This window comes from Pseudoalteromonas tunicata (assembly GCF_002310815.1).
GTDB classification, from domain to species: domain Bacteria; phylum Pseudomonadota; class Gammaproteobacteria; order Enterobacterales; family Alteromonadaceae; genus Pseudoalteromonas; species Pseudoalteromonas tunicata.
This window is the reverse complement of the sequence record NZ_CP011032.1, coordinates 559,044-616,714: the sequence shown is the minus strand read 5'-3', so window position 1 is coordinate 616,714 and position 57,671 is coordinate 559,044. Positions and strand designations below refer to the sequence as shown.

53 protein-coding genes, 1 tRNA gene and 2 pseudogenes (2 of these 56 cut by a window edge) are annotated in these 57,671 nt (G+C 36.9%); 17 read left to right on the top strand and 39 right to left on the bottom strand.

Annotated elements, in window-relative coordinates:
• The 13 genes and pseudogenes from PTUN_RS02795 to PTUN_RS02740 all read right to left on the bottom strand — a co-directional run.
• A protein-coding gene (locus PTUN_RS02795) for an acyltransferase family protein (protein WP_009838172.1) crosses the window boundary here: on the bottom strand, positions 1-570 show its 5' portion. Its footprint begins 546 nt before the window's first position; the window shows 570 of its 1,116 coding nt (coding positions 1-570); its start codon is at positions 568-570; its stop codon lies off the left edge, out of view.
• 1 nt (position 571) lies between these two features.
• Positions 572-1,564: a glycosyltransferase family 2 protein gene (locus tag PTUN_RS02790; protein WP_009838171.1), complete on the bottom strand. Its 993-nt coding sequence runs from the start codon at positions 1,562-1,564 to the stop codon at positions 572-574.
• Positions 1,561-2,853 (bottom strand): O-antigen translocase, encoded by a 1,293-nt coding sequence (locus PTUN_RS02785; RefSeq protein ID WP_009838170.1) that lies wholly within the window; start codon positions 2,851-2,853, stop codon positions 1,561-1,563. Before PTUN_RS02785 ends, PTUN_RS02790 begins: the two co-directional genes overlap by 4 nt.
• Positions 2,850-3,962 (bottom strand): DegT/DnrJ/EryC1/StrS family aminotransferase, encoded by a 1,113-nt coding sequence (locus PTUN_RS02780; RefSeq protein ID WP_009838169.1) that lies wholly within the window; start codon positions 3,960-3,962, stop codon positions 2,850-2,852. The genes PTUN_RS02785 and PTUN_RS02780 overlap by 4 nt, the downstream gene beginning before the upstream one ends.
• Positions 3,963-3,987: 25 nt before the next feature.
• Positions 3,988-4,185, bottom strand: a pseudogene (locus tag PTUN_RS22560) (DapH/DapD/GlmU-related protein); the annotation flags it as partial.
• 75 nt (positions 4,186-4,260) lie between these two features.
• Positions 4,261-4,431, bottom strand: a pseudogene (locus PTUN_RS22555) (N-acetyltransferase); the annotation flags it as partial.
• A complete protein-coding gene (locus PTUN_RS02770) occupies positions 4,431-4,832 on the bottom strand; it encodes a sugar 3,4-ketoisomerase (RefSeq protein ID WP_009838167.1) in 402 nt (133 codons plus the stop codon). The gene PTUN_RS02770 and the pseudogene PTUN_RS22555, both read right to left, overlap by 1 nt.
• Positions 4,829-5,701: a glucose-1-phosphate thymidylyltransferase RfbA gene (rfbA, locus tag PTUN_RS02765; RefSeq protein ID WP_009838166.1), complete on the bottom strand. Its 873-nt coding sequence runs from the start codon at positions 5,699-5,701 to the stop codon at positions 4,829-4,831. The genes PTUN_RS02770 and rfbA overlap by 4 nt, the downstream gene beginning before the upstream one ends.
• Before the next feature lie 3 nt (positions 5,702-5,704).
• Entirely contained in the window at positions 5,705-6,784 is a 1,080-nt protein-coding gene (gene rfbB / locus PTUN_RS02760) for a dTDP-glucose 4,6-dehydratase (protein ID WP_009838165.1), read from the bottom strand.
• A 111-nt stretch (positions 6,785-6,895) separates the two neighbouring features.
• Entirely contained in the window at positions 6,896-7,630 is a 735-nt protein-coding gene (locus PTUN_RS02755) for a WecB/TagA/CpsF family glycosyltransferase (RefSeq protein ID WP_119081534.1), read from the bottom strand.
• Positions 7,611-8,540: a glycosyltransferase family 2 protein gene (locus PTUN_RS02750; protein ID WP_009838163.1), complete on the bottom strand. Its 930-nt coding sequence runs from the start codon at positions 8,538-8,540 to the stop codon at positions 7,611-7,613. The genes PTUN_RS02755 and PTUN_RS02750 overlap by 20 nt, the downstream gene beginning before the upstream one ends.
• 205 nt (positions 8,541-8,745) lie before the next feature.
• Entirely contained in the window at positions 8,746-9,927 is a 1,182-nt protein-coding gene (locus tag PTUN_RS02745; RefSeq protein ID WP_009838162.1) for a glycosyltransferase family 4 protein, read from the bottom strand.
• Between the two features lie 8 nt (positions 9,928-9,935).
• Entirely contained in the window at positions 9,936-10,520 is a 585-nt protein-coding gene (locus PTUN_RS02740) for a sulfotransferase family 2 domain-containing protein (protein WP_009838161.1), read from the bottom strand.
• A 164-nt stretch (positions 10,521-10,684) separates the two neighbouring features.
• On the opposite strand from PTUN_RS02740, the gene PTUN_RS02735 reads away from it, so the two are divergent.
• From PTUN_RS02735 to PTUN_RS02720, 4 genes are all read left to right on the top strand, one after another.
• Positions 10,685-11,866, top strand: a complete 1,182-nt coding sequence (locus PTUN_RS02735; protein WP_009838160.1) for a glycosyltransferase — start codon at positions 10,685-10,687, stop codon at positions 11,864-11,866.
• On the top strand, positions 11,859-13,139 hold the full coding sequence (locus tag PTUN_RS02730; protein ID WP_009838159.1) for an oligosaccharide flippase family protein: 1,281 nt from the start codon (positions 11,859-11,861) through the stop codon (positions 13,137-13,139). The genes PTUN_RS02735 and PTUN_RS02730 overlap by 8 nt, the downstream gene beginning before the upstream one ends.
• 14 nt (positions 13,140-13,153) lie before the next feature.
• On the top strand, positions 13,154-13,846 hold the full coding sequence (locus tag PTUN_RS02725) for a sulfotransferase family protein (RefSeq protein ID WP_009838158.1): 693 nt from the start codon (positions 13,154-13,156) through the stop codon (positions 13,844-13,846).
• Between the two features lie 65 nt (positions 13,847-13,911).
• The gene (locus PTUN_RS02720) at positions 13,912-15,813 is read left to right on the top strand and encodes a tetratricopeptide repeat protein (RefSeq protein WP_009838157.1); all 1,902 of its coding nucleotides are present in this window, start codon (positions 13,912-13,914) and stop codon (positions 15,811-15,813) included.
• A 1,296-nt stretch (positions 15,814-17,109) separates the two neighbouring features.
• Here PTUN_RS02720 and PTUN_RS02715 read toward each other — a convergent pair.
• The 18 genes from PTUN_RS02715 to PTUN_RS02630 form a co-directional block, all read right to left on the bottom strand.
• Positions 17,110-18,840 carry a hypothetical protein gene (locus tag PTUN_RS02715; RefSeq protein WP_119081635.1) on the bottom strand — a complete coding sequence of 577 codons (1,731 nt, stop codon included), beginning with the start codon at positions 18,838-18,840 and terminating at the stop codon, positions 17,110-17,112.
• 792 nt (positions 18,841-19,632) lie between these two features.
• Positions 19,633-21,675, bottom strand: a complete 2,043-nt coding sequence (locus PTUN_RS02710; protein WP_069358437.1) for a type II secretion system protein GspD — start codon at positions 21,673-21,675, stop codon at positions 19,633-19,635.
• An 11-nt stretch (positions 21,676-21,686) separates the two neighbouring features.
• Positions 21,687-22,265, bottom strand: a complete 579-nt coding sequence (locus tag PTUN_RS02705; RefSeq protein WP_009838154.1) for a hypothetical protein — start codon at positions 22,263-22,265, stop codon at positions 21,687-21,689.
• Positions 22,266-22,826, bottom strand: coding sequence for a hypothetical protein (locus tag PTUN_RS02700; RefSeq protein WP_009838153.1), 561 nt, complete (start codon positions 22,824-22,826; stop codon positions 22,266-22,268).
• Complete coding sequence (locus PTUN_RS02695) at positions 22,819-23,943, bottom strand: hypothetical protein (protein ID WP_009838152.1); 1,125 nt, start codon at positions 23,941-23,943, stop codon at positions 22,819-22,821. Before PTUN_RS02695 ends, PTUN_RS02700 begins: the two co-directional genes overlap by 8 nt.
• A 5-nt stretch (positions 23,944-23,948) precedes the next feature.
• Complete coding sequence (locus PTUN_RS02690; protein WP_009838151.1) at positions 23,949-24,842, bottom strand: type II secretion system minor pseudopilin; 894 nt, start codon at positions 24,840-24,842, stop codon at positions 23,949-23,951.
• On the bottom strand, positions 24,839-25,543 hold the full coding sequence (locus PTUN_RS02685; protein WP_083781271.1) for a prepilin-type N-terminal cleavage/methylation domain-containing protein: 705 nt from the start codon (positions 25,541-25,543) through the stop codon (positions 24,839-24,841). Before PTUN_RS02685 ends, PTUN_RS02690 begins: the two co-directional genes overlap by 4 nt.
• Positions 25,518-25,961, bottom strand: a complete 444-nt coding sequence (locus tag PTUN_RS02680) for a type IV pilus modification PilV family protein (protein WP_009838149.1) — start codon at positions 25,959-25,961, stop codon at positions 25,518-25,520. The genes PTUN_RS02685 and PTUN_RS02680 overlap by 26 nt, the downstream gene beginning before the upstream one ends.
• A complete protein-coding gene (locus tag PTUN_RS02675; RefSeq protein WP_009838148.1) occupies positions 25,948-26,397 on the bottom strand; it encodes a prepilin-type N-terminal cleavage/methylation domain-containing protein in 450 nt (149 codons plus the stop codon). Before PTUN_RS02675 ends, PTUN_RS02680 begins: the two co-directional genes overlap by 14 nt.
• Before the next feature lie 3 nt (positions 26,398-26,400).
• The gene (locus PTUN_RS02670; protein WP_009838147.1) at positions 26,401-27,603 is read right to left on the bottom strand and encodes a type II secretion system F family protein; all 1,203 of its coding nucleotides are present in this window, start codon (positions 27,601-27,603) and stop codon (positions 26,401-26,403) included.
• On the bottom strand, positions 27,603-29,255 hold the full coding sequence (locus tag PTUN_RS02665) for a GspE/PulE family protein (protein ID WP_009838146.1): 1,653 nt from the start codon (positions 29,253-29,255) through the stop codon (positions 27,603-27,605). The genes PTUN_RS02670 and PTUN_RS02665 overlap by 1 nt, the downstream gene beginning before the upstream one ends.
• Complete coding sequence (gene gspG / locus PTUN_RS02660; protein ID WP_009838145.1) at positions 29,255-29,665, bottom strand: type II secretion system major pseudopilin GspG; 411 nt, start codon at positions 29,663-29,665, stop codon at positions 29,255-29,257. Before gspG ends, PTUN_RS02665 begins: the two co-directional genes overlap by 1 nt.
• A gap of 167 nt (positions 29,666-29,832) precedes the next feature.
• Positions 29,833-30,894, bottom strand: a complete 1,062-nt coding sequence (wecA, locus tag PTUN_RS02655; RefSeq protein WP_050760027.1) for a UDP-N-acetylglucosamine--undecaprenyl-phosphate N-acetylglucosaminephosphotransferase — start codon at positions 30,892-30,894, stop codon at positions 29,833-29,835.
• Positions 30,895-31,094: 200 nt separating this feature from the next.
• Positions 31,095-32,021, bottom strand: a complete 927-nt coding sequence (locus PTUN_RS02650) for a Wzz/FepE/Etk N-terminal domain-containing protein (protein ID WP_009838143.1) — start codon at positions 32,019-32,021, stop codon at positions 31,095-31,097.
• An 81-nt stretch (positions 32,022-32,102) separates the two neighbouring features.
• Positions 32,103-34,763 carry an SLBB domain-containing protein gene (locus tag PTUN_RS02645; RefSeq protein WP_415906947.1) on the bottom strand — a complete coding sequence of 887 codons (2,661 nt, stop codon included), beginning with the start codon at positions 34,761-34,763 and terminating at the stop codon, positions 32,103-32,105.
• Between the two features lie 114 nt (positions 34,764-34,877).
• Entirely contained in the window at positions 34,878-35,657 is a 780-nt protein-coding gene (locus PTUN_RS02640) for a DUF481 domain-containing protein (RefSeq protein WP_009838141.1), read from the bottom strand.
• 33 nt (positions 35,658-35,690) lie between these two features.
• Positions 35,691-36,509, bottom strand: coding sequence for a mechanosensitive ion channel family protein (locus PTUN_RS02635; RefSeq protein ID WP_009838140.1), 819 nt, complete (start codon positions 36,507-36,509; stop codon positions 35,691-35,693).
• Between the two features lie 83 nt (positions 36,510-36,592).
• Positions 36,593-36,958: a YbaN family protein gene (locus PTUN_RS02630; protein ID WP_040643807.1), complete on the bottom strand. Its 366-nt coding sequence runs from the start codon at positions 36,956-36,958 to the stop codon at positions 36,593-36,595.
• 104 nt (positions 36,959-37,062) lie between these two features.
• Here PTUN_RS02630 and PTUN_RS02625 point away from each other — a divergent pair.
• The 3 genes from PTUN_RS02625 (at position 37,063) to PTUN_RS02615 (ending at position 38,343) form a co-directional block, all read left to right on the top strand.
• A tRNA-His gene (locus PTUN_RS02625) sits at positions 37,063-37,138 on the top strand.
• Between the two features lie 114 nt (positions 37,139-37,252).
• A complete protein-coding gene (locus PTUN_RS02620; protein WP_040643806.1) occupies positions 37,253-37,825 on the top strand; it encodes a YceI family protein in 573 nt (190 codons plus the stop codon).
• A 2-nt stretch (positions 37,826-37,827) separates the two neighbouring features.
• Positions 37,828-38,343: a DUF1285 domain-containing protein gene (locus PTUN_RS02615; protein WP_009838137.1), complete on the top strand. Its 516-nt coding sequence runs from the start codon at positions 37,828-37,830 to the stop codon at positions 38,341-38,343.
• Between the two features lie 65 nt (positions 38,344-38,408).
• Here the strand turns inward: PTUN_RS02615 and rpmE are convergent, their stop codons facing one another.
• Positions 38,409-38,624, bottom strand: coding sequence for a 50S ribosomal protein L31 (gene rpmE, locus PTUN_RS02610; RefSeq protein ID WP_040643805.1), 216 nt, complete (start codon positions 38,622-38,624; stop codon positions 38,409-38,411).
• 253 nt (positions 38,625-38,877) lie between these two features.
• Here rpmE and priA point away from each other — a divergent pair, with 253 nt between their 5' ends.
• The 5 genes from priA to PTUN_RS02585 all read left to right on the top strand — a co-directional run bounded on the left by priA (position 38,878) and on the right by PTUN_RS02585 (position 44,242).
• Positions 38,878-41,055, top strand: a complete 2,178-nt coding sequence (priA, locus tag PTUN_RS02605; RefSeq protein WP_009838135.1) for a primosomal protein N' — start codon at positions 38,878-38,880, stop codon at positions 41,053-41,055.
• A 313-nt stretch (positions 41,056-41,368) separates the two neighbouring features.
• On the top strand, positions 41,369-41,875 hold the full coding sequence (locus PTUN_RS02600; RefSeq protein ID WP_009838134.1) for an SPOR domain-containing protein: 507 nt from the start codon (positions 41,369-41,371) through the stop codon (positions 41,873-41,875).
• Positions 41,876-41,956: 81 nt separating this feature from the next.
• A complete protein-coding gene (hslV, locus tag PTUN_RS02595) occupies positions 41,957-42,475 on the top strand; it encodes an ATP-dependent protease subunit HslV (RefSeq protein ID WP_009838132.1) in 519 nt (172 codons plus the stop codon).
• Between the two features lie 12 nt (positions 42,476-42,487).
• A complete protein-coding gene (hslU, locus tag PTUN_RS02590; protein WP_009838131.1) occupies positions 42,488-43,813 on the top strand; it encodes an HslU--HslV peptidase ATPase subunit in 1,326 nt (441 codons plus the stop codon).
• Positions 43,814-43,870: 57 nt separating this feature from the next.
• Complete coding sequence (locus PTUN_RS02585; RefSeq protein ID WP_040643877.1) at positions 43,871-44,242, top strand: gamma-butyrobetaine hydroxylase family protein; 372 nt, start codon at positions 43,871-43,873, stop codon at positions 44,240-44,242.
• A 9-nt stretch (positions 44,243-44,251) separates the two neighbouring features.
• Here the strand turns inward: PTUN_RS02585 and PTUN_RS02580 are convergent, their stop codons facing one another.
• The 3 genes from PTUN_RS02580 to PTUN_RS02570 all read right to left on the bottom strand — a co-directional run bounded on the left by PTUN_RS02580 (position 44,252) and on the right by PTUN_RS02570 (position 47,758).
• On the bottom strand, positions 44,252-46,132 hold the full coding sequence (locus tag PTUN_RS02580; protein ID WP_009838129.1) for a methyl-accepting chemotaxis protein: 1,881 nt from the start codon (positions 46,130-46,132) through the stop codon (positions 44,252-44,254).
• Positions 46,133-46,199: 67 nt separating this feature from the next.
• Positions 46,200-47,237, bottom strand: a complete 1,038-nt coding sequence (locus PTUN_RS02575) for an MJ1255/VC2487 family glycosyltransferase (protein WP_009838128.1) — start codon at positions 47,235-47,237, stop codon at positions 46,200-46,202.
• Positions 47,234-47,758 carry a phosphatase PAP2 family protein gene (locus PTUN_RS02570; protein ID WP_009838127.1) on the bottom strand — a complete coding sequence of 175 codons (525 nt, stop codon included), beginning with the start codon at positions 47,756-47,758 and terminating at the stop codon, positions 47,234-47,236. The genes PTUN_RS02575 and PTUN_RS02570 overlap by 4 nt, the downstream gene beginning before the upstream one ends.
• Before the next feature lie 176 nt (positions 47,759-47,934).
• On the opposite strand from PTUN_RS02570, the gene rraA reads away from it, so the two are divergent.
• Entirely contained in the window at positions 47,935-48,468 is a 534-nt protein-coding gene (rraA, locus tag PTUN_RS02565) for a ribonuclease E activity regulator RraA (RefSeq protein ID WP_009838126.1), read from the top strand.
• Positions 48,465-49,523 carry a formimidoylglutamase gene (locus PTUN_RS02560; protein ID WP_009838125.1) on the top strand — a complete coding sequence of 353 codons (1,059 nt, stop codon included), beginning with the start codon at positions 48,465-48,467 and terminating at the stop codon, positions 49,521-49,523. Before rraA ends, PTUN_RS02560 begins: the two co-directional genes overlap by 4 nt.
• Positions 49,524-49,534: 11 nt before the next feature.
• On the opposite strand, the gene PTUN_RS02555 is transcribed toward PTUN_RS02560, so the two are convergent.
• Entirely contained in the window at positions 49,535-51,355 is a 1,821-nt protein-coding gene (locus PTUN_RS02555; RefSeq protein WP_009838124.1) for a GGDEF domain-containing phosphodiesterase, read from the bottom strand.
• 48 nt (positions 51,356-51,403) lie between these two features.
• A complete protein-coding gene (hutI, locus tag PTUN_RS02550; RefSeq protein ID WP_009838123.1) occupies positions 51,404-52,633 on the bottom strand; it encodes an imidazolonepropionase in 1,230 nt (409 codons plus the stop codon).
• 138 nt (positions 52,634-52,771) lie between these two features.
• Here hutI and hutC point away from each other — a divergent pair, with 138 nt between their 5' ends.
• Entirely contained in the window at positions 52,772-53,485 is a 714-nt protein-coding gene (gene hutC, locus PTUN_RS02545; RefSeq protein WP_040643804.1) for a histidine utilization repressor, read from the top strand.
• 28 nt (positions 53,486-53,513) lie between these two features.
• On the opposite strand, the gene PTUN_RS02540 is transcribed toward hutC, so the two are convergent.
• The gene (locus tag PTUN_RS02540) at positions 53,514-54,323 is read right to left on the bottom strand and encodes an SDR family oxidoreductase (RefSeq protein WP_009838121.1); all 810 of its coding nucleotides are present in this window, start codon (positions 54,321-54,323) and stop codon (positions 53,514-53,516) included.
• 72 nt (positions 54,324-54,395) lie between these two features.
• Between PTUN_RS02540 and PTUN_RS02535 the strand changes: the two genes are divergently transcribed.
• Together PTUN_RS02535 and PTUN_RS02530 are read left to right on the top strand one after the other, a co-directional pair.
• Positions 54,396-56,435 (top strand): methyl-accepting chemotaxis protein, encoded by a 2,040-nt coding sequence (locus PTUN_RS02535; protein WP_009838120.1) that lies wholly within the window; start codon positions 54,396-54,398, stop codon positions 56,433-56,435.
• Positions 56,436-56,558: 123 nt separating this feature from the next.
• Complete coding sequence (locus PTUN_RS02530) at positions 56,559-56,981, top strand: BLUF domain-containing protein (protein WP_009838119.1); 423 nt, start codon at positions 56,559-56,561, stop codon at positions 56,979-56,981.
• Between the two features lie 62 nt (positions 56,982-57,043).
• Here the strand turns inward: PTUN_RS02530 and nagP are convergent, their stop codons facing one another.
• A protein-coding gene (nagP, locus tag PTUN_RS02525; RefSeq protein ID WP_009838118.1) for an N-acetylglucosamine MFS transporter NagP crosses the window boundary here: on the bottom strand, positions 57,044-57,671 show its end. It continues 713 nt past the right edge of the window; the window shows 628 of its 1,341 coding nt (coding positions 714-1,341); the start codon falls outside the window, past its right edge — the gene reads right to left on this strand; its stop codon occupies positions 57,044-57,046.

Below are 57,671 nucleotides of genomic sequence, written 5' to 3'. Positions count from 1 at the left end.
TTTGAGTAGTTTAGGCAGCTCAACAAAACAACTAAGTAATGCCAAACAAAGTAGAACAAGAAAAAAATAAGGTATTGCATTCAATCTTTTAAAAAAAATAAAAATAAACATCCAAAAATAAAAAACCAACTCAACAGTTAATGTCCAATAAACGCCATCAACATGAGTTACATCTAAAAAATCTTGCAGCATAGTTAGATTAATTAACACATCATTTACCGATAGCGGGAGCTCCAAATGTCCAGGGAAACTAAAAAAGAGTGTCGCAGTGAATAAGACTGCAAACCAATATGCGGGGAATAAGCGGCCAACTCGAGAAGCAATAAACTCACGCCAATCTTTCTTTTCTATTGACAAATAAATAACAAATCCACTAATCATAAAAAAGAAATTAACACCCAAATAACCATATTGAGTGAACGGTGAAAAAAACTCAAAAGTTGTAGGTTTACTTGGTAAAAAATAAGTTAAATGATAAAGAACAACAGCTAATGCAGCAACAAAACGAAATAAATCTAAAAAAATCAGCCTAGTGCGTTGCTCTGCTACATTAATATTACTACTTTGCATCTTATCTTCTACTTATTTTTTTTAAAGTGGTGAATAAAAATGCTGCAACTCTCAAAGTAACCGCGCTAAAAGTACTTAATAATAAGAACATATAAAAAGGACGATGATACTTTAGTGATGAAAATGTAAAATGATTTTTCATTACATCTCTACACATAGCTATTCTCTTTCTTATTTCGTCAATTTCAATCTGAGACATAAGATGTTTGTTTTCACTAAAAACCACTCCTGCAGACCAAATACACACCATTAATTGAGCGCAATATCGTGCTTTACACAGCTCAAAACAGCCCAATTCCTGAAGCAAACTTCTTATTTTCAACTGGTTATCAAGCAACCCAAAGCGACTCGTTGAAAAGGCTGATGTTGAAGAGCTGCTATGTTGGCGGTAAAAATATTTTCCGGTTGAAAAGCTTACGCGCTGACATTTCGAAAATAACACTCTAGTAGTTAGCTCATCACCATGTAGATTCGACTCATCATAACTAACACCAATAAACACAGCCCTGTTAAACATACCAACACCTGAAATCGTCCAATCCAATGACAGATTTAAAGCCTCTAAACCAGTAACAGAACTAGCTGTCGGAACTTGTTTAAATTTCGTGCTACGCCCATCTTGATGAAGATAGTAAAGATCAAACAACACAGCATCTGCTTGTGTTTTTGTAATAGTTGACACCAATGTTTCTATTGCATCTCTATCAATATAATCATCAGAGTCAACCATGCAAATAAATTCACCACTTGCATGCTTAAGCGCAAGATTGCGAGCCGATGATGCCCCTCCATTCTCTTTATCAAATACTTTAATTCGCGTGTCGGTGTTGGCAAATGCGTGTAACAGCTCCAAAGAGCTATCTTTAGAGCCGTCATTAACACACAACACTTCTATATTTTGATAGCTTTGCTCAATTAAAGACTCTAAACACTCAGTGAGAAATAACTCAGCATTATAAACCGGAATTAAAATAGAAACTAAAGGTGTCTTCATATGCTAGCTACTTCTTGTTGTTTAACATCACTAAAACGGTCCATTTTTCTTAAATGGATAATAAATACTGTCGAAACAACAAAGAAATAAACAGCATAATTAATTAAGTGAGCGTAACTTGCACCAATAATTCCTAGTTCAGGGATTAAAAAATAACTTATCATTGCAAAATTTAGACTTGCTATTATTTCACATAACGCATTCATTTTAAAATAACCTTTTGCCATTAACAGTAGTGCTGGTATATAACTTAAAATACGAACTAGATCACCTAACAACTGCACACCAAATAATTTTTCTGTATATTTAAACTCTTCTGTTGCCAATAACGTAATTAATTCGATTCTTATAAAATAGATCACTCCTGCACCAATTAAAGCTAGCGGTATGATTAAAATAAAAACCTTTAAAGTATCACTGGTTAAGTGTTCAAAATATCGACTTTTAGCTAATTTTGGGTAGTAATACACTCCAACGGCTGTCGTTAGCACTGATATAAATGCCGTTGATATGCTCCACATTAATTGCCAATTCCCTGCAGCGGCTAAAGAAATATTATTCTCTAACGTCTCTCGCACAAAGATTAATGACATCGGCCCGGTCAATGCACCAACCACACCAAGCGCCATATATTTCGACATTACAGTAATTTTTTCTGCATCGGTTTGACCAAACCAATGCTTTAGCTTAAACCAATCAGCTTTATAGACCCGTGCAATTACAATTAAACCAGCTAAGGCATTATTCAATGCGACGGCTGCTAATCCACCATTTATGCCATATAAATAAATGAGTAAAATTGCCATTATTGTTGAGGCAACTGTCGAGAGCATGAGTGATGTTATATATTTTAGATGCTCTTCTTTTCCATTTAACACACTTAATAAAAAGCTATTACAAATATTCAATGGCAGAAAAACCATCAATAACACAATGATCCAATAAAGCTCTGCAGACCCGATTAACCAATTAGCAAGTTGCGACGAAAAAATGATAAAAATAGGTGTAACTAAACACAAAATATAAACGAGCAATTTAGTTGCAGCACGCCAATAAAGCGAAGGGGATTGCTCATCGCCCCCATTTTGAGCTGTAAAGCGAGCAATCCCCTGACCTATTTGATTTGATACTAAGCCATTAATTGCTGCTACAAAGCTTTGCAATTGCCCCATCATGGCAACTCCTTCAGGGCCGGCATAAATAGCAACAACTTTAGAAATCAAAAAGCCTTTGACCATATTAAGAAAAGTCAACAGCCCACTTAATATGGTTACACTAAATAATTTCATACAGTAAAGTGATTTACCGTATCAATTACATAGGCTATATCATCATCACTCATTGTTGGATCTATTGGTAAAGATAATACTTCTCGATGCAATTGTTCTGTAAGGGGTAATGTTAAATGATTATACTTCGAATAAGCTTGTTGCTTATGAGGTGGAATTGGGTAATGAATTAAATTTTGAATACCACACTCAGTTAAATACTGGCTAAATACTTCTCTATTTGCAGATTTAATCACAAAAAGATGCCAAACATGCCCTAACTGCGAGTGAACATAAGGCAATTCAATTAATGAGTTAGTGATTTCAGCAATATAACGATTTGCAATATAACGACGCCGCTCAATTTCTGCGTCTAAATGATTTAATTTAACTCTTAAAAATCCCGCTTGCATTTCATCTAAACGACTATTTAATCCCTGATATAAGTTTTCATAACGTTTATGTGAGCCATAATTACGCAGTGCTTTAATCGTGGTAGCCAGTTCATCATCGTTAGTTGTAACAGCACCAGCATCACCTAAAGCACCTAGATTTTTGCCTGGATAAAAACTAAAACCAGCCGCATCGGCAAAGTTACCAGCACGCACACCGTTTAACTCAGCACCATGCGCCTGAGCACAATCTTCAAGTACCAATAAACCATGTTGCGTTGCAATTTTGTTAATTGCTTCCATCTCGGCCAATTGACCATATAAATGCACTGGAAAGAGCACTTTAGTTTTAGCAGTTAAAGCAGTGATTACATTGCTTGGATCTAAATTGAATGTCACGGGATCGGGCTCAACAAATACAGGTACTAAGTTATTTTCAGTAATCGCCAAAACCGTTGCTATGTAAGTATTTGCAGGAACAATGACCTCATCCCCATCATTTAAGTGCCCCAACTCTTTCCAAGCTCTTAACACGAGATTTAATGCATCTAAACCATTAGCGACACCTATGGCATGCTTTACCCCACAATAGGATGCAAACTCTTGTTCAAATTTAGTCACTTCGTTGCCCATAATATACCAACCAGAGTCAATGACTCGCGTTGCTGCCGCAATTAGATCATCGCGATATTGAGCATTAATTTTTTTTAAATCGAGGAAAGAAACTTGTTTAGACATTTAAAGATGACTCTTTATCAATAAAACGAATATGTTTAGCGGGATTACCCACTACGACTGAATAGGGTGCAACATCTTTGGTCACTACCGCACCGGCACCAACCATTGCTTTTTCACCAATAATAACACCAGGCAAAATAGTGGCATTGGCACCAATAGAAGCTCCTTTTTTAATTAAAGTGAGCGGATATTGCTGTGGATATTGCTGTGATCTTGGGAGCATATCATTTGTAAATGTCGCATTAGGACCAATGAAGACATCATCTTCAACCCTTAAGCCACTCCAAAGAAACACACCACTTTTTAAAGTTACGCGATCTCCAACTAATACATTACCTTCAATAAGTGTATGAGCGCAGATATTACAATTCTCACCAATAATTGCGCCATCAAGTACAACCGAGAATTGCCAAACTCTTGTGCCTTGGCCTATTTTATCTGTATGTACGTCTGCAAGAGGATGAATCATCATTGGTTCACTTCCCGTAAAAACTGCTCATAATCTCGGATATAATCGCTCTCGTCGTAATGCTCACTAGCAATAACCATCAAAATACAACCTTCACTAAAGTTGTGCATTTCACGCCATTGCATGTGCTCAATCAAAATGCCTTTGGTTGGTGAATCTAAAAGCACTGTTTGACGATTCTTGCCATCATCTAAAATAAATTCACACTGTCCGGCAATACAAAAAGCGACCTGACGCAAAGCCTTGTGTGCATGAAAACCTCGAGCGACACCTTGCTCGGTATTAAAAATGTAGTAAACTCGCTTAATTGAAAAAGGAATATTGCCATTCTCTTCGAGTGAAATTAAATCACCACGGCTATCACCTAACGATTTGATGTCAATAAAATTGATTAAGCTCACTTACTATCCTTCACTAAAGACTTTAAATACTGTCCATAACTATTTTTGCTCATTAACGATGCTTGCTTTTCTAATGCATCGTTTGTTAACCAACCACGGTTCCAAGCAATTTCTTCAAGACACGCTACTTTTAAACCTTGCCGATGCTCTATGGTTTGCACAAAATGACTAGCTTCAAGCAAACTTTCGTGGGTTCCTGTGTCTAACCATGCAAACCCACGCCCTAAGATTTCAACATTAAGGTCACCACGTTTTAGGTATTCATTATTAACACAAGTAATTTCAAGCTCTCCACGAAGCGATGGTTTAATCGATTTAGCAATTTCAATCACGTCATTATCATAAAAGTACAAGCCAGTAACAGCATAATGTGATTTCGGCTTAAGTGGCTTTTCTTCGATTGATAAGGCTCTATTTTCGCTATCAAATTCAACCACCCCAAAACGCTCAGGATCCTTTACTTGATAACCAAAAACCGTTGCACCACTTGAACGCATGGCTGCATTTTGCAATTTAGGTGTAAAACCTTGCCCGTAAAAAATATTGTCACCTAAGACTAAACAAACACTATCGCTACCAATAAATTCTTCGCCAATAATAAATGCTTGGGCTAGTCCATCGGGGCTCGGTTGCACAGCGTATGAAATATTGATGCCAAACTGCTTACCATCTCGCAATAAACGCTCAAAACCGCCAATATCTTCAGGGGTTGAGATAATTAATACATCACGAATACCAGCAAGCATTAAAACCGATAGCGGATAAAAAATCATTGGCTTATCATAAACAGGCAATAACTGTTTTGACACTCCCTGGGTGATAGGATACAAACGAGTACCCGAACCACCAGCTAAAATTATTCCTTTCATCTTTTAGCCCTCTAACCCTAATCGTTGACCAGCGTACGAGCCATCTAATACGCGACTCCACCACGCTTGATTATCTAAATACCATTGCACCGTTTTACGAATACCACTTTCAAAAGACTCCTCAGGAGTCCAACCTAATTCATTCGCAATTTTATTGGCATCAATGGCATAACGTACATCATGGCCTGGCCTGTCTTTAACGTAAGTAATTAATCCAGCAAAACCTTGCTCGCTGCCACTTGCTTTTGAATAAGGGTTACTCGGTACTAACTCTTCAAGTAAGGCGCAAATCGTATTAACCACATCAATATTTGCCTTTTCATTGTGGCCACCAATATTATAGGTTTCACCAACAACCCCTTTCGTTGCCACTAAATAAAGCGCTCGAGCGTGATCTTCTACGTACAACCAATCTCTAATTTGTAACCCATTGCCATAAACAGGGAGTGTTTTGCCTTCAAGCGCATTTAAAATCATCAGTGGAATTAGCTTTTCCGGAAAATGATAGGGGCCATAGTTATTAGAACAATTTGTCACTAACGTTGGTAAACCATAAGTGCGAAGCCATGCTCGCACTAAATGATCACTGGCCGCTTTTGATGCAGAATAGGGAGAGCTTGGTGCGTAGGCGGTTGTTTCAGTAAATAAATCTTCAGGCCCTTCTAAATCGCCATATACTTCATCGGTCGATATATGATGAAAACGAAAATGAGCTTGACGTACGGCATCTAAAGCCAGCCAATACTGGCGCGCAGCCTCAAGTAAAGTATAAGTACCAATAATATTCGTACCAATAAACTCCGCAGGTCCATCAATCGAGCGGTCAACATGACTTTCAGCAGCTAAATGCATAATAATGTCAGGCTGATGTTGCTCAAATACACGTTTTATCGCTACAGCATCACAAATATCAACCTGTTCAAAGCTGTAACGTTCACTTTGTGCTATCGACTCTAAAGACTCTAAATTTCCTGCGTAGGTTAATTTATCCACGTTAACAACTGAATCCTCAGTGTTATTAATAACATGGCGAATTACAGCAGAACCAATAAAACCAGCACCACCAGTAACTAAAATTTTCATTTAGAATCCCTATAACCTAATAACAGCCAGATTGGCCAATAAACTGTTGAAAAACAAACTAAGCGATGAATTTTACTCTAAATTTGACATAAAAAAGACCATTTATTTTAATTAATGGCCCTTACTCTTAATAAAAAAATCAGCGAGAACTTTAAATACAAACTTGGGGTAATCAAAAAATAGTCTTTTCGCTACATACGAGTTAGTTAATGCACGATACAACCAACGTAAATTAAAGCGATTAATAAAATGCGGGTAGTATTCTAACCGCTCAGAGCTTTGATGTAAAAATCCACCACAAGTATAAACTTGCTTGATTTTACCTTGCTGAAATTGCTTTAACTTTACGGCGAATTCGTCTTGACGAGGCGTCCCCATTCCACAAATCACATATTGAGCACCGCTATCAACGATAGCCTGCATCACAGCGACATCATCACTAAAATAACCGTCGCGATAACCCACAATATTTAAGTTAGGGTATTCCTTTTTAAAAATCGCAACTGCATTATTTATCTCAATCTCTTTAGCACCCAATAAATAAATGGGGAGTTTATGCTGATTTGCTTGCTCAAAAAAATGTCGCGCATACGAGCCTAAATCAAAACTTATCCGAGGGATTTTTTGCGAAAATAATAACGAAAATATTTTAGCCGAAGAAATTGCATCAGTGTACAAACAATCTAAGTCAGCGACTAACTGACGATTATTTCTTAACAATAAGTATGAATAAGGATTTACAAAGCTAATGGCTTGTGTTTCGCGCACTTCTACAGACTCAATAGTGGCAGCTAATTGCTTATAAATATCAGGAGATGATTTAACTTTATCTAAAATTTCGTGCATAACCATAAAACCTAGCAATTAACCATTTTGGCAAAATTAATAAACCAAAAGCGATAACTCTATATTTATCCCAAATTAATTTATCGTTATTAACTAACAAATCAAATGCTTGCAAACGCTCACCAGCTATTAAATTATTTTTAATGCAACTCATCACACTTAAATGGATTAACTTTTGTAAACTCTCTTTCAAATGACTTGGCGCAGCATCACTTGTTAATAAACAACAAAATAAATCAACATGAGGAGAAAGTAATAACCGTTGCTGAAAATGACGCGTACTATCGGAAGCCAATAAATCATATACAACACTGATATCTGAGTGATATGCAATGTCTGTCTTACACGCTAAAGCGCCCCAAACTGCTTGATCTTCCCCTATTTGAATCGCCTCAGGAAACCCGCCCACAGATAATAACAAGGCTTTATTAATACACACTGAAGAAGCGGTAACAGGTAAGTCAACATTACAGCAAGCCGCAAAGTAATCGTAAATGATGCCTGAGCCTACTGGTAAATAAGGATTTTTTATTTTAACAAGCGCATCATCTTTAAAAAACTCATAAGCGGTGCAAAACATCCCAGCATCAGGAAAGGCTACTTTTAATTGCTTAATATTTGAAATAAATTGAGGATACCAATAATCATCTGCATCTAAAAAAGCAACATAATCTGACTTTGCTTGAGCCAAACCTGCATTACGCGCTTTAGACACACCACAATTTTGTTGGCTAATTAGAGTAATCTTGTCAGCAAAATGCTTTTGTACAAGCTCCCCCCCACCATCGGTCGAACCGTCATCAACAACAATTATTTCAGATACAGCATCAGACTGAGCTAAAATTGACTCGATCGCTCGGACAACATACTTTGATTTATTATAAAGCGGAACGACTACAGAAATTTGCATATCAAATATTAAGCCTGAATAAAACAAAAGTTAAATAACTCTGGACTGTTAGTTTATAGTCAGCTGAGAGATAAATTGGCAACATACTACAACCTTAAGCCTTAAAATTTATTATATCGGCATTTTATTATGGGGAAAAAAACTGATAATTTAGATCGAGTGGGTATTTTAAATTAATTTCAAACGAACTCAACAAGTTTAATAATTAAGTCTGCTGCAACAAACTTAATGCTAGTCGTTCCCACGAATAAAGTTCACATGCCAACCTTCGAGATCTCGATGAGAGGCTTGAGACTTCAGACTCATTATTGATTAAACTGATAACGCCCTTTGCAAGTGAGTAGCCCGATAATTCATTGATAAAAAGAGCATCTGATTCAGTCAATATCTCATGTGTAGCAGTAATCACTCCTGCGCTTTGACTAAAAGCAATAACAGGCAATCCCGAAGCCATGGCTTCTAAAATGGTTTGACCAAAAGGCTCGTAAACCGATGTCATCAAGAAAAAGTCCGAAACAGAGTAATAGCATTCCGTATTAAATTTAACTCCAGTGAAAGTAACTAAAGCACCCAAGTTATTTTCATGGACATAATCTTTATAGCTTTCTTCCTCATCACCTGCACCAACAATCACCAAATGACAGTTATCTAGATACTTCAATGATTCTAAAGCAAAAATAAAACCTTTAGCCAAGACAAAACGCCCAACTATTAATAATATTTTTTTATCTTGGGGTAGATTCAAAGTTAGCTTTAGTTTTTGTTTTTGTTTTTCGGTTATAGGCGTAAAACGGTCAACATCAACACCCGGCTTTAAAATCACCGCTGTTTTATTCACAGAGTCTAAAACCTGTTTTTGCATCGTTCGACTGAATACAAAAAGTCGATCGGATATCTTCATTGCAAATTGCTGTAACCTCAAATCAAGCATTATTCTTAATCTATAATGCCAACTATCACTAATATTAGATGTAGAATTCGCAGCACAGTTTTGCATACTGACTTCACCGGGGACTAAATAAACAATATTTTTAAGTCCAACTAGCTTAGCTAAAATGACATTTGTATGGAATCTGGAAATCGTTATCTCTGGTTTTTTCAATTTTTTTAATTTATGGAGCAAGTAAGCTGCTTTTATATATCGCTTCAGGAAATAGAAAGGTTTTAGGTATTTTGGTACGGTTTGATAGCATTGATAGCGATGAATACTAATGCCTTCATATTCTTCATATGTAGAAAGAACCTTTTCATTAACTAAATTGACATCACTAACAACAATGTCAACACTAACCCCCTGCTTCAAATAGCTTTTAGCTAAATACAAAAGTGAATTTTCAACTCCACCTATGTTAGGATAGAATGCATTACTTGTAATCAAAACCCCCATAATTCCCTCTATTGATCTGTATAATTAAATAGCTCGAAGTCTAGGTGATATAAGTTTTTAATTTTTAATCTATTAGCTTCAGAGAGATAACAATCTTCCTCAGATGTTTTTTTAGTTTGATTCTCCATAGGCATAACAGATGAGGGCCAACGATATTTAGTAGCTATCATGGCCCATTCAGATTCAATATTTTCATATCGAAGGATACTATCAAGCATACAATTATAATTTCGATCATAAACATACAAATATTGAGGCTGAAATAATGGTTGAATCATAATAAAATCAACATCCAAAACAAACTCCACAAACTCATTGAAGTTACTAGCCTTAGCTTCAATCACTTTCTTAATAGCAATATCTGACTCAGTCCCATTTCCGCCAGAAATACTATATTTATAAGCCGAAATAATGCGACTCATAGGGTGCCTAACAATTGCAAATTTATGATAAATTTCAAAACAATAAGCATTAGCCTCAAAAAAATCATACCATTTAGCATGCTTTCTGTGACCAAAATCTTTAAACGCTCTTAAAATGCTTGTTCCAGCATTTTTAGGAATATGAACAAAAATACATTTATGTTTATGCATAAATGATTTATATGGGTAACAAGCTATGGGTAATCTAAGCCAAAATGCAGATAACAAGCGCCTAAACATGATAAAATCCGATAACAGCGATTATCGAATGCTACCATAACAAGCTTTAGAATATAAATGTGTAAACTTAACCAAATGACGTTAAAGAGGGATTAATGCATATTTTAGTCATACCTTCCTGGTTTGAAACACCTAAAATAACAACTTTAGGATCTTTCTTTAAAGATCAAGCAATAGCATTAACTGAAAGAAACCATCAAGTTGGAATTATTTACGCCCAAGCAACATCCATAAAAAAATTTACGCATTGGTACAAAAAACGTTATTACACATGCAACAACCAAAAAGTAAATATTATTAATACCGCATATTTTACATGGCCTTTGATGCGAAAGTTAAATCGATTAAAACGATTTGAACATTTTGAAAAATTATTTTTAGAGTACAGTAAAAAAAACGGTAAACCTGATATTATTCATGCCCATAGTGTTGTATCTGCTGCAGGTGGTGGAGCTGGTTTAATTGCTAATTACCTAAAAGACAAATACCAAATACCCTATATTCTTACAGAACATAGCTCTGAACTACATTTCAATAACTATCCTGAAATGGAAAAGTCATTAATGATCACTGCACTAATTCAAGCGCATTCAGTCATTGCTGTTTCAAATGCTTTAGCAAACGATTTACGTAAACTGATCCCAAGTAAAAAGATTGCAATTATTGGTAATATTATTGATACCAAGTTTTTTTACCCAAAAGAAACATTCAACAACACTTATCATTTTGTTGTAATTGGCTATTTAAGGCCAATAAAAAGGGTCGACATACTAATACAAGCATTCGCCGAAACACTAAAAACACACAATAATATTCATTTAACTATCATTGGTGACGGTTTAGAAAAATCAAACCTTGAAGCATTAACCCATACTCTGAAAATAGAAAATAAAGTGACATTTACGGGCGAACTATCCAGAATAAAAACTTCAAAAATACTTAATGAATCAGACTGTTATCTATCTGCATCTAAATATGAAACATTTGGTGTGGCAATTCACGAAGCATTAAGCGCTGGTTTACATGTGATAAGCAGTAATTCTCAGGGACCGGAAGAAATAATTAAAGAATTAAATGAAGTTATTGTAGCTGAAAATGATGTTTATCACTTTGCTCAAGCCATGGCCAACAAGATAAAAATGAATAAGCCGACTATGGCTGAAAAAAATTTAAAAAACAATAGGATCAAAGAGTTGTATAGCACTGAAGCAATAACTCTGTTACTTGAAGAACAGTTAACATACCCACTTTCAATTACAAAAACTAAAAATGTATAAAAAAATTATAACCTCATCCTTAATGCCTTTAATTATAAAGATTGTTACGCTGGGCTTAAGTTTTTTAGTTACCTATATCGCATCTAAAAGTCTAAGTAACAATGAATTTGGCTTATTTGCTTTTGCTCAATTAGCAATTCTTTTTATTGTTACAGTCTCCAAATTTGGCTTTGATAGCTCAATTGTTCGCCCAGTAGCAATTGCAACAAAGAATAAAGACATTCTGCACATTAAAAATTGTCTTTTAACAAGATACCTAATCACCTTATCTATATTTAGTGCACTCGCTTTTTTAACATTACAAAATGCTCAGTTAGTTTTTTCTGATTATCTAAATCATCCCGCAGTTGTAGAGTTACTCCCTCACATTTTATTACTATCTTTAGCAACCAGCTTATTAGCAATCAATTCAGGCTGCTTCAAAGGATTACACTCTCCAAATTCATCTGTGATATTTAATGGTTTTTTATCCGCGCTACTCACTATTCCCTTACTTTTTATATTTTCATATAACTCAAGCAATAACCTCTTATTAATTATTGCAATAAGCACTATAACAAGCTGTATTTTTAGCTTTATCTTAATAACCATAAAGCTAAAAAAAATAAAAAGTGCACCTTCAACTAATCACTCCACAAGCGACAAATCGTCACTATTGAAAATAACCAAAGAAGCAACCCCACTTTGGGTCAGCTCATTAGTGTTCTTAATTATCCCTCAATTCAGTTTTTTCATCTTAAGCAAATATTCTTCCTTAGACGATTTAGGTATCTACTCCGTTGCTCTTAAAATATCAACAAGCATGTCTATGATATTATTTGCAGCAAATAGTGTGCTGGCTCCAAAATTTGCGATTTTATATTTTGAAAAAAAATATGAAGATTTAGATTTACTATTTAATCAAAGTAGCTACCTGTTATTAACCCTTGCAATTATCATTAGTATTTTATTCATGGCTGCATCAGGCTTTATTATGGGCTTATTTGGTACTCGCTTTGAAGCTGGCACCATATGGCTAAACATCCTAATAATTGGGCAGTTAGTTAATATAGGAACAGGTTCTGTAGTCAACCTATTGATTATGACAGGTCATGAAAAAGTACATAGAAATATAGCACTGTTAACAGCAGCAATTAGTATCGTATTAGCCATCATCATAGTGCCAAAATATGGCGCTTTAGGCGCTGCTCTTACAACAACAATAAGCATGGCGGCGCAAAATCTGTTTAGTCTATATTTTGTTAAAACTCGAATTTTAAACTTTAAAAACTAGGATCAATTTTAGTTATGATATCCACCTTTGATAACTGCCTTTTTATTCATATCCCAAAAGCGGCTGGGCAAAGTGTTGAGTCGGTTTTTTTACAACGTGCCGGACTTAATTGGGAACAAAGAGAACTGTTTTTATTAAAGAAAAACTCAGACCCAAAACTAGGCCCACCTCGTCTAGCTCATTTAACGGCACAAGAATACCTTGATAAGGGCTATTTAACTCAAGAGCAATTCAAATCACTTTTTAAATTTACAATTGTGCGCAATCCATGGGACCGACTAGTTTCTGAATATCTCTATAAAGGACACACATTTTCTTTTAAAGATTTCTTATTTAAATTCTACCCTAAAATAGGGGATGACGATTTTAAAGGTTTTAACGGTATTTATAGGCATGTCATGCCTCAATCTACCTTTATTCTTGATCTTGAAGGAAACTTACTAGTTGATTTTATTGGTAAGTTTGAAAACATTAATCATGATTTCGCTGAAATAACACGTATTATTACAGGGTCCCCCCTACAGCTTCCTCATAAAAATAAAACTCAAAAAACGAATCCAATCTTAAATAAGTTGTTATCTTTTCAAAACAACGATAAAAAGAGTAAAAGTTACACTCAATACTATGACCTTGAAAGTCAGGAATTTGTTGCTGACCTATATCAGCAAGATATAAAACTATTCAATTATGTATTCGAGTCAAAATAAGCAAATTACTACACGAGGAATGTGTGTAGTACCTTTTTTAAATTAGAAATGAAATAGAGAATAAAATGGAAGAAATATTAAGCCAAGTAAATGAATTGATAAGTAAAAATAAAATAAAAAAAGCACTTACCCTAATAAAAAAAGTTAATTCAAAAAATGTAACTTATGGCTCTTTAGACTTAGAAGGGGTATGTTATTTTCACAACAATCAATTTGCATTAGCAATAACTAGGTTTGAAAAAGCCCTAAAAATCACACCTAACAACATAGAAAAAATAAGAGTACTCAGCAACCTAGCATCAGCACACATTAAATCAAACAATAAAGAAAAAGCACTTGATTGTTTTATTGCAGCGCTTCAACTAGACCCTTCTGCAAACAACGCTCAAACACGTTTAAAAATTTGCCAGCTAGCCTGTGAACTTGAAAAGTTCGATTTAGTCCTTGAATATGGCGAAAAACTAAGACTTTTAACGGATTATTCTAATGAAGCACTACATTTACTGCTCATTGCCAGCTTTAGTAACAATGATAATGTAAAAAAAGAATATTACAGCACAAAATTGCTTTCTGAGTGTGTAAATTTCTCTTCTGCTAGCAGTCAAAAATTCCTCAATCTTATGTATTTAGCAAACGATAATGCACTAGGTAATAAGCTATTAGAACTATTAAAACCTAAACACAATCATGAAAAATGGTTCGCTCAATTTAGTCAGATTTTTAACCCCCAACAGCAAACAATTCCTTTATTAGACAACGCCTCTATCCCAGCAAAAAAAGTAATCGGCTCAAATAAAAAACTAGTTAAACTCATTAATCGATTGTTCGAAAATAATATAGAACATGGCGCTAGCTTTCACCCTCGACTAAGAGTGTTTGAAGAAAATAATAATTTATCTATAAAAGTTTTCTCTAACAACCAAAGTAACGAAAGGCTACTAGATATCCCCCTTAAGTGTATGCCATTACTTAATGATTACGAGATTAGCCTAACAGATGATGATTTATTGGTGACAAAACCCAAATCAAATATGCTCAATCCATCGGCACAAGAAACAATGCAGCTAATGGTCGAAATATATAATGAAAGTCAAAAAATAAAGGCGTGGAAAGCTTGCTGTCCATTTTTTACTTTGCAATCAAACCCAAGTTTATTAGATAAATTAGTGTCGGGTAAAGAGTTTAATCAAAAGGTTCAAAACTTTAATATACTTAGTAAAAATAATGAGTTAAACATTCTGGCAATTGAAAGCTTTTTTGGTTCACGTACTTTCAGCTACGAGCAAAAAGCCTTATCAGCTTTAGGTATTGTTTCTGAGCGTCCTATTGAACTTGGCTTACTCTCAATCATTGATTTTTTAAACCATAAAGTTAAAACAAATTATTATAATTTAAATCAAACATCTTTGAGTGTTTCAGGGCAACCCGACCTTAACAATGCTGAGCTGTTTGTACATTACAATAATTATGATCCATTTTTAACCTATTTGATTTATGGATTTATCGATACCCAAGCACCATGGTTTTTTAGCGTGCCAATAACCGTTCAAACCAGTGATAATACCTCGTTATTTATTCTCGGCAATTCAACAACTCAATCTACTGATAATATCTCAGAGAATGGCGATTACTTAGCAGACTTTGCACCCGATATAGTTACTCTTGAGCAAAACAAATTTCAAATAGACAAAATGGTTATCCCCGCGGTAGACAATAGTGTGTTATTGACTGAAACATTAAAAATGATTCTTATGTCAATTGATAAGGACAATAGCTACCTCAATGATACCAAGCTAATGAATGAAGTTTCTCATTTAGAAAAACAAATTATTCTAAAAAACTATCACTATTGGTTAGAAGTAAAAAAATTAAATACCCCAGAGAATAACGATGTGAGTTTACTGGTTAACACCGCTTTAAATCACTTAACACAGTATGCTAAATACAATGGCATTTCTTTATTTTAATATAAGTGCTTATTCTTATAACAAGGGAAAAAAGCAACAAAATTAGGCACTGCTAGTATTACATACACGCTAGTTAATAGGCTGAGAATTCAGCCTATTTTTAATTACTTGCAAATCCTATTAGCTAATCACGAAAAATAAACTCCTTAATTTAACATTCTAAAATAGCACGCATTGTGTTTGAATAAATTCCAAACCGGTTGGTCAATCTGTATAACTAGGCACTTCACTCCTACACAAGGCCTCTATTATGTAACTTTAATTCTGGATAAAAAAATTTACTACAATTCAATTAAAGGTAAATATCTCAGTTATTCATCCCTAGCCAGAGACTTTTAAGCGTAAAAAGGCCGATTAATGGACCAAGTGTCAACAACAATCCAATAACGAGAGAGTGGGCTTATTACAAGTTAATCCAACGTTATTAACTTAGAAAATAGCTGCCAGAGATAGATTTATTATCCAGTATTAAAATTATAGCGCTATATGCATATATTCTAGCCTCTAACAGCAAGTTGCTCTCACCTACCCTAAAGTATAGATGTTTAATATATGATTGCTTAAGAGTGCACCTGGTTCTTTTTTACGGTAATTCGATCATGACTTCCCTGTTGAATACCTCCATACCAAACAAAATTACCTTTGAAGTGTTCAACCAACTTAGCTAAATTATCGCACGCATGTAAGACACAATGTCGCTTAAATCTGCTCAATATTTACCTTTATAAGTTCAGCTTAATACTTATTATTCTTGCCTCTGACTTTATTTTCAGATTATTTAAAACGAATAAAACTTCAAACCCTGTCTTTATTATTAGCCTAGCTTAAAGTAATACGATGTTTAGGTAGAGAGGTACTCGAGATTTTGCAACATGGCATCTGCTGGGAGCGGTATTTAAGTGAACCATGATTTTATTTAAGGCAGAGAGCCCGCATTGGATTAAGAAATGACACCTTACTTAACCTGAGTTCTGGATAAGAGATTTGCCAACATATAATTAAAGTTTGATTTCTTAGCTATTCTTTTCTAGTCAGAATTTTACAAGGATAAAAAGGCCAATTGTCGCGTCAATAGCTCGGCTATGGCACGTTAATCCAATGCAGTTAACGTTGTAAATAGCTGTCTGAGATAGCTTTGTATTCCAGTATATAGCTTACTTACAGAACTACGACAAGGAGTTTAACCTTATTGGCGGGTTCAAACGAGTTAACGCGCGATTAAATAAATAACCAAACGATATAAAATAAAAAAGCGAGCCGAAGCTCGCTTTTTAACTACTTAAACTTAGCGGTTGCTTAGTTTACGTTAGTTTTGAAAGTACCTAAATGGATACGATCTTGACCTTCAGCAGTGATTTTAGCGCCGCCGTATACGAACACGTCTTTTGAAGGAACGTTAGTTACAACTTCTAAAGCTACTTTGAAGCCAGTAGTTGTAGAGTCATAACCTTCACCTTTAAGTGCGTCAGTTACTAGGCCTAACATATCACGTACGCCAGGTTTTGCATCTTTGATGCCAGCTGCTGCAAGTGATTGCCATGCAGTGTGAACACCTTCAACCATGTAACGAACTGTGATATCACCAGTTTGTGTACCAGCATTAGTGTGGCGTAAAATTGGTTGTGTAGCTGGACCAAATGGAACATAAGGAACAACAACAACAGAACCATTTAATTTCCATGTACCAGCTGCTGTTTTAGCAAGTGATGGCATGTTTACAGCTTTGCTACCAACTGATTTATCAGACATAGTATCAACTTTAACCGTGAAATCTTGAACAGAAATCATTGGGTTAGTGCCTTTACCTGAATCATAGCCTGGAACATTGAATGTAATAGTGTTAGTTGCATCTAATGCAGCACCAACAATATTAGTAACAATTGTTAATTCAGTGTTTGTAGCATTAAGAGCTAAAGACTTAACTGTATCATCACCACCAGCTAAAACAGCAACATTCGCAGCCATTAACTCAGCTGAAGATAATTTGCCATCTTTGTTTGTATCTACGCTTGGCGCATAAGCCCAAGAGAAATCACCAGTAACAACATAAGTTGTATTAGCAGGAACTAATACGTTAGCAGATGTTGGGTTTTTAGTGTGTTTAACAGCTAAAACATCAGCTGTTAAGTTGTTAGCAAATTGTTGACGATCTTTACCTACATCGATATCTGCATCAAGTAACGTAGTTACTTCTGTAGTGTATTGTGGAAGTAAAGATACAATCGTTGCAGCTGTTGATTCATCAAATTTAGTACCTGATGTATTAGTACCAAAAGAATTAACCATTACAGAAGTAGTAGCAGCAAGACCTGTAGAATCTAGGAAGATGTTGCTTAATTCTAAAATACCGTTACCACGAACAAAATCATTCGCTGGAGTAGTTGCTTTAACGGTGAAACGAATTTGTGAATCAGTGATATCAAGGATATCAAATGTCACACCAGCACCAGCTTGACCAGCTGCTGCAACAGTAATAGATGGAGCAGTTGTTTTAGTTAAATCTAATTTAGCGCCAGAGAATTGGAACGTTAACGTATCTTCAGCTTTGTAACCACCGATACCAGCAACAATAACTGGTTTAATTTCAAGTGCTGTAGCTTGAGTGTACTCAAGACCATCTTTAGCAGCGGTAGTAGAAAGAACTGGTTTAACAGTTGCAAGACAAGCATTAGCAGCTGTAGTGTGTACTGTTGTTAATTCACGACCTGAACCATCAGCAAAAGTAGCTACGTCGCCACCTGAACCATCAGCAGCAACAGCGTGAGCAGCTGTACCATCAGCTTTAGTTAATGAAACACCATAAAAAGCAGCTAATGCTTTACAGTTAGCTGAATTTGTTGCATCTGCAGCTGTACCGAACACACCAGAAGCACCTAGAGCAGTACCTTTAGCGTGAGCTTTAGCAGTACCAATTGCTGTTTGTTGTAAAACAGCAGTAGTTGCTGTTACGCTTGTTTTTACCACAGCTGCATTAGCTGCTACAGAAACACCAGTAATTGCTAGTGCTAGTAGAGTTTTCTTGAACATAATTTCCATTCTCCAAGTTTCATGAAACTGAAACAATAGTATTAGTCTATTATTTCACATACTTTTTTTATTGTACTTAGGCCGTCACCTAAGCAACAACCAAACGCAGCAAGTTTAAGCCTGCCGACAACAAACTGTCAACATTTTACCTTACTGAATTTAATCATATTAGCGTAATAAAATACGAAGCGTTCTGCTTTTATCGTGTTTTACTGCGCCAATACATTCGTTACAGGGTATTCAGTTTAGAATAAATTTAAAAATAAGCTATAACGAACACCGAGTCTACTCAACTTTTTTCAACTTATCAACGAATAATCAATAACTTTATTGTTACATTTTCGCATAATTGACCAGTCGCTTAATACTTTATTCTCACTATTACTGCTAGAGATTTATTAACCAAGAGTCTAAATATCATACTGAGGCTTAGCTTATACTCTTCATCGAGATTAGCTAATCAAAAGCAATACCTCATCACCTCACAGTTTGAACTAGCTAACCACCCGTTAATCAAAACCTTACGTATACTATTAGTTAAACTTAACTTAAGCTCACTTAAGCTCGAAACAGAATAATAAATCTATTTTAGGCTGCTGTTTTCAACGTTAATGGCGTTGAATTAACGAGCCATTAACGTAAAAATCCGCCTTATTACCTTTAAAAACCTATGGCTAGAGATAATAACCTAGGTATTTATTTACTTTTATTTGTTGGTAAATCTTTTATCCATAACTGCGGTTAACTAAACCTTTAATGCTAACTCTCACCGTTTTACACTTGTTTACATTACTATTTTTGCGGTAGCTTTAAATTTTCAAACGCATTATCAAACAGTTTTTTAACATCATCCCATTCACTCGATGACTCAATTACTCTAGGTGTCACTAAGATAACCAACTCAGTTTTATCACCACTTTCAGTGTCGGCGCGAAATAAATTGCCTAAAATAGGGATACCTGAAAAGAAGGGAACACGAGATGCTTTTGTACTTTTATTTTCGCTAATTAAACCACCTAAAATAATTGTTTGGCCACTTTCAGCCACGACTTCGGTATTAATTGTACGCTCAAATACACTAGGATTACCCGAAACGGTAGAGCCCGACTCAACCTGATTAGATATTTTCTGTTTTATTTCCATCAAGACAATGCCTTGAGCATTGACAGTTGGCGTAACCGCGAGTTCAACCCCTGTTTTACGGTATTCAATTTTTGTGGTTTGTCTGTCACCATTGATTGGGTCAGATGCGGTTTCTCCCACAATTGGAATATCAGTTCCAACATTAATGGTTGCATTAACACCATCACGAACAACTAACGATGGGCGTGACAAAATATTAACCAATGAGTTAGTTTGTAACAAATTAACAATCAGTTTACCTTGTGTTCCTTGCAGCAAATAAGATAAGCCACCAAAACCGTCACCCATAAATGCTTTTTCGGTTGATGTTCCATAATTTCCATTTTTGAAAGCAAATTCGACGCCTTGTTTAAACTCATTAGTTAAAGACACCTCAGCTATAATGACTTCGAGCATAATTTGTTTAGGCAAAATATCTAACCGTTTAACAAGCGGTAAAATTTGCTGGTACTTTTCACCCGTAGTAAAAAAAATAACCGAATTTGAACGCTCATCAATTACCATCTTTAAATCTTCTGAGCTTGCGGTTACTGCGCCACGCTTTCTGCTATTTTCTTGAGCTGCCGAGGTACTTGTTGTTAATGAGCTTACCTCACCAATTAACGCTTCTAAACTTTCGCCCATATCAACAGCTCTTGAATATTGCGGCTGGTAAATAAAGTATTGCTTCTCAGCTGTATCAATTGGCTTATCTATTTGATTTGCCCAAAAAATTGCTCGCTCAATTACATCTTGTTTAACCGCAAAAAAGATTAAACGATTTTGCTTTTCCATGTTGACGACGGTAATTGTACTGCTGGTATCAATTCCATCGCCTAATTTAATCCCTTCTTGGGTCAACAGTTCCTTTAACTTGGTTAATAATTCAGTACCATTAACAAAGGTGGATTTGTAAACTCCAATATGTCTATTAGCAATTGCGGGTCGGTCAAAAATATCAATTAATTCTAGGGCCCTTAAAATATCTTGTCGCTTACCAAAGATATTAATGGTATTACGAGCAGGATCTGACGTTGATTTAACACCAATCATTTGCCGTAAAGTATTTGACATCGAGAGTTGCATGCCATATTCAAACGGTACCATTTGCACAATATCACCACTTGTTTGTGGCACATCGTTGATACTTTTACCATAGCCATAAGTTAAATCTGTTTGGCCTTGCTCTGAATTTTTTTTATGGACATAAAAAATATTATCATTAAATCGAATGGTATAACCACGCTCATCTATCAGTTCTTCGGTTAAAAGAAACAACTTACGCTCAGTGACTGCATTTTGAATATTTAATGTAACCGATTGGCTATCTGCCTTTATTTCATCAGATAAGACGTAGCTTACTTTTAATCTTTCACCTAAAACTAAATGTAAAAAGTCTTGTAATGGCAGCGTTTCTGCACTCATTTCGATCGTTTTTTGTTCACTAAAACGGTCTATAACGTCATTGGTTATTTGTGCCTGCTGCTGTATGACTTGAAAAGGAGTTAAATACTCTACTTTTTTATCTGGTTCGTTATTTTGGGATGCTTCATTTTTTTCATTTACAGCTGCCTCATCGCCATCGGCGACAACAGATATATTTGAATGTAAATAAGATGGCTGCGGTGAAAAAGATTTATTCTGCGTTGCACTACAACCATTTAATACAAACAACCCAACAATAGTAATTGAGATAGCATTAATTTTATTCATTAAAACGCCTTTCATAATTCTGTATCTAATGGCTTTAAATTTTTAAACATTGTTAGATTTATACTTTGGAGAGAACCCGATCTGTCAATATCTAACTTAATTGATTTATTACTAATAATTGAAACTCTGTACCCATATAAATCTGATGATTCATCAACTCGTTTCAATTCAGAAATACCGGTTTGCATATTATCAACTAAAACTAAAGCATAAGTAAGCTTTGTAAAATTATCTCGAATAACAGCTTTTAGTGTCAATTTGTAATCATCAATAAAGAGCTCATTTAAATCGCCAGATTGCTTCAACTGCTCTTCAAGGGTTAGCTTTTTAACTACGGTGTCAACGATTGGGTCTAACTCATCTTTTACAACAAAACGCTCGTAAAGTTTGACTAGGCTTTTTGCACTTTCAGCTGAGATTGTATCGTCGACAAAATCGACAATTTCAACAACCTCGCTCTGCTGGGAGTTTATATTCCCCTGAAAGTTAAAAACAGTTAATGAGTAATAAGAACAATAAATAATAGCAATAAACAAACTAAATTTAACATCTAGTCTTTTCATATAACACACTACTGACTGTAAATTCATCTACTGACCTTTATCATTATGCATGTAATAACTTTTTGCCATGAATACCGTAACTATCCCTAAGTTCCCTGGCCTTTGCCCTCTAAATCCTAGATTTAATTTACTAATCACATGTACTTTAGGATCGGCACTTAATTGCAATAAATAACTAAATACCTGACTACCCTCACCTTCAAAACTATATTCAAGGTCTAATTTTATTATTGCAGGATTTGTCTCTTCATAATTGACCAACCAACCCAATCGCTTACTTGTTAATTGATATTGATTTAATTGAGCTTCTATTATTTTTTGTTGCTCTAACTTAAATCTACTCTCTTCCATATAAGGGTAGAAAAAAGTTGATATTTCACTTAGCTCAGCCTGAAGCTTTCCTTTTAATTCAATCAATTGCTCTTTATTTTCTAATAGAGAATTTGATTTTTCAATTTTTCTCAATGTGAGCTTTTGCTCACTTAACTCTCGTTCCTGCCACTCAAATACAGGTACGAAAAAAAATTTAAGAATTACCAAAAATAAAGCTATTGCTAATAAGGGCGCATGCTTTTTAAGTTCACTCATTTTTACTTTCAACCAAAGGGATTTTTATTTGATTTGGATTTACCAAAAAACTCATTGTAAAGCGCTCTCGAGCTCCATTTTTAGTTACTGGTAAATCAAATTTTGCATTAACAACATTTACTTGACTTGAAATAAGCTCTAATAAGTCTGAAGCTTGCTCGGTTTCACCTTGAATTATATATCGGCCAAGTTCAAAACGTACACTGCTTAGAGTGGCGATATCAAAAACAGGAGCAAGCGTAATATACAAAGCTAAATGATTATTTTTATTACTAAAAATAGAATATAGCGATTCATACTTTGTTCGTTCTATTTCAAATTCATCATTATTGACAAGCATGTAACTTAATTCATTCTTCATTTGATTAACTTGCTGTTCTAAATAAATACCACGAGAAAAAATTAACAATGAACTGATCATTAAAAAGCATGTAAATAGTAAGAAACCTGGTAATAATAAATTTTTAATTACAGATAAAAAATCAATATTTCGATTAATTTTTAAAAATGGAAATAGCTCTAAAAATTTTATTCCTTTGATACCTGAAATTAAAGGTACAGCTAAATTTTCAGCGGTTATATCTTCAGTTCTTTGGTTTATCACCCCGATGGACATAGAAAATCGTTCAAAGCTATCAATCCAACCGTGCTTTCTAGCACTTGTAATAATATTATTTCGCAAGCGGGTAACAAAAAAATCACGTTCAGGGCCACTCACTATCTTTATAATATGATTATTTGAAACTAACTTCGCAAAGACAAAAGACTCAGGGATATAAAATAAAGACTTTACAGGTATAAAAGAAAAAGACCACTTATTAACAAATGTCGCATCAGGTAATTTACTCGCAATAAGAAGCGCATTAGTGTCATTTTTTTCTAATTTGATCAGTTTTGCGATTTCAGATGATTCTGCTACAGGAAGCTTTATTGATTCCTCATGATAATATTCATTAGCAACAATTAGAAAGATGGGAGTGAAATCATCAACTACCTCAAGCTTTTTTTTAATATAATTAATCTGGTATAACGTTCCATTGTAATAGCCAACTTTTGATAAAAAAAAGCTAAATATATAATTTTTTATTTTTTTTAAAACACTTAAATTTTGTTGCATGCTATTTAATTTCGTTCTGACAGAATAGTATATGGAGAAACCTTACCTGTAGCATAAGGCTTAAATTTTATTACGAACTCTTTCTTTAAATTAATGCTATCGTATTCAACTTGATAAGTTATTCTTAGTGTGTTTGAGACAGTGAGCCAAGTATTATCATTATCATGAATACCTGTTATATCTTCAAATTTACCTCTTGATAATGCATTCTCATTTCGAAGTCTTTCAATTATTCGTTCTGAGCCAACATTTTTTGTAATACTTTTAATCAGCTCTTTTGATGCACTCATAGGATTAAAGTGACCAATAAAACTGACTGTTGTATTATCAAATAAAAGCTTTTTTTCTTCATCACTCAGAAGTACAACTTTTTCTAGCTCTTCTAGATCATTTAGAGGTCCATTTCTGACACTATTTAAGTCTACTGAATCTCTACCAAACTCTCTGCTAATACTATCTTTATCCTGCCAGTCTAACAAACTATCAATGATGATACGAGCTCTTGTTAAGCCTATATTATTGCTAATCAAAAACTGTTCGAGTAAATCAATATTGGGTTTATGGAGATTTAACAAGCCAGCTTGATCCTGAATTTTTATAGTCACAAAATCATTTATATTAAAAGGCTGACCATGAAAGTTCCATCTATGGCTCGCCTTGTTTGAAGAAGTGTCTATTGGTTGCTCTGAGTTATACAGCAGCTTATCCGTGGTAAGTAATTCAAATAATAACTTTGAGTGGGCTGAATACAATAATGCTTCAGCTTCAGCTCTCTTTTGAGCCAAACTTGCCAAATGAATTTGCTGTTTAGCTGTTTGATTCAAATAAAGCGCAAAAACACTCAAAATAGCAGTTATAATTAATACCTGAATTAAGGCTATCCCTTTTCTGTAAATCATTGGGAACCTTCTAAGTAAGGTGTTAAATAACGTAATGAGTTCTTTTCAATGTCTGAAGAAAATGAAAAGGAGAAGCGCTCACTATCGATAAAAACCTCTATTTCATTTGGCAATGCTTGAGAGTCTAGTCCCGAAAAGTCATCTCTCCACGTTGACAATACACCTGTTTGACTACTTTCTGATTTTGCAATGATGTTATCCCAACCTAAATAACTGAGTTTGAAACTTTTAATATTGCCGAGCAGTAAATAGCGATGATCAAAAACGATTTCTTGCTGTGCAGATAAAAGCAATACATTTTCGGTACTTACGCTTTGATAGACTAGATTGAACGTTTCATTTTCAGCACTTTCGAGTGACAATAAAAAAATTTCGGGGTATTTTTTAGAAAACAAACCTTTTTCAGTAATTGAGAGTAAACGACTTTCAGTACCAATAAAAAAAAAGCCATAATTAACTGTGCCCTGTTTTTCATCGTTAATTACAGCAGGTTCGATCCCTGATATAACATTTTCGAGTAACTCTATATTTCTAGTTAACTCTAAAGTACGATCGAAAGTACCTAGCTGTTTATCCCATCGATTAGCAAGTAATTGATAACTGAATGATCCTAAAAATAGCAAAAGACTTAAAATAGTGGTTGTTATTAACAACTCTATCAATGTGAAACCATTTTTATTCATGCCAAGAAACTTCACCATACTGATAGCTTTGATTTGTTGAGTTAACTGAAATTGATAGATCAACTAACCATTTTTTATATTTTTTCGGGTGAGTAACTAACGCACCAGTTTCTGGATCATAGCTTTTAGGTGGAGATTCATAAAGAGTAACATTAGCTGACCACTTATATTTAGCATTTAAAATATTACCTTGCCCTGACATTGATTCACTATCTGGTTTTGTATTAGATAAAATATTTTTTCTAATCTCTTTTTGAATAAATGGTACAGCAAAACTGATACTAACATGCTCTTCAGCCTTTATAGTTGAGACTACAACACCTTTATAAATTAAAGCCAACACTGAGATTGAGCTAAAAAGAATAACACTCGCAATCATCACTTCAATCAAAGTAAAACCTGCTCTTTGATTTTTTTTGCGATTATTTTTTAGCATCGGTATAAGGCTTATTGATTAAATCATTCAATGAAATTACGTCTTTTTTACTCATGAAGTTGACAACTATATCGATATCATTAGTAAAACCAGACTTATTGATAACAACTCTTTTTTTATCAAAAAAAAGCTGTTTATATTCTTTTACGGATTCAACCTTTCCATTGTTGAGATTTATAATCTCAAGCTGTTTCCCATCAATATTAATTTGAAAACTTTGACCAGTAATATATGCAACCTTACTTAAATAGCTAAACTCTCTTTTTAAAGTTAACAGTTCGGCATGCGATTCATTTTTATCTAATTGTTGCATTGTTAAAGGACCAACCAATCCCATTAATAACGCGACAACTCCCATAACAATCATTAACTCAATTAAGGTAAAGCCCTTTGAGTGATGCAATAAATTAGCCTGAGACAATGATCCAGTAAACATAACTTAAAAACCGACATCATTTAAAGAAACCATACTAAGTAGCATGACAACTACCACACTACCCACAAATCCACCCATAAATAAAATCATTAACGGTTCGATTAGTGTGGTCATTTTTGTGGTCCAGCTTTCAAATTCTTGACGCGAGCGGTTTGCAACTTCATTAAATACTCGCTCTAAATTACCCGACTCTTCACCAACCTCAAGGAGTGAGATAAAAAAATCAGGATAAAGTGAGGTCTGTTTTAATGAAGGAGTAAGTGCACTGCCACGTTTTACTTTTTGTTTTACGATTTCCATTTCGCGGCGCAGTTGATGGTTTTTAATGTTACCAGCTGAGAGGCCTAATGCTTTATCAATGGGTACACCGGCTTTTACCATCATAGCTAAACCGCTGTTAAAACGAATTCTCTCAATGGTTACAATCGCGGTTTTGATTACAGGCAGTTTGAGTGACGTATTTTGCCACCACGCTAAAAACTTAGGGCGTTTAGCAGCGGCAATAATGCCAAATACACTGGCGATTAAGCCAATTAACAGCAGGCCTTGGTACTGCATCATCCACTCGCTACTGCTAAGCATCATTTGGGTGTACCAGGGTAAGTCTTTTGCATCGGCAAACATGCTCGACATTTTTGGAATAATAAAATTAAAAATGAAGACAATGCTTAAAATACAGACAAAGAAAATAACGCTTGGGTACGTGAGCGAGCTAATTATTTTGCTGCGTAAGTCGCGTTTAAATTTTAAATCTTTGGCTAAATCAGCAAAAATTTCACTTAAATTACCCGACGCTTCACCCAGTTCAATCAGGTTGCAATAGAGTTCATCAAATACTTCGGGGTGCTCGCGGCACGCATCAGACAAGTTATTGCCTTTTTTGATGCTCTGATTGAGCTCATTGAGTAACTTAGCCAATGCAGGTTTTGCTTTGGTTTTACGAATGATATCGATACCGCGGTCAATTTTAACGCCCGATTCTAATAACAAACTCAGCTCTGCGGTTAAAAACTCTAAATCGGCCAGATTTACTTTATCACCAAAACTTAATACGCTTTTACCAGGCTCTTGATAGAGTTTAATTTCTGAGGGCAGTAAACCCTGCTTTTTCAGTAACTCTAGGGCATGAGCTTGGTCGGTGGCCTCAATCTGGCCATCGGTTTTAGCGCCTGAACTATCGTAAGCTTTGTAATTAAATAATGCCATTAACCCGCAACTCGCAATACTTCGTCAATGGTCGTTAACCCTTGCACTGCTTTGTATAAACCATCTTCAAGCAAGGTACGACGATTTAACGATTGGTTATGCGCTTTGGCTTTGTTGATAAAGTCAGCATCTTTTGGCATCGCTTTAATAGCATCATCACAACCTAAGTACTCAGTTACTGCCATACGGCCTTTGTAACCGGTATTAGAACAATGATCACAACCTGCCCCTTTGCGTAAATTAATTTCACCTAACTCAAATTTATCTGCAAATGCGGTTAAGTGATATTTTTCGATCAGCTGCTGTGCTTGTGGGTGTGGTTCGCTGCACTGGCTACAAATTTTACGCGCCAAACGCTGTGCGACTATCGAGACTAACGCAGCATTAAGTAAAAACTCTTCTACCCCTAAATCGAGTAAGCGAGTATAAGCACTGGCAGCATCGTTGGTATGTACGGTTGAAAATACTAAGTGACCCGTTAACGCAGATTGCAACGCGATTTGTGCAGTTTCTTTATCTCGAATTTCACCCAGCATAATGATATCAGGATCTTGACGTACAATACTTCTAAGACCAGCTGAGAAGTCAAAACCGATGTCGCTGTTAACTTGCACTTGGTTAATGCCTGGCAACTGATATTCTACCGGATCTTCAAGTGTGATGATTTTTACATCATCATTATTGAGTGCATTTAAAAAAGTATACAGTGTGGTGGTTTTACCTGAACCGGTCGGACCGGTTAATAATACTACACCCGCTGTGGTTCGAATATCTCGCTGGATCATGGCTTCGATATCAGCCGATAAACCGAGTACTGACATCGCATATTGCACATTATCTTTACGTAAAAAACGCATTACCACTGATTCGCCATCGTTTAGAGGCAGTGCAGATACTCGAATATCGATTTCTTGATTTGAGATTTTCATCTCAATTTTTCCATCTTGTGGACGGCGCTTTTCAGCGATGTCCATACCCGATAAAATCTTTAAACGCGTGACGATTGGTAGCTGCATTTTTGGTGCTAAACGCTCAACCTCATGCAATACCCCATCAACACGATAACGTACGCGGTAACGCCCCTGATAAGGCTCAAGATGCATATCTGATGCGCCTTGGCGCAAAGCACGCGATATTAAAGAGTTAAGTAGGTTAACTGTGGGTGCTTCGGTTGCAAGCTCACGTAGCCTATCATCTTCATCACCTATAAACTCAGAGTTATCCTCTTCTACCGTATGTTGCTCATATTGGCTCAGTAAGCTTTGAATATCAGATTCGGTTGCAATGAATAATTCAGCATTAATATTTTTTTTGCTTAACCATTCGTTAATGGTTAATTCTAAAGGAAAAACACACGCAAACTGCCAGTTATTACCATCAACTTTTAACGGTAACCAATTTTTAGATAACAGTAGTTTAAAGTCTTCGTCGGTAATTTTTGGCAACACTTGTTCTTGCCAAAAAAACAAGTCGAATAAGGGAATAGCTAAATAGCGAGATAAGAAATGAGGTACTTGGTCATCAGGCAAGCTGCCCATATTAACCAATATTTGCTCTAAACGACCACCAAAGCGCTGTTGAAAACTAAGAGCGCGCTCAAGGTCTGTTTGCGTGATAAAAAATTCATCACGCAATAATTGTGACATATCCATCAATTGTGAACTATATCTGCGTTGCTGTCTTCACCGCCAAGCTTACCATCGGCACCATAAGACATTATGCTGTAAGGACGACCATCTTCACCTGGAACTTTATAGATATAAGGATTACCCCAAGGGTCAAGTGGGATATCTTTTGGTAAATATGGACCATCCCAACGAGGTTCGGTGCCCGCTCGTAAGTCTTCTAGCTTTTGTGGGTATTTACCTAAGTCTAATCGATAAGTATCTAATGCAGTTTCAAATGCAGACATTTGAGTAGCTGCAATGCCACGCTCTGCCGTACTTAATTTGTTAAAAAATTTAGGTGCTACAAGAGACATTAGTAAGCCTAAAATAACGATTACAATCAGTAGTTCCATCATAGTAAAACCAGATTGAGGAGCTGAATTTCTTTGCTTCATAATTTTTACAATTTCTATGCTTAACGGATGTAATATGGGTGTCGATACTAACAATATTGCGAAGGACTGTCGATGGAAGAAGATTGATTGAAATACTTTTTTACGATTTTAAATATGAAGAATAACCAAGCCCTGATAAAAAATTTAAGGCTTGGCTAAATGGGTAATTAAGCTTTTTTCTTACGACGCCTTAAAAACCGTGCAACCTTCCAACAATGTTGAATACACGTTGAATAACCCATAAACACAGCAACAAATAACACCAACATTATGACATCAGGTACAGCTAAGAATTCCCCTAAAATCCCAATCCCACTCATTACCATAGAAAAAACGACAATAACTGAAAGTGCACGACGAGGACTAAACCCGATACGCATAAATACATGATGTAGATGGTCACGGTCTGCCATAAAAGGAGATTGTCCCTTTTTAACTCGACGAATAATAATTGCAAGCATATCCATTAATGGGATTGCGATTATCCATAAAGCAGTCACAGGGCGAAATGCAGAATTTTCACCTTGCGTACCCACCATTAAAAACCAAACAATACTTAAACCGATGAACATTGAACCTGCATCACCCATAAAGATTTTACGATTTCGATGCCCTTTAACGCCCAAATTAAACGCTAGATAAGGCACTATCGTGGCGATAATGATTAACGGTAAGGCAGCCAAAGAAAAATTGCCGCTGAACATCATCAGAAGAAACACTGATACAAGGGTGGTAATACTAAGCGAACCAGCAAGACCGTCGATACCATCAATCATATTAAATGCATTAATCGCAGCAATAACACAAACAATAGTAAAAGGAATACCTAACCAAGCTAAATCAATTACCCCAAAGGAAAATAAATCACCCAAATTATGGATATAAACTTCTGAACCCCACATCATTACTAATGCAACTAAGGTTTGAATGCAGAGTCTTATTTTTACTCCTAATTGGCGATAATCATCTATCACCCCTAAAACAACAATTGCTCCTGCACACACCAAATAGCTTACTAATGATTTATCTAATGGGAAAAACATCAGTACAGACATCAGCACAGCTACAAAGATAGACAAGCCGCCAATAAGAGGAATTGCTCCAATATGCTTTTTTCGCCCTGAAGGCACATCAACTAAACCCACCTTTATAGCTAGAGGTTTAATTGTAAGGATTGCAAAATAAGATGCAAAAAAAGCAAAAAATATCGTTAATGTTTCAGTAAACATGATTTTAAATACAATTCCAATTGTGGTGAATATTGTAATACAGGCCATAAAAAAAACAAATTTAATGGCATAAATATAAATCGTAAAAACAGCACCTTAGATAACCAAAATAGAAACTAAGATGCTATATAATTATCTGAGTTTAATTGCACTTGAAGCTTTTAACTTGCAAAAAAACTAAGTTAAATTCAGTTTTAAAATTAACTCTTTTTCAAAAAATAACGAATTAAAACAAAGCCGCAACCAAGTAAAAATCCAAGCACACTACCAAAAATACAAATAATGGCTCTTTTAGGGCTATCTTTTAATTCCGCAACGACCGCGGGATCAATCACCTTAAATACATATTGATCTCGAGCATTAGCTAACATTTTTGTTTGTTCTTGTTGCTCAATGAGCTCATAAAATATTTTTTGCATATCAGCGACAGCGGTCTGCCCCAATGCGGACGTAAGATATGCAATACTTTTATTTGCTTCATCAATGTCATCTTTCTTAATTTTTGCATTGATAGCGACTACAAGCTTGTCTGCAATATCTTTTGCTACGTAGGGCGAAACATGAAAGATAGAAATTGAAACTAAATTCGACTTTTTATCTGAATTAATAGATAAGTGCTCTTTAATAAATTTTTCGTGCACTTCTTGAGAGCTAGGTTCAGGTAAGCGAGGAATTTTAGCTTCACGAACCCAAACTTTTGACTCTGCATTATATACAGATGGTTTATAGGATACTTTATTAGTACCTAAATCCCAATTATCCGCAGCCATAATCAGAGGCTTCAAGTTATTTTTATCAATAAATTCAGCTATAAAGGCATGGCTTTTTATAATTTCAAGCGCAAGCGCTGATTTATCAACACCGGAAGAACCAAGCTTTACACCAGCCATGGCTGCCAACCCCCCAAATTGAGAGTTTAATTTAGACATGCCAGAATTTTGGCTTTCATCAGCTGCGGTCAGTAGTACTGTTGATTTATATATATTTGGTAACGATAACGCATAAAATACACTGCAAGCCGAACACAGAATCACCAATCCTACAATTAAGATTTTCCCTTGCCAGAGCGCAGAGATTAACTGAGTTAATTCAATCTCATCATTGAGTTTATTTGCAACTGATTGCATTAATTTTTTATTCCATATCTTAAATATTGAGCGTCAAAGCTTTGCAGATGTAAATCTGCAAAGCTTATTAAACACGATTTATTACAATGCTGAGATAGCTGCAGCAGCTAAACCTAACTGATAAATAATCTGAGTTGCAGTACTCCAAAGAGTCAACTTGTCCATATGTTCTGCATCAAGCGGCACAACGATAGTATCGCCTGGTGCTAAATATGTACCGCTATTTACTGAGAACCAACTACTTTCATTAGGGAGTTGTACTGAACCATTGGCTTTAATAATATAAATACGCTCTTCATCTGCACGTTGTTTATAACCACCACTGGCAGCAATATAAGCTTCGAGCGTCATTTCTTTATTAAACAAGTGTGAGGTTGCAAGGTTAACTTCACCAATAACACTGACGGTATTTTGTACAGCTGGAATGTAAAGCGCATCACCGTTTTCTAACTCTAAAGTTTGGCTACCATTATAAATATCATTAACATCAATAACCAAACGACCCAAGGCTTCAACTTTAGCCAAGTCATCTAATAGTTTATTAGTATCATCATAACTGAGCGATGAATCCGTTACTGAGTTTTGAAAGCTACGCGAGGCGATTTCACGACGTAAATCATCTGAAAGCTTTTTCAATTGTGCGCGTTCTTTGACACGAATTGACTCACGGGTAAAGATGGCTCCCTCAGGCGCTGAGAACTCAGTAAAACCACCTGCACGAGCAAGCACACTTTCAAGGGTTTCACCGCGCTTAATTGAATATGTACCAGGGAATTGCACCTCACCAATTAACTGAACAGAAACCTCTTCTTGCCAATTTGGTACTGCAAAAATGTTAATTGAGTCTTTACTTTTTAATTGGTACTTTTGGTCATTTTGATTTTGAAGAGCTGATTCAATATTAAAAGTGATGTGCTCAACTTTCTCTGCGCTATCTTGAGAAAGGCGAGTGACCTCAGCCTTTTCTAAATAAGCTGACTCTAACAAACCACCCGCTGCGGCCAATGCTTTGGCAAAATGAGCATTTTTAACTAGTGGATATACTCCCGGATAACGCACTTTACCATTAATTGCCAGCAACTGAGCTTCATCACCTGATGAAGCTTGTTGTTGTAACTTTAAAATAACTGGCTTTAACAACGCTCTTCTACTAAATAGCGAATATTCTTCTTCTTTTAATTCTTCTTTTTCGCCTTTAAGTAGCTGAGTTAAACTATCTACATCTTTTTCTTTTAACTCTTCTTTTTCTTCAAAGATACCGATATATTCTTGAAACTTTCTATTTTCATACTCTTGCCAAAGCTCAACCTTATCTTGTAAGGCTATTTCATCTTCAGTAAACGCCATTTTTGATAGTACACGCTTTTCATCAACTTTTTCTTCAAAACGGCTAAAAACTATCACTACATCTCTTGGCTGCAAGATTAAGTCCTTATCAACATGACTTAATACATCGACCAACGAAAACTGTAAAACTTCAATTTCACCTCGAATATTTTTTTCACGAATAATGAGTGAATAATCAAAATCAGCAATGGGTAATACATCGGTTTTTAATGAAGAAATAAGGGTTGAGATTTTATCTCCTTTTTGCCAAGCATAATTACCAGGATGAGAGACTGCCCCCATCAGTGTCACTGCATTCTCTAACTCTTTTGAAGAAGCTTGAACATTAACAGCGTCACCATCTTGCGGTGAGTAATCAAGTGGTTTTTGCGTGAAATCGAGCGTTAATACGGTTTTAAAGCTATTGTTAGAATAGCGCTCAACAATTGTTTTTTGTGGAAATGCTTCAGCCTTAAAGCCACCAGCCATTTTAATTAAATCTTCAGCTGTTTCATTTTGTTTTAATTCAAAAATTGCAGGGCGTTTAACTAAACCAGAAATTGATACTTGCTTACCAACTGCAGGGACAAAAACCACATCTCCCGGCTTTAACATCACGTCATTACGATTATCCCCATGGATAAGCAAATCATAATAATCGAGTGTCGTTATTGTCTGACCAGCTCGTTTTAATTGGATATTGCGCAGTGAACCAATTTCACTGATCCCTCCTGCAATAAACAGAGCGTGGCTTAATGAAGATAATGACGATACCGTATAAGCTCCAGGTTTAAATACTTCACCTAATACCATGACACGCATTGAACGTAACCGACCTAAAGAGACAAACGCTTTTACCCCAATAATTTCTTGCGATATTTTGGCAGTAATAAGCTCTTTTACTTCAGAAAAACTAAGGCCTGCAACTAACACTGGTGAAAGATCTGGAATTGCAAGACGACCCTCACGGTCAACCTCGACATCATAAAGCTGATTTTCTTTGCCATATAAATTAATTTGAAACTCATCACCTCGTCCGACAATATAACTATCGGGTATCGCTGATATTTCACTTGGCATAAATGACATAGGTTCGCCAGCAAACAAGTCATAGCCAAAAGGTTTAAGCTCTTGCACTTTTGGTTTAAATTTTTCTTCTAATTTATCTTCTTCAGAAAGAGCTTCTTCTTTGCGAGGAAAAACTGAGATTTCATCAACATTGCTCGCATCGCTCCCTTTTTTCGTTTTTTTATTTAATGTACTAAGATCGATACCGTATTGTTTTGCTAACGCTTCTTGTTGCGCTTTTGGTAATTTTTTAAATTGCTCTAGCTGCTGAGGGGTTGGAGTTGCGGCAGAAGCCTCAGCCATACCAAATAACATCAGCACGGAAAATATCAAGCTTAAAAATTTCACGCAAATCCCTTCTAAAAAGTTAAAATGAAAACAAAGAGCGACATTCTACCTGACTTTGCCTATAAAAAAAAAGGGAGCTGATGCTCCCTTTACAAATAATAACAATTTCAATGCTTAAAAGTTGTAAACCAAAGTTAATACTGTTTCTGTATCAGTATTTTCTTTATCGTCAGCAACATCACTATTGTGAGTCACATTAAAACCAACTTTCATTTGCATTGAGCCATTAATTTTAGTTAATAACGCAGTTTCTGATTTGGTTTTAGTATTAGTGCCACCGTACTCAACTTGTACTAACTGAGTAAAACGGGCGCCTTCACTAATTTGCCATTTAAAGTTAACCATACCAAGTGCAATTACTTCACCATCGGTATCACCAGCAAGTGAGTTTCCATTTGAATCTTTTTCGCTGCTAGTATCTGAATATCGGAAATACTTATAACCAGGACCCACTTCAGCATCGAGCGTCATGGCTGAATTCTCATAAAAGCGCGAACCATAACCAAGTGATGCTACCGTTTCATTGCGATAAGCACCAAAATAATCAGATACATGCGAGCCATATAGGAATAGATGTGAATGTTTTTCGGTAATGTTGTAACTACCTTTAGCCGACGCGGAGTACTTTTCATTAGTACGCTGCGTCGATTTTGAACCATCTTCAAGGCTTACTTCATCTTCTTTATACAAACCATCAAGCTTATATTCGTTAACCCAACTTTCTAATGTATGTTGGGCTGTTATCGCACCTTTGAATGTATTTGTTTTAGTATTACCACTGGTCAGAATTAAACCTAACTCACTCGATACTTGCCAGTTTTTATTCTCTTCAGTGGCATTTGCTTGCCCATGTAAGGCAGCTAAAACAATGGTTGCTAATAATATTTTTTTCATTCAAAAACCTTTACTTCATATACAATATTTAAATTATGCGTCTTTGTGTAAATGCACATCCATTTGTGGGAATGGGATCGCTATATTTGCATCATCCAATGCAATCTTAATGTTTTCCATTAATGCAAAATACGTTGGCCAGTAATCACCACTGTTTACCCAAGGGCGTACTACAAAATTAACACTTGAACTGGCAAGTTCTAACACCGCAACTGTGTAAGCAGGGTCTTTTAAAATACGGCTTTCGGCATTTAATACACTTTCAAGCACTTCTTTGGTTTGCTTTAAATCAGCGCTATAACTTACGCCAATTACTAAATCGATGCGACGTGTTGCTTCACGAGAAAAATTGGTGATTGGACCACCCATAATGGCCGAATTTGGCATGATGATAACTTTGTTATCAGGTGTACGTAATTCTGTTGAAAATATTTCAATTTTTTGCACGCTACCAGCTTTGCCACCAGCCTCAACATAATCACCCGCTTTAAATGGGCGTAAAATAATAATAAGCACGCCAGATGCGAAATTTGAAAGTGAACCTTGTAATGCCAAACCGATAGCTAAACCAGCAGCACCTAAAATGGCAACGAATGAGGTTGTTTGAATACCAAGTTGTGACAATGCCATTAAAATAACAGCAGCAAAAACTAACGCATGGACAATACTCGATAAGAAACTAGCAACGGCTTTGTCAACTTTACGTTTTTCTAATCCTTTGGCTGTCAATTTACCGACAAACTTAGCGATTTTATTACCAACAATAAAAATAACGATCGCTAATATTGTTTGGATCCCATAGTGAATCAACAAATCAGAGTTATTTTTCAACCATTCTAACGCTTTATCCATTTTGATATTCCTGTTTGTATCGAAAATTTAGCTGTTAATTATATCTGAACTTTATTTATACAGTTATTAAATATTAATTAATTTTATTTTTTACTACTTGGCCGACTAAGTATAAATCCCATTACACAAACCATAATAATAAACACCACTATCTTTAACCCAAGATGAATAGTTAAAAATTGTATTCCCAACATACAAAATAACATTGCAATACAAGCAAACCACTTTGCTCTTTTGGCTATGACCCCATATTGTTGCCAATTGATAATTAACTCACCAAAAATAGGATGTGCTAATAACCAATTGTGTAACCTTGGTGACCCTTTTGAAAAACAATAAGCTGCTAATAACATAAAAGGCGTGGTTGGTAATAAAGGTAAAAAGACACCAAATAAGCCTAAAGCCACAAAAAGCATGCCTAAAACACCCCAGAATGTATATTTAACCATCAAAACAGCCATTAACTTAAAAAAATTTCAAAAAATACTAGCATAGGTCTTCACAAGCTCAATCGTTTTATGTATTATGCGCGCCACACCAAACGGTGTTAGTGGCGGTTGTAGCTCAGTTGGTAGAGCCCCGGATTGTGATTCCGGTTGTCGCGGGTTCGATCCCCGTCAATCGCCCCATTAATTTCCTTCTAGCTTCAAATCTTAGTTACTTATTTTCCTTACCGATTTATTCTTTAACCAACAAATAAATGATAGACTGTGCCGAAATTTTAATTTTGGATTACTAGCATCATGTTAAAAGCCTTACTCTGCTCAGCCCTTTGTCTTTCTAGCATGCCATTACTTGCACATTGGCAAATAGATAACAGCCTTAGTCGTGTCAATTTTGTATCAGTTAAAAAAAATACCATTGCAGAAGTACATTCATTTAAAAAAGTATCTGGTGAAATAGAAGACGATGGTCTATTTGAGATGGATATTGATTTAACCAGCGTTGAAAGCTTAATTCCTATTCGTAATGATCGTATGCAAGAGTTTTTGTTTCAAACAAAACAATTTCCGAGCCTAAAACTCAGCGCCGATTTAAAAGATGTATTAGCGAAAACGAAAAAAGGCCAATCGGCAATCTTTAATATTGACGCAACTATTAATTTGCATGGCGTAAGTAAAGCAATTAAAACCGAAGTATTACTCACACACCGTGTAACCGGTGAATTAACTGTTGCTTCTTTAATGCCTGTTATTGTTAATGCTGCTGATTTTGGTTTAAGTGCTGGCCTTGATAAACTTCAAGAATTAGCTGGTTTGCCTTCTATCGCACAAGCTGTACCAGTCTCTTTTGTATTAACACTTGAAAAACACTAACGATGGATTTGTCGGCGCTTAGCCAACAACTTGAAGGTGCGATCCCGCCTCTAGATACATGGGATCCACCTTATTGTGGTGAAATTGATATAGTTATTAAAGCAGATGGTAGTTGGCACTATTTAGGTAGCCCTATCTCGCGTTTAGCTTTGGTTAAGCTATTTGCCAAAGTGCTTGTTAAAGAACAAAACAATTACTTTTTGAAAACTCCAGTAGAAAAAATCAAAATTCAAGTAGATGACGCTCCATTTGTGATTATTGATTGGTATCAGAGTGATACAGAGCAAGGCACCGTGATTTGCTGTGTTGATAATTTAGAGCGTACATTTTTGCTCAACCAAGCACATCCATTAATATTAAAACCCACAAGGTCGCAAGCTTTACCCTACATACAACTCCACCATGGACTGTTGGCTAAAATTAATCGCACCACGTATTATCAATGGGCTGAAATAGCACAGCAAATAGATGACGACTTTTTTATTGAGTCAGCGGGGATTTTATTTCAACTGGGTTAATATTTGACTTTAATAGATACAAAAAAAGCACCCTTAGGTGCTTTTTTTTGGACATTTACAACAAATTATTTTTTGCTGCTAAGTGCGCCAAAACGCTTGTTGAAGCGATCAACACGACCACCTGTATCAAGAATTTTTTGCTTACCTGTGTAGAACGGGTGACACTCAGAACATACGTCTAAGTGAATGTCTTTACACAAAGTAGAACGAGTTTCGAATTTATTACCACATGAACAAGATGCAGAAATTACTTCGTACTTAGGATGGATATCTTTTTTCATAGCAAACCTCAGTTAAGGCCGTATCGCTCTCCAAACCCGAAGTCTGGCACCATACGTTGTTAAACAAATGTAGTTAGGGCGCGTATATTAGACAAATCCGACGCACTTCACAAGATTTATATCTTAAGTCAAGTTAAAAACTATCATCAAATAAATAGAGCTGTGGATAAGCAAAGCTGTTTAGCTACTCGCCCTTTAACAGCAGTTATGGTTATAATCGATGTTAACTGATTGGCAGGATTAAAATTATTTAATGAAAATTGTCGAAGTCGCGATAAAAGTGCCTTTAAACAGAACGTTTGATTATCTCGTGCCTGAAGCACTCTGCACGACTATTTGTTCAGGAATGAGAGTTGAAGTCAACTTTGCCAATCAAAAAAAAATAGGCATTGTATTAGGAGTTAAAGATCACTCGGATTTTGCCATTGAAAAGCTAAAACCTATAACAACGCTTCTCGATACTACTCCAGTTTTTCAAAACGATATTCTCAACCTATTAAAGTTCGCCAGTCAATATTACTGTTTTCCTCTAGGTGAAACCTTGCAATTAGCACTGCCTACGTTACTGCGACAAGGCAAAAGCCCAGATAAAACCAGCGTGGTATATTTAGACCTAACCCGCGATGGTCAAGCAATTACAACTCTTAGAGGCGCAAAACAACTCGCATTAGTTAAACAACTGCAAGCATCAGGTAAAACGCCACTTACAGAAATAAAAGCGCTCGGTTTTGCCTCTGCAACAATTAAAGCACTACTAAAACAGCAGTTAATTCATGAATTTGTTGAACATGATAACTGCTGGCAAACGGCTGAGCTTACAATAAACAAAGCCTTAAAGCTTAATCCTGAGCAAGCCATTGCTTGCGCTGCTATAAAACAAAACAAAGGATACCAAACGTATTTACTTGAAGGCATCACCGGCAGTGGTAAAACTGAAGTGTACCTGCAAGCACTGGCCGACGTATTAGCGAAAGGTAAACAAGCGCTCGTATTAGTGCCTGAAATTGGCTTAACGCCTCAAACAGTTAATCGCTTTAGGCGTCGCTTTCCAAATACTCCAATCATGCTTTGGCACTCGGCCCTTACTGATAGCGAACGACTACAAACATGGCGTTATTGCGAACAAGGAAGCTGCGCAATTGTGATTGGAACACGCTCGGCTATTTTTACTCCTTTTGCCCAGCTAGGTATGATTATTGTTGATGAGGAGCACGATAGCTCCTTTAAACAGCAAGATAGCTTGCGCTACCACGCCCGTGATTTGGCGGTATATCGAGCTCATCAAGCCAAAATCCCTTTAATTTTAGGCACTGCAACGCCAGCTCTTGAAACGCTGCATAAAGCGCTGAACGGTAAATACCAGTTACTGACCTTAAACCAAAGGGCGCAAACGGCGACCAATAATCAATATTGCTTAATTGATATGCGCGGCCAACAAGAACAAGCCGGTATTGCACAAGCTAGCTTAGCCGTAATCAAGCAGCATCTAGCAAAACAAAAGCAAGTGATGATTTTTTTAAATCGCCGAGGCTTTTCACCGACTTTAATTTGCCATGAATGCGGCTGGCTCAGCAATTGTAAACGTTGCAGCACCAGTGCAACCTATCATAAAGGGATCCGCAGCTTAATTTGCCATCACTGTGGTGAACACGAACGTCCGCCGATGCAATGTCCAGACTGCGGTAGTACACAAATATTCCCGGCAGGAAAAGGCACCGAACAAGTTGAGGATTTTTTAACTGAACAGTTTACCGATATCCCTATCAATCGTATCGATCGTGATACCACTCGCCGTAAAGGCAGCTTAGAAGAAGCGCTCGAAGAAATTAACACCCCAGGTGCACGCATTTTAATTGGCACTCAAATGCTGGCCAAAGGCCATCATTTTCCTGATGTATCCCTAGTAGTAATACTCGATGTTGATTCAGGACTTTATTCTTTTGATTTTCGAGCCACAGAGCATTTAGCACAATTGATCACACAAGTTTCGGGCAGAGCCGGACGAAGTGGTGAAGCTGGGGTGGTTTTATTACAAACTCATTTTCCTGAACACCCCTTATTGCAAGATCTCATAAACAATGGATATCAAGATTTTGCGCGATTTGCTTTAACTGAGCGACAACTCACATCGTTTCCGCCTTTTAGTCAACTTGCATTAATTCGGGCCCAAGCTCATGATGCTAAGCTAGTGCAAGCCTTTTTAAATGATTTAATCCCAAAAACACCGATTGCAGGTATTGAATTGCTTGGCCCTCTTCCTGCACCGCTTGAAAAAATAGCAGGGCAATATCGCTATCAACTCCACTTACAAGCACAAAATAGAAGCCAACTACATCAATATTTAGTTCAATTAGTTGAGTACCTTAATTCTAGTAAACTCGCGGCAAAAGTACGCTGGCATATAGATGTTGATCCTATTGATATGAATTAGGGCGCATAACCATTTTTGTTAACTTTTGCAACGGCAAATTGAATATCAAGGCAAGCAAAAGCTGCAAAGTTTTTATTGTCAGTTTACATAAAACATTATGCTACATTGCTCAATGTGCGTATTAAAGGCTTTGAATACGCACAAAAATTATACTTCAGAAATCAATATGCCCTTTGGTTAATCTAAGCCAATTTTTTATTATCTGATGCTTCACAAGATTCAACGCAAAGCAGTAATACATCCGCATTAAAATGTATTAGAATAGCGCCCAGATTTATCTTCTTCTTGCTTAAAATAAAAGTATTTAATACCTATGTCACAACAAGATTTTATTAACAAAAAACGTCCCAGTAAAAAACAAGCTCCTGTCAAAAAGAAGCTACCGATAGGCCTTATTTTACTGGCAGTGTTATTAGTTTCGGGCCTTGCTTATGGGCTTTGGTATATTAGTAATCATCAACCAGCACCGACTCCCGGTGTTAATGCCAAAAAAACAGTGACAAAACCTGTTGAGCCAAAGCCACAACCACCTAAGTTTATTGAAGAAATCAAGCAACACGAAGTACAAGTTGAAGTCAAAGAGCAGGAGCAAAAAGGCCCTTATGCACTGATCTGTGGTTCATTTAAAACCGACGAACGCGCACAAAGCCAAAAAGCTATTATAGCGTTTGAAGGGATCACATCAGAAGTACGACAAAGTAAAAATGGCTATTATCAAGTTCGATTAGGCCCGTATAGCACCAAACGGATAGCCGAAAGCGAGAAAAATAAACTCAAACGTGCCAATGCTGCCCGCTGTAACATCATCAACTGGTCTTGAAATTCCACAAATCACCCCCATTAATTGCTTCATATCATATCTAAACGAGTGGCTTAGCCACTCGCTTACAAAGGAATAACTATGACTACGATTGTGTCTGTGCGCCGTGATGGCAAAGTGGTAATTGCGGGTGATGGCCAAGTTTCACTCGGCAATACAGTAATGAAAGGCAATGCAAAAAAAGTTCGCCGCCTTTATAACGGAAAAGTACTCGCAGGTTTTGCAGGCGGCACCGCCGATGCATTCACATTATTTGAGCGCTTTGAAAGCAAGCTCGAAATGCACCAAGGCCATTTAACTAAAGCCGCTGTTGAAATGGCTAAAGATTGGCGTAGTGACAGAGCACTGCGCAAACTTGAAGCATTACTGGCTGTGGCTGATCATACTGCTTCATTTATTATCACGGGTAATGGTGATGTTGTTCAGCCTGAAAACGATCTTATTGCGATTGGTAGCGGCGGCGCGTTTGCGCAATCGGCAGCAACAGCCTTATTAGAAAATACAGAGCTAAGTGCTCGTGAAATTGCAGAAAAAAGCTTAACAATTGCTGGAAACATCTGTGTATTTACCAACCACTTCCAAACAATTGAAGAGCTTTAAAAGGAATATATTATGTCAGCTATGACTCCAAGAGAAATTGTACACGAGTTAGATCAGCACATTATTGGTCAAGCTAATGCAAAAAAAGCGGTTGCAATTGCACTTCGTAACCGCTGGCGCAGAATGCAGTTACCAGAAGATTTACGCGCAGAAGTCACCCCAAAAAATATTTTAATGATTGGCCCAACCGGTGTTGGTAAAACTGAAATTGCACGTCGTTTAGCCAAACTTGCTAATGCACCATTTATTAAAGTTGAAGCCACTAAATTTACCGAAGTAGGTTATGTTGGTAAAGAAGTGGATACCATCATTCGTGATTTAGCTGATATTGCAATCAAAATGGTTCGCGAACAACAGACTAAAAAAGTGCGTCACCGTGCAGAAGAAGCGGCTGAAGAACGTATTTTAGAAGCACTATTACCGAGTGCAAAAGATACTTGGGGTGAAGCAGAAACCAAAGATAGCTCAACTCGCCAAACGTTTCGTAAAAAGCTACGTGAAGGCCAGCTCGATGATAAAGAAATTGAAATTGATTTAGCCCAAGCGCAAATGGGGGTTGAAATCATGGCACCTCCAGGCATGGAAGACATGACGAATCAATTGCAAAGCATGTTTCAAAATTTAGGTAATGAAAAACGCACTAAACGTAAGTTAAAAATTAAAGATGCAATCAAATTATTAATTGAAGAAGAAGCCAGCAAACTAGTTAACCCTGAAGAACTAAAAGAGCAAGCAATTCATGCTGTTGAACAAAATGGTATCGTATTTATCGATGAGATTGATAAGATCTGTAAACGAGGTGACTCATCAGGCCCAGATGTAAGCCGTGAAGGTGTACAACGTGATTTATTACCACTCGTTGAAGGTACTACAGTGAGCACAAAACACGGTATGATCAAAACAGATCACATCTTGTTTGTTGCGTCGGGTGCATTTCAGATGTCAAAACCGTCTGATCTCATTCCAGAATTACAAGGTCGTTTACCTATTCGAGTAGAACTAAGCCCACTGACTGCACACGACTTTAAACGAATTCTAACTGAGCCAAATGCATCACTCACTGAACAATACCAAGCCTTGATGGGAACTGAAGGTGTAAAAGTTGAGTTTAATGAAGAAGCAATTGAAAAAATTGCAGAAGCTGCTTGGCGCGTAAATGAAAAAACTGAAAATATCGGTGCACGTCGCTTACACACCGTGATGGAAAAACTGATGGAAGAAATTTCTTATGATGCCTCAGAAAAATCAGGTGATCATATTGTGATTGATGCGGCGTTTGTTACTAAATATTTAGGCACTTTAGTAGAAGATGAAGACTTAAGCCGCTTTATTTTATAAGTTATTTTAGACTTGCTGGGCCAATTTGGCTCAGCATTTTTTACGCTGGAGCAATACATGCTGGTTAAAAAAGTACATTATCATCAAAAATCAAAACTGCTCGACATTTTTTTTGAAAATGATTTTCACACCACGTTAAGTGCAGAGTTTCTTCGCGTTTACTCACCTTCAGCAGAAGTCAGAGGTCATGGCCCTAATACAGCTAAATTAGTAACCAATAAAAAAGCCGTATCGATTAGTAAGATTAATCCTGTGGGACATTATGCGGTTCGTTTAGTCTTTGATGATGGCCACAATTCCGGCCTGTATAGCTGGCAATATCTACACCAACTGGCAACGACCCAAGAAACCCTTTGGCAGCAATATTTAGATAAACTCTCAAGCAGCAAAGCCACTCGAGAGCCACTGATTAACATAAAAATGGTTTAAGGCTGCACCTTACACTTTAAATTTTGCAATCGCCCGATGTAAAACCCGCGCTTGTTCAGACACCTCCTCACTGGTGTGGGCATTAGTTTGCGCATGAGCTGAAGCTTGTTCAGCAATATCGCGGATCCGAACCACATTCTGATTTACTTCAGAGGCAACCGTGTTTTGCTCATCAATCGCTGTCGCAATTTGCGTACTCATATCCATAATGGTCTGAACATTTTCAGTAATAAAAACCAATAACTCACCTGCTTTACGCGCTTGATTAGCACTATCATCACCTTGGATTCGGCATTTATTCATTAGACTAACCACTTCACGTGTACGACCCTGCAACCCGGTAATAATACCTTCAATCTCTTTAGTCGAATCTTGAGTTCTTTGCGCCAAAGAGCGAACCTCATCTGCCACAACTGCAAAACCACGGCCTTGCTCACCTGCTCTTGCAGCCTCAATAGCAGCATTAAGTGCCAATAGATTCGTTTGCTCTGCTATTGCTCTGATCACATCAAGTACTGAGCCTATCGTTTCGCCATCTTTTTCTAGTTCGGCTACAACAGAAGCGGCGCCCCCTAAAGAATCACTTAACTGTGAAATAATTGCCACCGTTGAATCAACCTCACTCTTACCAACACGCGCACTTTCATTGGTCGCTTCTGCTTTTTTTGCTGCAGCTTCGGTATTAAACGAAATATCTTGAATTGTTGCCTGCATTTGCGTGGCAGCTGTAGCGACCATATCGGCTTCATGGAGCTGCTCTCGCATCCCATCGCTCGTTGCTGCGGTCGTTTGCGCTAAATTATCTGTCGCAATCCCTAAGTTAGAAAGAGCAGAATTAACCTCAAAGATCAGATTTTTAAAGTCATTGATTAAACTATCAAAATCTTGCGTTAAAGCCGAGACCTCATCCATTCCTTGAGAGCGCACACTAAGTGTTAAATTATTTTGACCACGGATCTCTTTAATCACACCACACACTTTATTGATAGGAGCAATAATTGAGCGACTAGTTAGGTAAACTAAAAACATTACAATAGAGATTGCAACTCCAAAAATAGTAAAGCTAATAATTTTAACTTGAGCCTGACTTTGGATAATTTGCTCTTCGGTTTCCTTTACCAGTAGTTGGATAAATTGATCATTTTCAGTTGCACTGATAGCTAATTCACCCAATGCTGCGCTTTTTAATGTTAAGCCAAGTTTTTTCTGAGCATTTACTAATGCACTGAACTTCTGTTGATACTGTTTCAACTGCGTTAATAAAGCTGATTTTTCACTGCTAGGTAAATCACTTTGATTTACAGCCTCGCTAAAAGAGGCGATTGTTTCGTCGAATTTTTGCAAATATTTTTCATCAAGGCGCAACATAAAATCTTTTTCATCACGGCGCAGCTGCAACATACTGCTTAACAACTGATAATTCTTTTGCCCTTTTAAAACCGTCTCTACCTCATGCACTGCAGTTCGCAATTGACCATATAAAGCATCTTTGGGGTGCAGACCTATTTCTTTTTGTAAATTAACAACGTTTTCAAATTTAGTTTCATATACATTTACTAAATTTTTAAGCTGTTTTACTTGAGATTTATCAAAGCCAATATTATCAAAAAGCTGTTCTAACAAAACGATTTTAATCTGCATTTTCTGCGATTGAGTAGCAAATTGCGCTAAATCATCCTCTTGTTTATACGCTAAAAAGTTCTTTTCATACTTTCGCATCTCTAGCTGTAAAATGCTTAATTCTTCTGTCGTTTGTATGGTTTTATTAAGCTGACTCATATTACTTATCTCTGAAAGTAATACGAACAGTAAAATCAACATTGCGACGGCTATAATTCCCGCATTTATTTGTAACCGAGCTTTAATCGATAAGCGTTGCAATAAATCCATACTAGCCTCAATAAAATATATAAGTTGTTAAAGTATAGAAAGTATTTATGAAACTGCTAAAAAGGAACTAAATTAAATTAATTCCTTGCCATAGCTGCTGATTTAGCGCTGTGGTATCGTGCCATTGCTTAGCTTGCAACCAATCTATTAACGGTTTTGGATCAGAGGGAAAATTAACTTGTGCAATTTCAGGCACACTTAGCCAATCACCGAGCGCATCAGCATCTAGGTATTGCATTACTTTTGCTAAACCTAAATTACTCAGCATGAATGCATTTGAGCTTTGTTCAAACTGCCCTTCGAGTGGTTTTAGTAATAGCTTTTTACCAAACCAAAGTGCTTCACTTGAAAGCTCAAAGCCAGCATTTGCTATCACTCCAACAGAGCTTGCTAAGTCGGCTAAAAATAGATTTCTGCTTGGTTTTCGAAGATGAATGTGAGTTAAAGATTCATCTTTTGCATCAGGGTGATAACAATAAAACTCAAAGTGTGGAAATCCTTTTAATAATTCAATGACCTTATTTAAAGCTTCAAATGGTAAATATACCAATACTTTATTACTAATAGCCAAATCCGTACTTTTTTGTTGTTCCGTGCAAATAAAAGGCGGAATAATATTAGATGCAAATGATTGCCAATGCACTCCTAAATAAACATCTGCAGGAGCAAACTTACGGATCATACTTCGAGTCAAAATATTGCTACCAATAATTGGTACCTTGGGCGATAAAAAAGCCGCCTGATGGCTCATTCCAATCACTGGAATACGTTGACGTTTGGCTGCCCACGCTGAAATAGGCTCAAAATCATTAAATACTAAATCGTAACCAGTTAAATCAAGACTTTTAACGTCTTTAATAAATTGACCTACTTTGGCTTGGCGTAACGTTTGCCAACTATTCACTTTGCCATTGTGCGTTACAAAAGTAAGACCTGTACGAGTTCGATACTGACCAAACTCTTCCATATCAAAATATTGTTCAGGCTCACGTCCTGAAAATAAATAATCTACTTCAATATCATATTTTTTAAACGCTTTAGCCATAACCCTTGCACGTGTGGTATGGCCATTTCCAGTCCCTTGTATGCCGTATAAAATTTTCATAAGGCTCCTGTTATTTGTAGACTTAAGTGGGCACAACCGTACCCCATAATTGAACCTAAAATGATATCAACTGGATAATGCACTCCTAACATCACCCGAGAGACAGCAACACTTGAAGCCCATAACATTAGCAATGGCCACAATTGCGGGTAAAAGAATCCCAGTACAGTAGCAAATAACCATGCTGCAGCACTGTGACCCGATGGCAAGCTAAATTGGTCGCTTGGTTTGATATACGAAAAACCACCTTGCCAATTACAAGGCCGAGTCCGTTTAAACAGGTTTTTAAATAGGTAATAAAGTGGTCGTTCAATCGCAAAGCCGAGCAGCAATACATTTAGCATTAACAATGAGTTATTGTCATTTTGATAAAGCAGCCAACTGGCAAAAATTAAATAAACGACACCATCACCCGTACGGGAGAGATTCACAAATAAATGTTGCCACCATTTAGGTGCATTGGGCTTAAATAATCCTTTAAAAATCGCATGATCTAACTGTGTAATTTTAACCAGTAACATAAGATTTCCCTCCTCGTTTTGGTTAAGCCTAGAACCTGGAGGTAACAATTACATGAAGATTTCAAGACATTAATATTTCTATCTAAATTGTGCATATAATTGATTGTATTGCAGTGGTGTAAATGTATACTGGACTTTAAATATGTGTTTTATGTGACCACCAAAAGGATCAACTCATGCAATACAATACTTCAGAGTTATGTGACCAATTTGCCGATTTAATCGATGTACTCGAACCTATGTTCGTTAACTTTGGTGGCAGAACATCATTTGGCGGCCAAATCAAAACCATAAAGTGTTTCGAAAGTAATCAACTTATTCGCACCACCCTAGAAAAAGATGGCACTGGGCTTGTACTGTTAATTGATGGTGGTGGTTCTACACGTCGCGCATTAATTGATATTGAACTGGCAGAGTTAGCGCTTGAAAATAACTGGGAAGGAATCGTGGTTTATGGTGCGGTGCGTCATGTTGATGAACTAGACGAACTTGACCTTGGTATTCAAGCAATCGCATCAATTCCTGTTGCTGCTGATGACAATAACAACGGCGAAGCGGGTGTACCAGTTAATTTCGCTGGTGTTTCATTTTATGATGACGATTTTTTATATGCCGATAGTACAGGTATCATCATTGCTCCTGAAGATTTAGAAGGCAATGATAGCGAAGAACTAGTAGAAGATGACTTTGAGGATTCTGAAGTACAATGAGCTACCGGTTAAATGTCTATACAGAGCAAGATTTAGCTCCCTATTTAAGTTCTCGTACCGGTGAGAAACGTATTGGCGAGGCGCTTTTTTTTATTAATACTCAAGTAGACTTTGACCAAGCATTACTTGATGCCAGCCACTTTGGCATCAAGTACGTACTGCTCGGTATTCCCGAAGACATAGGTCCAAAAGCCAATTGTGGTCAAGGTGGTGCGCAACTTGGTTGGCAGGCTTTTTTAAGTCGTTTCGCTAATTTGCAATCAAACCGCCATTTCCCAGCAGAACAAGTCTTATTGCTTGGTGAAATAGATTTAACCGATTTACAAAAACAAGCTGACTCCTTAAGTCCAAACATTCCATCTGACCTTATTGCATTACGTGAGCTCTGCTCGCAAGTTGATGATGCGGTTGAGCCTGTTATACGTGCGATTTTTAATGCCGGTTTAGAACCCATAATTATTGGCGGCGGCCACAATAATTGTTTCCCGATAATCAAAGCTCTCTCGACTAGCAGTCAAAATAAAATAAGTGCGGTAAATCTTGACCCTCATGCCGATTTTCGTGCTATTGAAGGGCGCCATAGCGGCAATGGCTTTCATTACGCTTATCAAAATCAATTTTTAGCCAATTACCATGTGATTGGTTTGCACGAATTAAAAAATAACGAAGCTATTTATTGCGCACTTGAGCAAGCAGGTTTTAGTTACGATTCTTATCAAAAGATTAAAGTTCGCCAACAAATAACTCTGAATAAAGCATGTTTTAATGTCAGACAAAAATTTGAGCAAAGCCTGTTGCCGGTAGGTATTGAAGTCGATGTTGACAGTATTTCTTATATGCCAGTCAGTGCATTTACTAACTGTAGTTTTTCTGTCAGTGAAGCTGAGCAATTTGTCTTTAACATGGCGTCACTCAAAGACACTCGATATCTTCATTTATGTGAAGCAGCGCCACAACAACATGCCGCTGGTTTATCACAAGGCCTTAATGAAGCAGGCCAAACACTATGTGCGTTAGTTTATGCTTACTTAATGGCTCGTACAGCCATTAAGTAAGCACATATTTATTAGTAAGGCCGTTGTTGATGGTCAAGTTTTTGCTGCCACTGAGCAAGCCATGCAGTGACACCTACAATACTGAGTGGTCGAGTAAATAAATACCCCTGCGCCGCATCACATTGTAACCCTTCGACAAATTCTAATAACGCACTTGATGCAACACCCTCAGCTATCACTTTACTCTCGAGGTTAGAGCACATGTTGATAATCCCTCTGAGTAAATTGCGTGTATTGGAATTTTGGCTCAACTCCGTAATAAGGCCATCATCCAATTTGACGTACTGCAAGGTTAATTTTGGTAGTTGTGTTAAGAGTAATGGGCTGACCCCTAAATCATCTAAACAGACTGGCACATCCATCGCTTTTAAACGTTTTAAAATAGCCGCGCCTTTATCTTCTAAGTTCAGTAATACATTAGCTGGGCATTCAATAATTAAATATTTAGGATTCAGCTGATGCTCAGCAATTAAGTGAGTCAGATGCTCTATCATTTCATCATTAAATAACTCTGAGCCAAACAAATTAATACTAACTGGCACTTTAAAATCAGCCACTTTAAGCATGAGCGCTATTTCAGCTGCTTTTTCTAATACCCATTTAGTGACGCTATACGACAGCCCTGCAATCTTAATTTCATTTACAAAAGCACTTGCATCTAACAAACCTTTTGTTGGGTGATTCCAGCGTAGTAACAATTCAATAAAAATAATTTCATTGGTTTTTAAATTAACCACCGGATGAAAATAAAGCTCAAAATCCTTTTCATAATCAACTTGATCTAACAAACTAATTTTATCTAATTGCTCATTTCGTAACTCCGACATGGCTGGAGTGTATTTACTCACAACCTCATTTTTTTTAAGGCCAACATCCAGTGCCAAATATGCACATTTTAGCTGCTCTTCAAATGAAAGAGCTTGTTGTGGTGATACTTCAACCATCGCGGCGCGTAATGCTGTTTGCATCAAGCAGCCTTTAATACTAATAGGTTGATTGGAAATTTGAATCAACTGCCCTATTAATTGCTCGTATAAATGCTTTTGCTCACTTTGGGTGATCAAAAATGCATATTCCACGCTATTTAAATGGCAAAAATAAAATGGTTTCAACGCATCCCGACCAATTTCGAGTAACGCTTGTCCTTGTAAAACACTATTAATTCTTGACGTTAATTGCACTAATAATAAGTCGCCAAAGTCATGGCCTAGCTTTTGATTTATTTCACTAAAACCGTCAAATTTAAACACAACTAAATGACCAGTCTCAGTGGCATCTTGTTGCCACTGGTTAAACTGAGCTTTAAACATGGCACGATCTGGGTAGCCTTGTTTAGCATTTGTGATCTCGGTTGTTGCACCAGGTAATTGCATCTGATTTACAGGCTCTGGAGAGCCATTTAATTCAGCCAGCAAGTTTTGAATGAGCAAATAAACGATACTCGCTAATGCTAAGAAGTTAGGGCTAACAGTGGTAATTTGTAGTACAACAAACACAATTGCAGCACAAACTAATGCGCTGTAACTTGCAACTGCTGTACGGCTATAGCGTTGATTATCTTTAAGTTCAAAAAATAACTGCACCAGTATTGCGAATATCACTAACAAAAATACAAGCGGCTCTTGAAAGCTCAAAAAAGCAAGGGTAGCTAAACCAACATTGAGATTTAAAATTCGAGTGATCGTATTTTGCCGCAATTGCATACAAAGCAACCAAGCTATCAACAACATTCCAGCTAAAAAGCTTGTTGGATTAAACATCATATCAACCTCAGCAGCAGATAGATTGAATGCAGCCAAACTAAAAGCCAGTGATAAAGCCCATCTGCACATTATATTGTGTCCTATAAAATCTAATTAACGCTATCAATTAACTTGATATCAACGTGTTATAGATGTTTTTCCGTTAATCCACAATTGTGTTAACGGATTAACGCCAAATTGATACGCCAACTCTGCCGGATGTTCAATATCCCAAAGCGCTAAATCAGCACGTTTTCCAACCGCAAGCATACCACGGTCAACACAACCAAGCGCTTTTGCAGCATGCACCGTAACGCCCGCTAATGCTTCCTCTGGCGTCATCCTAAATAAAGTGCAGGCCATATTCAGCATTAATTTGAGAGAACAAATTGGCGAGGTGCCCGGATTAAAATCGGTAGAGATAGCAATCGGTACTTGGTATTGTTTTAATAATTCAATTGGTGGGAGTTGTGTTTCACGTAATACATAAAACGCCCCAGGTAATAATACTGCTACGGTACCTGCCGCAGCCATTGCTTTAACACCAGCTTCATCGAGAAATTCAATGTGATCGGCTGATAAACCATTAAATTCAGCAACAAGTTGTGCCCCAGCTAAATTAGATAATTGCTCTGCATGAAGCTTCACCGGCAAGCCCAAAGCCTTCGCTTTTTCAAATACGCGACGAGTTTGTGCATTGCTAAAACCAACGCCTTCACAAAACGCATCGACCGCATCAGCCAACCCTAGTTCAGCTATTTTTGGCAACATTTGCTCACAGACTAAATCGATGTAACCATCAGCATCACCTTTATATTCAGGCGGTACAGCATGGGCGCCTAAAAAAGTCGTTTTTATCGTAATAGGGTGATGTTTATCGAGCAGCTTAGCCACTTCAAGCATTTTAATTTCGCTTTCAAGATCAAGGCCATAACCCGATTTAATTTCAAGCGTTGTCACCCCCTCATTAAACAAGGCTGTTAAACGCTTGTTGGCCGCAACAAATAAGCTTTCTCGGTCTGCGGCTCTTGTAGCTTTGACTGTTGAAACAATACCGCCGCCTTGCGCTGCAATTTCTTGATACGATACACCTTGAAGTCTCATTTCAAATTCTTTAGCGCGTGAGCCACCAAATACCAAATGGGTGTGACAATCGATTAACCCAGGCGTTAGCCACTTACCTTTACCAGAAATAACGGGAGTCGCTAGAGTATCAAATTCGGGTAATTCATTTTTAGGGCCTAACCACGCGATGTTGCCATCAAGTAATGCCACTGCAGCATCATAAATAGCACCATACGCTGCGGGTTGCGCAGGATCCATTGTAGCAAGATTTACATCAATAATAACTTGGTCAAAGTAGCGCATTTTTCATCCAAACGGTCAAAATAAGATTATAAATTAAGTCTACCAACGCGGCTTGTATATACAATACTTGTATGCCATCTTTGTTAATAACTTTTAATCTATGTTGGCAACATTGTAATGCAAAACAAAGTGGAATCGATGCTAAAACCTAAATTTGCCCAAATAAAACAACATATTATTGGTAAAATCAAGTCTACCGAATGGGCCGAACATAGCCGTATCCCCTCTGAGAATGAATTGGCAGAACAATTTGCTGTAAGTCGCATGACTGCGCGGCGCGCCGTAACTGAATTAAGCGAAGCGGGAGTTTTAACGCGTAATCAAGGTATTGGGACATTTGTCGCCAGCTTTAAGTCTCAATCTTCCTTATTAGAAATTCGAAATATTGCAGATGAAGTTAAAGAACGTGGCGGAATGTATAGTTGCAATCCGGTATTGTTAGAATCAATTAACGCTATTGCGCCAATCGCCATAGCACTTGGCGTAGAGGTCGATAGCATTGTCTATCACTCAGTGCTGGTTCATCTAGAAAATGAAAATCCGCTACAAGTCGAAGAGCGCTTTGTTAACCCTAAATTTGCGCCTGCATATTTACAGCAAAACTTTGAATTAATCACCCCACATGAGTATTTATGCCAAGTCGCACCTTTAACCGAAGCGCGTCATACTGTTGAAGCGGTTAGCCCCAATGCCGAAATGTGTAATTGGCTTGCACTTTATAATGAAGAACCTTGCTTACAAGTCATTCGCCGAACTTGGTCGGCAAATGACATAGTGAGTTTTACCCGCTTAGTTTCACCAGGCAGTAAATATCGTTTAGGCGGTCATTTAACGTTTAAACATAAAAAATAAGCGATGTAATTAAGGCAAAATAATGCCACTACTGGCAATACTCAAGCGCATCAGCCAAGCGACTAAACTGATACCTAAATCCTAGCTGTTCAATAGCCGAACCATCAATGATCCGCTCAACTTGATGATCTGTTTCAAAAGTAGGTGAAGCTGTACCTAATTGCTTACAAGCCTGTTGATAAAAATCCGCTTTGCAACTGTGATCAGCCATCACCAAATTATAAATTGGCTCAGCACCTGACCAATTTTCTAAAATATGCACTATCGCATTACTCGCATCACGTTGATGTACCATGTTTACGGATTCATTCGCGCTTGATGCCAATTGCTTACCCGCAACAAAACGGCCAGGGTGGCGCTTTGGCCCCATTAGACCAGCGAGTCGCACTACTTTACCTAATCCTGAACTCAGTACCAATTGTTCAGCTTCAAGTAAACCTTGCTGTTTGAGGTTTAAATCATTCAAAGATGATTGCTCATGAAAAAGGCCTGCTTGACTTGGATATATCCCTGTTGATGAACAGAGTAAAAACCCCTTCATCGCTTGCGATTGCGCCAATTTTAATGCAGCAGCAAGCACAGTTAAATAATTTGATTCTTCACGGCGAAATCCTGGAGGAATACAACACACCCAGTAAGCATCTTTACACTCAATATTGTGATTTAAAACCTCATTGGATAATGAAAAGTACTGTAATCCTAATTGTTCTGCTTTTTCGGGATCTCGCACCGTAGCATCAACCCCATACTTTTTACCTATCAATTGCTGTTTTAAGTCCTGACCTAGCCATCCATGTCCTAAAATGACACATTTTTTCTCAGTATTTTTCATTAACATTTTAAATCACACACTAGCACTCAATTTTTAGATGTGGTTATATTACCGCTTCAACAGCTGTAGAGAATAACAATGTTAAAAAATATCTCATTGCGCAATAAAACCTTATTGCTCATCGGCGGTACTATTTCTGCCTTATTAATCATCGCATCTATTTTTTTAGTAAATCACATAGCCAAATTATCTCGTGATTCAATTGAGCAAGAAGCAGCCAGTTACATTACCTCTGAAAAACTCAATATTGAGTCCTTTTTTGCGCAATATGGCCGTGTAGTTGAGACCTTTGCGCAAAACCCCCATTTGGTCAATTGGTTAAACAATTGGACAACACGCGAGGGAGATTTAAAACAATCAGATGGATTTAACAATGTGAACGCGGATTTAGTCCGCTTAAGCCAAGATGATTTTATTCTCTCAGCATTCTTTGCCTCAGCACAAACTGGTGAATATTTTAAAGAAAATGGACGCACCGTTATTAATGCTAAAACAGGTGAAGCTTATTACGCATATAAACGTGGTTGGTGGCAAGAAGCAGCTAACATCAATAAATTATATGTTGGCCCTCTTTCGGTTGATTTATCAACTGGCACGGTTTCAGCGGTTATCCAACAAACTATTTATAATGATGCGCGCAAATTAGTCGGAATTGGTGGCGTTGATCTTGAACTGAAAAAAATTAATCAACTTATTGAAGATATTCGTTTTCATAATCAAGGTTATGGTTTTTTACTCGACAACCAACAAAAAGTGGTGCAATTGTCGAATAAAACAGGCCATAAACTGTGTATTACCGATGAAGGTGATTGCAGTAAACGCGGTAAAGAAGGTTTAGAAGCGCTTGAAATGCAAATGCCTGATACCACAGGTTTTGTTGAACTTAATCAGGCGATGAAAAATACTAAATCGGGCAATCAACTTGTTACTTTAAAAGGTAAAGAATACTACGTTACTTATCAACGCTTAGAGTTAGATAAGCCAATGCTTGATTGGTATGTCGGAATATTAATTCCAACTAGCATGATTGATGAACCCGTTGCCGATGCCGTCCTCACTACAACACTTGCTGTAGGCGCGATTTTATTAATCATTATGGTGATGATCGTTATCGCAAGCCAAATGATCACTAAACCTATGCTCGAGCTCACCGCCACAATGCACGATATAGCCTCTGGGGATGGCGATTTAACGAAAAAAATCGCCATTGATAGCCAAGATGAAGTGGGCCAATTGGCGAATCATATGAATACCTTTATCGATAAATTACGTACCTTAATGCTCGAAACTTCAGATCAGGCGATAAAAGTAGGCGTTGCAGCAACACATTTAAGCCGTGTATCAAACGCAACTAATTCTGAAATCCAACAAGAAAAACAACAAGTCGATAGTGTCAGTGCGGCAGTCACCGAGATGGCAGCCACCGTGATGGAGATTTCACAAAATGCTCAACAGACCAATAAAGCGGCCGAAGCGGTACAGAAATTAACAAATAAGGGCACTGAAATTTCAACCGCGGCACAAAATACCATGACGACGTTATCGGCGCACATTAGTGAAGCTTCGACCGTTGTTGCTGGCCTTGCCCAAGAATCAAGCAATATTGGGGCTGTGGTTGATGTAATCAATTCGATTGCAGAGCAGACCAACTTGCTGGCATTAAATGCAGCAATCGAAGCAGCACGTGCTGGTGAGCAAGGTCGTGGTTTTGCCGTTGTGGCTGACGAAGTAAGAACACTTGCAAGTCGCACCCAAGAATCGACCGAAAATATTCGCACCATGATCACCCGCTTACAACATATTGCGCAGCAAGCTTCAGCCATGATGCAACAAGGCAAGGATCAAGCAGAAGGCTCTGTAATACAAACCCAAAACGTGCTCGATGCATTAAAGGCTATTTCTGACTCTGTTATGCTTGTTGAAGATCAAAGCCACCAAATCGCGACCGCAACTGAGCAACAAACCATGGTTGCTGAAGACATTAACAGCAGCTTAAATGCCATTAATCAGCTGGTTAATAATACCGCCGAACATGCGTATGAATTAGCGACTGAAGCAAAAGAACTCAATAGCTTATCTAACAGCCTTACCGCAAGCGTCAGCCAATTTAAACTTTAAAATACCCAACAATAAAAAAGAGCGCTTTCGCTCTTTTTTATTAATCCTAAATAGTACCCTTAATTTGAATTGTGCTATTGCTCCACTACACTTTAAGCACATTAACGTACTTTGAGATAGAGCATGTATTTAAGTCGATTGATTTACACCAGTAAAATTAGTGAGGAATTTGAGCAATCTGATATTAAGTCCATTCTAGATAAATCAAAAAAAAATAATAAGAAAAACCACATTACCGGCATGCTGTGTTTTAATCGAAAGTATTTTTTACAATGTATTGAAGGCTCTCGCCAAGCTGTTAATGAAACCTATCAACGGATTTTAAATGATACCCGCCATACCAATATTTTAATGCTGGAGTATCAAGAGATTTATGTGCGCGAATTTGATTGTTGGACAATGGGTTATATTCCAGAAACAAGATTAACAAATCCTATCAACCTAAAATATTCCGATAATGATCTATTTACCCCTCATGACATGAGTGGGCCAAGTGCTTATCAACTTATGCTCGCCTTAAAAGATTACGTCCCGTTAATTGAATAAAATAAAAATGCCAGTCATAAGACTGGCATCACACGGGAGTATCTCAATGCGTTGAGAATTTGTTATTTCCAGCTTTTCATTTTATGCCCTTTTAAAGCATAAAATAGAATAAATAGATAACACGGTAGCATCACAATATAACCACCTTGCTGAGCAAGGGCTGCAGCACCAGGCTGACTAATTTGATCTGCAGGCACTGTGCTTGCTAAGCCAACAAATAAAGGCCCAAAAGCACCACCAGCTATACCCATTACCAATAAAGCTGAACCAGTTGCAGTTAATTTACCCAATCCTGATAGTGCCAAAGGCCAAATCGCAGGCCAAACAATCGCATTTGCTAAGCCTAAAACTGCGATGAGTAGTAATGGATCAGGTAGTTTTGCACCACCGAATGGCACTAATAAAGTATTCGCTATGGCATAAGATTGATTATCACCAAATACAATTGCAAAAGTTAAAATCAACCCCAATACAGCAGAAGACGATAAAGCTGTTTGCTGTGAAATTACACGAGGGATTAAAAGAATACCTAAGATATAACCCAATACCATACACGCCATGGTATATGAGGTCATTACCGCATAGTTTTGCACTCCTAGCGATAGGGCGAATGCACCAATAGTATCACCAGCGATTACCTCTACTGCCACATAGAAAAACAATGCGATTACACCAAGTGTTAAGCTTGGT

What these genes read in the sequence shown, in the direction of transcription:
- PTUN_RS02580 (WP_009838129.1), bottom strand. Translation starts at nt 46,132, where the DNA reads ATGGATTTATTGCAACGCTTATCGATTAAAGCTCGGTTACAAATAAAT.
- PTUN_RS02535 (WP_009838120.1), top strand. Translation starts at nt 54,396, where the DNA reads ATGTTAAAAAATATCTCATTGCGCAATAAAACCTTATTGCTCATCGGC.
- PTUN_RS02720 (WP_009838157.1), top strand. Translation starts at nt 13,912, where the DNA reads ATGGAAGAAATATTAAGCCAAGTAAATGAATTGATAAGTAAAAATAAA.
- hslU (WP_009838131.1), top strand. Translation starts at nt 42,488, where the DNA reads ATGTCAGCTATGACTCCAAGAGAAATTGTACACGAGTTAGATCAGCAC.
- PTUN_RS02685 (WP_083781271.1), bottom strand. Translation starts at nt 25,543, where the DNA reads ATGGTGAAGTTTCTTGGCATGAATAAAAATGGTTTCACATTGATAGAG.
- hutI (WP_009838123.1), bottom strand. Translation starts at nt 52,633, where the DNA reads ATGCGCTACTTTGACCAAGTTATTATTGATGTAAATCTTGCTACAATG.
- PTUN_RS02695 (WP_009838152.1), bottom strand. Translation starts at nt 23,943, where the DNA reads ATGCAACAAAATTTAAGTGTTTTAAAAAAAATAAAAAATTATATATTT.
- PTUN_RS02680 (WP_009838149.1), bottom strand. Translation starts at nt 25,961, where the DNA reads ATGCTAAAAAATAATCGCAAAAAAAATCAAAGAGCAGGTTTTACTTTG.
- PTUN_RS02790 (WP_009838171.1), bottom strand. Translation starts at nt 1,564, where the DNA reads ATGAAGACACCTTTAGTTTCTATTTTAATTCCGGTTTATAATGCTGAG.
- PTUN_RS02650 (WP_009838143.1), bottom strand. Translation starts at nt 32,021, where the DNA reads ATGCAATCAGTTGCAAATAAACTCAATGATGAGATTGAATTAACTCAG.
- PTUN_RS02620 (WP_040643806.1), top strand. Translation starts at nt 37,253, where the DNA reads ATGTTAAAAGCCTTACTCTGCTCAGCCCTTTGTCTTTCTAGCATGCCA.
- PTUN_RS02630 (WP_040643807.1), bottom strand. Translation starts at nt 36,958, where the DNA reads ATGGTTAAATATACATTCTGGGGTGTTTTAGGCATGCTTTTTGTGGCT.
- PTUN_RS02725 (WP_009838158.1), top strand. Translation starts at nt 13,154, where the DNA reads ATGATATCCACCTTTGATAACTGCCTTTTTATTCATATCCCAAAAGCG.
- PTUN_RS02755 (WP_119081534.1), bottom strand. Translation starts at nt 7,630, where the DNA reads ATGCACGAAATTTTAGATAAAGTTAAATCATCTCCTGATATTTATAAG.
- PTUN_RS02600 (WP_009838134.1), top strand. Translation starts at nt 41,369, where the DNA reads ATGTCACAACAAGATTTTATTAACAAAAAACGTCCCAGTAAAAAACAA.
- rpmE (WP_040643805.1), bottom strand. Translation starts at nt 38,624, where the DNA reads ATGAAAAAAGATATCCATCCTAAGTACGAAGTAATTTCTGCATCTTGT.
- PTUN_RS02700 (WP_009838153.1), bottom strand. Translation starts at nt 22,826, where the DNA reads ATGAGTGAACTTAAAAAGCATGCGCCCTTATTAGCAATAGCTTTATTT.
- PTUN_RS02780 (WP_009838169.1), bottom strand. Translation starts at nt 3,962, where the DNA reads ATGTCTAAACAAGTTTCTTTCCTCGATTTAAAAAAAATTAATGCTCAA.
- PTUN_RS02670 (WP_009838147.1), bottom strand. Translation starts at nt 27,603, where the DNA reads ATGGCATTATTTAATTACAAAGCTTACGATAGTTCAGGCGCTAAAACC.
- PTUN_RS02745 (WP_009838162.1), bottom strand. Translation starts at nt 9,927, where the DNA reads ATGGGGGTTTTGATTACAAGTAATGCATTCTATCCTAACATAGGTGGA.
- wecA (WP_050760027.1), bottom strand. Translation starts at nt 30,894, where the DNA reads ATGTTTACTGAAACATTAACGATATTTTTTGCTTTTTTTGCATCTTAT.
- PTUN_RS02740 (WP_009838161.1), bottom strand. Translation starts at nt 10,520, where the DNA reads ATGCATAAACATAAATGTATTTTTGTTCATATTCCTAAAAATGCTGGA.
- rfbA (WP_009838166.1), bottom strand. Translation starts at nt 5,701, where the DNA reads ATGAAAGGAATAATTTTAGCTGGTGGTTCGGGTACTCGTTTGTATCCT.
- PTUN_RS02640 (WP_009838141.1), bottom strand. Translation starts at nt 35,657, where the DNA reads ATGAAAAAAATATTATTAGCAACCATTGTTTTAGCTGCCTTACATGGG.
- PTUN_RS02715 (WP_119081635.1), bottom strand. Translation starts at nt 18,840, where the DNA reads ATGTTCAAGAAAACTCTACTAGCACTAGCAATTACTGGTGTTTCTGTA.
- PTUN_RS02575 (WP_009838128.1), bottom strand. Translation starts at nt 47,237, where the DNA reads ATGAAAATTTTATACGGCATACAAGGGACTGGAAATGGCCATACCACA.
- PTUN_RS02665 (WP_009838146.1), bottom strand. Translation starts at nt 29,255, where the DNA reads ATGGATATGTCACAATTATTGCGTGATGAATTTTTTATCACGCAAACA.
- PTUN_RS02785 (WP_009838170.1), bottom strand. Translation starts at nt 2,853, where the DNA reads ATGAAATTATTTAGTGTAACCATATTAAGTGGGCTGTTGACTTTTCTT.
- PTUN_RS02530 (WP_009838119.1), top strand. Translation starts at nt 56,559, where the DNA reads ATGTATTTAAGTCGATTGATTTACACCAGTAAAATTAGTGAGGAATTT.
- PTUN_RS02730 (WP_009838159.1), top strand. Translation starts at nt 11,859, where the DNA reads ATGTATAAAAAAATTATAACCTCATCCTTAATGCCTTTAATTATAAAG.
- hslV (WP_009838132.1), top strand. Translation starts at nt 41,957, where the DNA reads ATGACTACGATTGTGTCTGTGCGCCGTGATGGCAAAGTGGTAATTGCG.
- gspG (WP_009838145.1), bottom strand. Translation starts at nt 29,665, where the DNA reads ATGAAGCAAAGAAATTCAGCTCCTCAATCTGGTTTTACTATGATGGAA.
- PTUN_RS02585 (WP_040643877.1), top strand. Translation starts at nt 43,871, where the DNA reads ATGCTGGTTAAAAAAGTACATTATCATCAAAAATCAAAACTGCTCGAC.
- PTUN_RS02675 (WP_009838148.1), bottom strand. Translation starts at nt 26,397, where the DNA reads ATGTTTACTGGATCATTGTCTCAGGCTAATTTATTGCATCACTCAAAG.
- PTUN_RS02615 (WP_009838137.1), top strand. Translation starts at nt 37,828, where the DNA reads ATGGATTTGTCGGCGCTTAGCCAACAACTTGAAGGTGCGATCCCGCCT.
- rfbB (WP_009838165.1), bottom strand. Translation starts at nt 6,784, where the DNA reads ATGAAAATTTTAGTTACTGGTGGTGCTGGTTTTATTGGTTCTGCTGTA.
- PTUN_RS02735 (WP_009838160.1), top strand. Translation starts at nt 10,685, where the DNA reads ATGCATATTTTAGTCATACCTTCCTGGTTTGAAACACCTAAAATAACA.
- rraA (WP_009838126.1), top strand. Translation starts at nt 47,935, where the DNA reads ATGCAATACAATACTTCAGAGTTATGTGACCAATTTGCCGATTTAATC.
- PTUN_RS02540 (WP_009838121.1), bottom strand. Translation starts at nt 54,323, where the DNA reads ATGTTAATGAAAAATACTGAGAAAAAATGTGTCATTTTAGGACATGGA.
- PTUN_RS02555 (WP_009838124.1), bottom strand. Translation starts at nt 51,355, where the DNA reads ATGTGCAGATGGGCTTTATCACTGGCTTTTAGTTTGGCTGCATTCAAT.
- PTUN_RS02570 (WP_009838127.1), bottom strand. Translation starts at nt 47,758, where the DNA reads ATGTTACTGGTTAAAATTACACAGTTAGATCATGCGATTTTTAAAGGA.
- PTUN_RS02710 (WP_069358437.1), bottom strand. Translation starts at nt 21,675, where the DNA reads ATGAATAAAATTAATGCTATCTCAATTACTATTGTTGGGTTGTTTGTA.
- PTUN_RS02635 (WP_009838140.1), bottom strand. Translation starts at nt 36,509, where the DNA reads ATGGATAAAGCGTTAGAATGGTTGAAAAATAACTCTGATTTGTTGATT.
- PTUN_RS02560 (WP_009838125.1), top strand. Translation starts at nt 48,465, where the DNA reads ATGAGCTACCGGTTAAATGTCTATACAGAGCAAGATTTAGCTCCCTAT.
- priA (WP_009838135.1), top strand. Translation starts at nt 38,878, where the DNA reads ATGAAAATTGTCGAAGTCGCGATAAAAGTGCCTTTAAACAGAACGTTT.
- hutC (WP_040643804.1), top strand. Translation starts at nt 52,772, where the DNA reads ATGCTAAAACCTAAATTTGCCCAAATAAAACAACATATTATTGGTAAA.
- PTUN_RS02705 (WP_009838154.1), bottom strand. Translation starts at nt 22,265, where the DNA reads ATGAATTTACAGTCAGTAGTGTGTTATATGAAAAGACTAGATGTTAAA.
- PTUN_RS02690 (WP_009838151.1), bottom strand. Translation starts at nt 24,842, where the DNA reads ATGATTTACAGAAAAGGGATAGCCTTAATTCAGGTATTAATTATAACT.
- PTUN_RS02750 (WP_009838163.1), bottom strand. Translation starts at nt 8,540, where the DNA reads ATGCAAATTTCTGTAGTCGTTCCGCTTTATAATAAATCAAAGTATGTT.